General features: G+C 41.5%; 44 protein-coding genes (1 of these 44 cut by a window edge). 27 read left to right on the forward strand and 17 right to left on the reverse strand.

Translation table 11 applies throughout. The annotated features are described in order from the left end of the window. Positions 1–1,628, forward strand: partial view of a DEAD/DEAH box helicase gene (locus ACIGBM_RS03210; RefSeq protein ID WP_397476719.1) — the 3' portion only. It extends 1,021 nt beyond the left edge of the window; 1,628 of the gene's 2,649 nt are visible here — the last part of the coding sequence; its start codon lies off the left edge, out of view; the stop codon is at positions 1,626–1,628. A 396-nt stretch (positions 1,629–2,024) separates the two neighbouring features. On the opposite strand, the gene guaA is transcribed toward ACIGBM_RS03210, so the two are convergent. Continuing rightward, entirely contained in the window at positions 2,025–3,635 is a 1,611-nt protein-coding gene (gene guaA, locus ACIGBM_RS03215) for a glutamine-hydrolyzing GMP synthase (RefSeq protein ID WP_057757585.1), read from the reverse strand. 221 nt (positions 3,636–3,856) lie between these two features. After that, a complete protein-coding gene (locus ACIGBM_RS03220; RefSeq protein ID WP_397476720.1) occupies positions 3,857–5,014 on the reverse strand; it encodes a MalY/PatB family protein in 1,158 nt (385 codons plus the stop codon). A 366-nt stretch (positions 5,015–5,380) separates the two neighbouring features. On the opposite strand from ACIGBM_RS03220, the gene ACIGBM_RS03225 reads away from it, so the two are divergent. Further along, positions 5,381–5,986, forward strand: coding sequence for a hypothetical protein (locus ACIGBM_RS03225; RefSeq protein ID WP_397476721.1), 606 nt, complete (start codon positions 5,381–5,383; stop codon positions 5,984–5,986). Between the two features lie 352 nt (positions 5,987–6,338). Here the strand turns inward: ACIGBM_RS03225 and ACIGBM_RS03230 are convergent, their stop codons facing one another. The 3 genes from ACIGBM_RS03230 to ACIGBM_RS03240 are packed head-to-tail and all read right to left on the reverse strand — an operon-like array spanning position 6,339 to position 11,097. Continuing rightward, the gene (locus ACIGBM_RS03230) at positions 6,339–8,132 is read right to left on the reverse strand and encodes a UvrD-helicase domain-containing protein (RefSeq protein WP_397476722.1); all 1,794 of its coding nucleotides are present in this window, start codon (positions 8,130–8,132) and stop codon (positions 6,339–6,341) included. Further along, positions 8,117–10,261 carry an ATP-dependent nuclease gene (locus ACIGBM_RS03235; protein WP_397476723.1) on the reverse strand — a complete coding sequence of 715 codons (2,145 nt, stop codon included), beginning with the start codon at positions 10,259–10,261 and terminating at the stop codon, positions 8,117–8,119. The genes ACIGBM_RS03230 and ACIGBM_RS03235 overlap by 16 nt, the downstream gene beginning before the upstream one ends. Before the next feature lie 35 nt (positions 10,262–10,296). After that, positions 10,297–11,097, reverse strand: coding sequence for a crotonase/enoyl-CoA hydratase family protein (locus tag ACIGBM_RS03240; RefSeq protein ID WP_397476724.1), 801 nt, complete (start codon positions 11,095–11,097; stop codon positions 10,297–10,299). Positions 11,098–11,326: 229 nt separating this feature from the next. On the opposite strand from ACIGBM_RS03240, the gene ACIGBM_RS03245 reads away from it, so the two are divergent. Then, positions 11,327–12,082, forward strand: coding sequence for a LysE family translocator (locus ACIGBM_RS03245; RefSeq protein WP_397476725.1), 756 nt, complete (start codon positions 11,327–11,329; stop codon positions 12,080–12,082). A gap of 87 nt (positions 12,083–12,169) precedes the next feature. Next, entirely contained in the window at positions 12,170–13,207 is a 1,038-nt protein-coding gene (gene rlmF / locus ACIGBM_RS03250) for a 23S rRNA (adenine(1618)-N(6))-methyltransferase RlmF (RefSeq protein ID WP_397476726.1), read from the forward strand. Positions 13,208–13,313: 106 nt separating this feature from the next. Here rlmF and ACIGBM_RS03255 read toward each other — a convergent pair whose 3' ends face one another. The 5 genes from ACIGBM_RS03255 to dnaA form a co-directional block, all read right to left on the reverse strand. Then, a complete protein-coding gene (locus ACIGBM_RS03255) occupies positions 13,314–13,940 on the reverse strand; it encodes a manganese efflux pump MntP family protein (protein ID WP_397476727.1) in 627 nt (208 codons plus the stop codon). A gap of 126 nt (positions 13,941–14,066) precedes the next feature. Continuing rightward, positions 14,067–16,682, reverse strand: coding sequence for a DNA topoisomerase (ATP-hydrolyzing) subunit B (gyrB, locus tag ACIGBM_RS03260; RefSeq protein WP_397476728.1), 2,616 nt, complete (start codon positions 16,680–16,682; stop codon positions 14,067–14,069). A gap of 511 nt (positions 16,683–17,193) precedes the next feature. Then, entirely contained in the window at positions 17,194–18,405 is a 1,212-nt protein-coding gene (gene recF / locus ACIGBM_RS03265; protein ID WP_379543438.1) for a DNA replication/repair protein RecF, read from the reverse strand. Between the two features lie 138 nt (positions 18,406–18,543). Continuing rightward, positions 18,544–19,719 (reverse strand): DNA polymerase III subunit beta, encoded by a 1,176-nt coding sequence (gene dnaN / locus ACIGBM_RS03270; RefSeq protein WP_379543437.1) that lies wholly within the window; start codon positions 19,717–19,719, stop codon positions 18,544–18,546. Positions 19,720–19,879: 160 nt separating this feature from the next. Continuing rightward, the gene (dnaA, locus tag ACIGBM_RS03275) at positions 19,880–21,319 is read right to left on the reverse strand and encodes a chromosomal replication initiator protein DnaA (RefSeq protein WP_101204765.1); all 1,440 of its coding nucleotides are present in this window, start codon (positions 21,317–21,319) and stop codon (positions 19,880–19,882) included. A 590-nt stretch (positions 21,320–21,909) separates the two neighbouring features. Between dnaA and rpmH the strand changes: the two genes are divergently transcribed. The 8 genes from rpmH to ACIGBM_RS03315 all read left to right on the forward strand — a co-directional run bounded on the left by rpmH (position 21,910) and on the right by ACIGBM_RS03315 (position 29,366). Continuing rightward, positions 21,910–22,044: a 50S ribosomal protein L34 gene (gene rpmH / locus ACIGBM_RS03280; protein WP_007394757.1), complete on the forward strand. Its 135-nt coding sequence runs from the start codon at positions 21,910–21,912 to the stop codon at positions 22,042–22,044. Between the two features lie 179 nt (positions 22,045–22,223). Continuing rightward, positions 22,224–22,595 carry a ribonuclease P protein component gene (rnpA, locus tag ACIGBM_RS03285; protein ID WP_397476729.1) on the forward strand — a complete coding sequence of 124 codons (372 nt, stop codon included), beginning with the start codon at positions 22,224–22,226 and terminating at the stop codon, positions 22,593–22,595. A 1-nt stretch (position 22,596) separates the two neighbouring features. Then, entirely contained in the window at positions 22,597–22,977 is a 381-nt protein-coding gene (gene yidD, locus ACIGBM_RS03290) for a membrane protein insertion efficiency factor YidD (RefSeq protein WP_397476730.1), read from the forward strand. A 215-nt stretch (positions 22,978–23,192) separates the two neighbouring features. Next, the gene (yidC, locus tag ACIGBM_RS03295) at positions 23,193–24,875 is read left to right on the forward strand and encodes a membrane protein insertase YidC (RefSeq protein WP_102094844.1); all 1,683 of its coding nucleotides are present in this window, start codon (positions 23,193–23,195) and stop codon (positions 24,873–24,875) included. A 281-nt stretch (positions 24,876–25,156) separates the two neighbouring features. Next, positions 25,157–26,545 (forward strand): tRNA uridine-5-carboxymethylaminomethyl(34) synthesis GTPase MnmE, encoded by a 1,389-nt coding sequence (gene mnmE, locus ACIGBM_RS03300; protein ID WP_394124746.1) that lies wholly within the window; start codon positions 25,157–25,159, stop codon positions 26,543–26,545. An 87-nt stretch (positions 26,546–26,632) separates the two neighbouring features. Next, positions 26,633–27,091 (forward strand): transcriptional regulator NrdR, encoded by a 459-nt coding sequence (gene nrdR / locus ACIGBM_RS03305; RefSeq protein ID WP_057762240.1) that lies wholly within the window; start codon positions 26,633–26,635, stop codon positions 27,089–27,091. 113 nt (positions 27,092–27,204) lie between these two features. Beyond that, the gene (ribD, locus tag ACIGBM_RS03310; RefSeq protein WP_397476731.1) at positions 27,205–28,260 is read left to right on the forward strand and encodes a bifunctional diaminohydroxyphosphoribosylaminopyrimidine deaminase/5-amino-6-(5-phosphoribosylamino)uracil reductase RibD; all 1,056 of its coding nucleotides are present in this window, start codon (positions 27,205–27,207) and stop codon (positions 28,258–28,260) included. 431 nt (positions 28,261–28,691) lie between these two features. Then, positions 28,692–29,366, forward strand: coding sequence for a riboflavin synthase (locus ACIGBM_RS03315; RefSeq protein WP_397476732.1), 675 nt, complete (start codon positions 28,692–28,694; stop codon positions 29,364–29,366). 105 nt (positions 29,367–29,471) lie between these two features. Here ACIGBM_RS03315 and ACIGBM_RS03320 read toward each other — a convergent pair whose 3' ends face one another. Next, on the reverse strand, positions 29,472–32,234 hold the full coding sequence (locus ACIGBM_RS03320; RefSeq protein ID WP_397476733.1) for a response regulator: 2,763 nt from the start codon (positions 32,232–32,234) through the stop codon (positions 29,472–29,474). Between the two features lie 327 nt (positions 32,235–32,561). Here ACIGBM_RS03320 and fmt point away from each other — a divergent pair, with 327 nt between their 5' ends. The 8 genes from fmt (at position 32,562) to ACIGBM_RS03360 (ending at position 42,784) form a co-directional block, all read left to right on the forward strand. After that, the gene (gene fmt, locus ACIGBM_RS03325) at positions 32,562–33,632 is read left to right on the forward strand and encodes a methionyl-tRNA formyltransferase (protein ID WP_397476734.1); all 1,071 of its coding nucleotides are present in this window, start codon (positions 32,562–32,564) and stop codon (positions 33,630–33,632) included. A 65-nt stretch (positions 33,633–33,697) separates the two neighbouring features. Continuing rightward, a complete protein-coding gene (locus ACIGBM_RS03330) occupies positions 33,698–35,284 on the forward strand; it encodes a transcription antitermination factor NusB (protein ID WP_397476735.1) in 1,587 nt (528 codons plus the stop codon). A 46-nt stretch (positions 35,285–35,330) separates the two neighbouring features. Further along, positions 35,331–36,752: a threonine synthase gene (thrC, locus tag ACIGBM_RS03335; RefSeq protein WP_397476736.1), complete on the forward strand. Its 1,422-nt coding sequence runs from the start codon at positions 35,331–35,333 to the stop codon at positions 36,750–36,752. A 331-nt stretch (positions 36,753–37,083) separates the two neighbouring features. Then, positions 37,084–38,175: a LysM peptidoglycan-binding domain-containing protein gene (locus tag ACIGBM_RS03340; RefSeq protein WP_397476737.1), complete on the forward strand. Its 1,092-nt coding sequence runs from the start codon at positions 37,084–37,086 to the stop codon at positions 38,173–38,175. A 75-nt stretch (positions 38,176–38,250) separates the two neighbouring features. Next, on the forward strand, positions 38,251–39,516 hold the full coding sequence (gene dprA, locus ACIGBM_RS03345) for a DNA-processing protein DprA (RefSeq protein ID WP_397476784.1): 1,266 nt from the start codon (positions 38,251–38,253) through the stop codon (positions 39,514–39,516). A gap of 117 nt (positions 39,517–39,633) precedes the next feature. Beyond that, the gene (locus tag ACIGBM_RS03350) at positions 39,634–40,263 is read left to right on the forward strand and encodes an L-threonylcarbamoyladenylate synthase (protein WP_397476738.1); all 630 of its coding nucleotides are present in this window, start codon (positions 39,634–39,636) and stop codon (positions 40,261–40,263) included. A gap of 290 nt (positions 40,264–40,553) precedes the next feature. After that, complete coding sequence (locus ACIGBM_RS03355) at positions 40,554–41,564, forward strand: TIGR01777 family oxidoreductase (RefSeq protein ID WP_397476739.1); 1,011 nt, start codon at positions 40,554–40,556, stop codon at positions 41,562–41,564. A gap of 86 nt (positions 41,565–41,650) precedes the next feature. Continuing rightward, positions 41,651–42,784 (forward strand): metallophosphoesterase, encoded by a 1,134-nt coding sequence (locus ACIGBM_RS03360; RefSeq protein WP_397476740.1) that lies wholly within the window; start codon positions 41,651–41,653, stop codon positions 42,782–42,784. 48 nt (positions 42,785–42,832) lie between these two features. Here the strand turns inward: ACIGBM_RS03360 and ACIGBM_RS03365 are convergent, their stop codons facing one another. Beyond that, positions 42,833–44,242 (reverse strand): alpha/beta hydrolase, encoded by a 1,410-nt coding sequence (locus ACIGBM_RS03365; RefSeq protein ID WP_397476741.1) that lies wholly within the window; start codon positions 44,240–44,242, stop codon positions 42,833–42,835. 433 nt (positions 44,243–44,675) lie between these two features. Between ACIGBM_RS03365 and grpE the strand changes: the two genes are divergently transcribed. Both grpE and dnaK read left to right on the forward strand, forming a co-directional pair. Next, a complete protein-coding gene (gene grpE / locus ACIGBM_RS03370) occupies positions 44,676–45,275 on the forward strand; it encodes a nucleotide exchange factor GrpE (protein ID WP_057762215.1) in 600 nt (199 codons plus the stop codon). 183 nt (positions 45,276–45,458) lie between these two features. Beyond that, the gene (gene dnaK, locus ACIGBM_RS03375; RefSeq protein WP_191114432.1) at positions 45,459–47,399 is read left to right on the forward strand and encodes a molecular chaperone DnaK; all 1,941 of its coding nucleotides are present in this window, start codon (positions 45,459–45,461) and stop codon (positions 47,397–47,399) included. Between the two features lie 243 nt (positions 47,400–47,642). On the opposite strand, the gene ACIGBM_RS03380 is transcribed toward dnaK, so the two are convergent. Together ACIGBM_RS03380 and ACIGBM_RS03385 are read right to left on the reverse strand one after the other, a co-directional pair. Then, on the reverse strand, positions 47,643–48,452 hold the full coding sequence (locus tag ACIGBM_RS03380; RefSeq protein WP_397476742.1) for a methyltransferase domain-containing protein: 810 nt from the start codon (positions 48,450–48,452) through the stop codon (positions 47,643–47,645). 71 nt (positions 48,453–48,523) lie between these two features. Further along, positions 48,524–49,756 carry an 8-amino-7-oxononanoate synthase gene (locus ACIGBM_RS03385; protein ID WP_397476743.1) on the reverse strand — a complete coding sequence of 411 codons (1,233 nt, stop codon included), beginning with the start codon at positions 49,754–49,756 and terminating at the stop codon, positions 48,524–48,526. A gap of 304 nt (positions 49,757–50,060) precedes the next feature. Here ACIGBM_RS03385 and ACIGBM_RS03390 point away from each other — a divergent pair, with 304 nt between their 5' ends. The 3 genes from ACIGBM_RS03390 to ACIGBM_RS03400 all read left to right on the forward strand — a co-directional run bounded on the left by ACIGBM_RS03390 (position 50,061) and on the right by ACIGBM_RS03400 (position 52,187). Then, positions 50,061–50,600 (forward strand): porin family protein, encoded by a 540-nt coding sequence (locus ACIGBM_RS03390; RefSeq protein ID WP_201547565.1) that lies wholly within the window; start codon positions 50,061–50,063, stop codon positions 50,598–50,600. 215 nt (positions 50,601–50,815) lie between these two features. Further along, positions 50,816–51,310: an NfeD family protein gene (locus ACIGBM_RS03395; RefSeq protein WP_397476744.1), complete on the forward strand. Its 495-nt coding sequence runs from the start codon at positions 50,816–50,818 to the stop codon at positions 51,308–51,310. A 16-nt stretch (positions 51,311–51,326) separates the two neighbouring features. Further along, positions 51,327–52,187, forward strand: a complete 861-nt coding sequence (locus ACIGBM_RS03400; RefSeq protein WP_057762202.1) for an SPFH domain-containing protein — start codon at positions 51,327–51,329, stop codon at positions 52,185–52,187. A gap of 76 nt (positions 52,188–52,263) precedes the next feature. On the opposite strand, the gene hemN is transcribed toward ACIGBM_RS03400, so the two are convergent. Continuing rightward, complete coding sequence (hemN, locus tag ACIGBM_RS03405) at positions 52,264–53,754, reverse strand: oxygen-independent coproporphyrinogen III oxidase (protein WP_397476785.1); 1,491 nt, start codon at positions 53,752–53,754, stop codon at positions 52,264–52,266. A gap of 431 nt (positions 53,755–54,185) precedes the next feature. Between hemN and ACIGBM_RS03410 the strand changes: the two genes are divergently transcribed. Continuing rightward, the gene (locus ACIGBM_RS03410; RefSeq protein ID WP_397476745.1) at positions 54,186–55,766 is read left to right on the forward strand and encodes a YifB family Mg chelatase-like AAA ATPase; all 1,581 of its coding nucleotides are present in this window, start codon (positions 54,186–54,188) and stop codon (positions 55,764–55,766) included. A gap of 49 nt (positions 55,767–55,815) precedes the next feature. Here the strand turns inward: ACIGBM_RS03410 and ACIGBM_RS03415 are convergent, their stop codons facing one another. Both ACIGBM_RS03415 and ACIGBM_RS03420 read right to left on the reverse strand, forming a co-directional pair. After that, a complete protein-coding gene (locus tag ACIGBM_RS03415) occupies positions 55,816–56,499 on the reverse strand; it encodes a phosphoglycolate phosphatase (RefSeq protein ID WP_397476746.1) in 684 nt (227 codons plus the stop codon). Between the two features lie 117 nt (positions 56,500–56,616). After that, a complete protein-coding gene (locus tag ACIGBM_RS03420; protein ID WP_397476747.1) occupies positions 56,617–57,117 on the reverse strand; it encodes a DUF4385 domain-containing protein in 501 nt (166 codons plus the stop codon). 248 nt (positions 57,118–57,365) lie between these two features. Here ACIGBM_RS03420 and ACIGBM_RS03425 point away from each other — a divergent pair, with 248 nt between their 5' ends. Then, complete coding sequence (locus ACIGBM_RS03425; RefSeq protein ID WP_397476748.1) at positions 57,366–57,641, forward strand: hypothetical protein; 276 nt, start codon at positions 57,366–57,368, stop codon at positions 57,639–57,641. Positions 57,642–57,671 lie beyond the last annotated feature (30 nt).

A 57,671-nucleotide genomic window follows, 5' to 3' on the forward strand; every position in this document is an offset into this window, starting at 1 on the left:
CGATAGCTATCGCAACGGGTGCTGTTGATGAATTAACAGGTAAAAGGCTAGGCGACCCTGATTACCCACAATTTATTATTACTGTCGATAAACTGCGTGAAGGTTGGGACTGTCCGAATGCATACGTTTTATTTTCTTTTAGAAACACAACTTCTGCTACAGCTGTAGAGCAAGTACTCGGTCGTATATTACGTATGCCTCATGTTGTACGTAAAAGTGAAGAAGCTCTTAATCGCAGTTATGCTTATGTTGTTTCGAATGAGCTTGCTACTACCGTTCAGAACTTAAAAGATGGGTTAGTTCAAAGTGGTTTTGAGCGTTTAGAAGCGAAAGACTTAATAGTCGCTCGTGGAGAAGAACATAGTGGAGATTTATTTTCGCAACCTACCGATTTGATTATTCCTTTACCTGAGCATAATGGATTTTTGTCTCTTCCTGATGAAGACTTAGTTTTAGCGTTACCAAAATCATTACGTGAGAAAATCGAAATTTCGCCAGAAACATCTACATTGACCGTAAAAGAGGGAGCGACTTCCAAACAAATTCAGCAGATATCAGAAACCTTTAGACGACCCGAAGTCGCAAAATCGGTAAAGGAACAACTTAATACTGCACTTGCAATTCAGGCAGCACCACCCACGCAAGAATTAACGCCTGCAGAAAAAGGAGTCTCGGCTAAAATACCTTTACTTAGTTATACTCAATTTAGTTTTTTTGATATTTTTGATGAAACTCCATTATTAGATGCTGACTGGGAGATTTCAGATTTTGATTACAAGCTAACAGATGGTGAATTTTCTCCAGACATAGAGACTATGCGCCGCGCTTCATTAAGTATTTCTCAATTAGAAAAAGTAGAGTGTGATATTTATGATCAAATGGATAGCCAACTAGCGATTTTTGGTAAAGAGGAAGGCTGGCAAGTAACAGATCTCGTATATTGGCTAGATAGAAATCTATATTTTCCGTATTCAGAACGTGATGTAAAAGTTGCTTGGTTGAATGCTGCCGTTTCTTACCTAATGAATGAAAAGAATTTCACATTAGATGAGTTAGCTTACCGTAAGTTTCGTTTACGAGGTGCATTACAACGGAAAATGGCTGCGGGACTAGTAGAAGTGAAACAGCGTGTTTTTGACGATTTATTTGCTGATGAAGATAAATTCGAAGTTAGAAATGAGCACGCTATTACTTTTGAACAAGGTCGATATGGCTATGACAGTGTTTATAATGGTTTCATTCCTTTAAAAAAGCATTTCTTTAAACCTATCGGTAATCTAAAAGATAAAGGAGAGGAGTTTGAGTGTGCCGAGTATATTGCGCATCAAATGCAAGGAGTTGAATGGTGGGTACGAAATGTAGAAAAGAAATCTACGTCTTTTTGGTTACAGACAGCCTCTGATAAATTTTATCCTGACTTTATTGTTAAACTTAACAGTGGAATAATTTTAGCTATTGAATACAAAGGAAAAGATCGCTCTGTAGAGATTGGTAATCGAGACAGTATAGAGAAAAAGCGTATTGGTGATTTGTGGGCAAAGAGAAGTAATGGAGCTTGTGGTTTTGTATGGGTAGAAAATAAAAACTGGCAGACCTTGAGGGATGCCGCTGTAGAATACGGTTCTTAATAAGACGTTTATCATACTAGGTAAGGTATTTTTACAGGTCGCTGAGTTTTGATAATCGCTTAATCTACGACTTGTAGAGCTTTTTAGCCTTGATTGCAGCGGTTATCCTTGTTTGATCACTAGATTGCAGCGACTTAGCTCGCTGTGGTATCGCGTAGCAGAAACACAGCGGGCTTTAGTCGCGGCTCTAGTGGACAGACAAGATAGTAGCGGAAAGCGAGATTAGCTCCAGATATTTCTAGGCAAAAAAAACACCCAACCAAGTTGAGTGCTTTTTTATTTATGACAAGCTGTTCATCAATTCAAAAAATTTGAGTAGCGAGGAAAACGAGTGATAGCACTACATCAAGTAGGCTGAACGAGTTTGACGACGCTAATCAGATTTTTAGTTTGATGTTATTCCCACTCAATCGTTGCAGGTGGCTTGCTCGAAACATCGTAAGTCACGCGTGATACTTCAGCGATTTCATTCATAATGCGGTTCGATACGGTCTCGATCAAATCATATGGCAGATGCGCAAAGCGAGCCGTCATAAAGTCTACAGTTTCAACCGCACGTAGCGCGATTACCCATGCATAGCGGCGGCCATCGCCGACCACGCCGACAGATTTGATTGGTTGGAATACGGCAAATGCTTGTGCAGTCTTGTCATACCAGCCTGAACGCTCAAGCTCTTGCATAAAGATCGCATCGGCCAAACGCAAGATATCAGCGTATTCTTTTTTAACTTCACCAAGGATACGCACGCCCAAACCTGGACCTGGGAACGGATGACGATAGATCATTTTGGCTGGTAAACCCAAGGTAATACCAAGCTTACGCACTTCATCTTTGAACAAATCACGTAACGGCTCAATCAGTTTAAATGCCAAGTCATCTGGCAAACCGCCTACGTTATGGTGGCTCTTAATCACATGCGCTTTGCCTTGATGCGACTTAGCAGATTCGATCACGTCTGGGTAAATCGTACCCTGTGCCAAAAACTCAACGACTTTACCATCGCTCTGCTCGCTCACTTGACGGGCGCTATCAGCGAATACGTCGATGAACGTCTTACCGATGATTTTACGTTTCTTCTCTGGATCAGACTCACCTGCTAGCGCATCTAAGAACAAATCTTCAGCATCAACACGGATGACTTTTACGCCCATGTTTTCTGCAAAGATTTGCATGACTTGGTCACCTTCATGCAGACGCAATAGGCCGTTATCAACGAACACACAAGTCAGCTGATCGCCGATTGCTTTGTGCAATAGCGCGGCAACGACTGAACTATCAACACCGCCCGATAGACCTAGCAATACTTGCTTGTCACCGATTTGCTCTTTTAGCTGTGCGATACGCATATCAGCGATATTGTCTGGCGTCCACTCACCTGCACATTCACAGATTTGATGCACGAAACGACCAAGCAGCGCTTGACCTTGTAACGTATGCGTCACTTCTGGATGGAACTGTAGGCCGTAGTATTGCTTATCATCATTGGCCATAATCGCGATTGGACAGCTTGGTGTGCTAGCGATGATGTCAAAGCCTTCAGGTACTTCGATGACCTTGTCACCATGACTCATCCAAACGTTTAGTTTGGCAGCAGCGCCGTCAGTCTTACTGTCTTCGATACCGTCAGTCAGCTGCGAGTGACCATTTACTTCGATGGTCGCTGCACCAAACTCATGAATATCACTGGCATGAACTTGCCCGCCGAAACGATCTGCCATTGCTTGCATACCGTAGCAGATACCTAGTACTGGCACACCTAGATCAAATACCGCATCGTTGATACGTGGGCTGTTTTCTGCGTGGACGCTCTCAGGGCCACCTGACAAGATGACGCCTTTTGCGCCAAAATCGATGATGCGCTGAGTGTCGATATCATAAGGGAACATCTCACAAAACACCCCAGAATCGCGCACACGGCGGGCGATTAACTGGCTATATTGCGAGCCAAAATCGAGGATTAAGATGCGATCTTCTTTGATTGCAGGAGTGGCAGCAGCAGTGGTCATAAATCGATATCCATCAATAGATAAATTGGTGCCCTATTTTAACAAGTTTACGCCCTCTATTGGCTATTAGATGATTAATTATTCACGATTATTATTCGCGCATACCCTCAATTTGAATAATTACTCTCTAAGTAATGACAAAAATAAGCAAAGAGTAGATAGCAAACCCAATTACGAGCAAACTATCTTCTTCTCTATTCATCAGCCATTTACTAGGTTTACTACGTAATATCACCTAACGCTGAGTGCATACGATTCAACCCTTCTAATAGCAATGCTCTAGGACATGCGACATTAATACGCATTTTAAGATGCCCTTCTTCACCATATTTGAATCCCGCACTCAACTCAACCTTGGCAGCGCGAAGGGTGTCATAAAGCACTTGATCCTCTTGAGCATACGCTGAGCAATCTACCCAAATTAAATACGAGGCTTCTGGGCGCATGACCTTAATCTTCGGCAAATGCGCTTCTAAAAATTGCACGGTTAGTTCAATATTGGCTTCGATATAACTAAGCGCCTGCTCTAGCCACTCACCGCCTTGCTCATAAGCCACACGCATAGCCGTATAAGCAAATAAATTCAGCTCATACTCGTCATTTAGGTTTTGCTGCTGGCTAATTTTTTTGACTAATTCCTTATCTGTTGCAAATATCATAGAGCCTTTGATGCCTGCGATGTTAAAGGTTTTGGTCATTGATGTCAGGCTAACCACGTTATGCTCGTAGCCTTTTGCTAGTGTTAGAAATGGTATAAATGTGTGGTCCGTTAAGGTCAAATCTTGATGAATCTCGTCACTAACAATCGCCACATTGTGCTTTTTGCAAATCGCAAGTAGCGCTTCCAGCTCGTCCTTCGTCCATACACGCCCGCCAGGATTATGCGGATTACAGAGTAGATAAAGCTTAACCTCATGCTCGATGATTTTGGCTTCGATATCAGCCAAGTCTAAACGATACTTACCTTCGTCTTCTTTTAATGCAGAGAGTACAAGCTTGCGACCATTTTGCTCAACCTTAGTCGTAAAAGGCGTATAGATAGGATCGTTGACCATTACGGCCTCGCCTACCTTGGTAAAAACATTCATCATCAGCGCTAGGCTTGGCACAACACCCGGGGAAAACAAGATATTTTGCTTCTCTAACTGCAAGTTATAACGACTGCCATGCCAGTTAATAATCGAATCGTACAAAGCGTCAGTAGGTTTGGTATAGCCCAATATGCCATGCTGCACTGTTTGCTCAATTGCGTTTAAGATAGGCTGCGCAGCCTTAAAATCCATATCCGCAACCCATAACGGAATCGTGTCATCGGTATAGTGCCATTTGAGTGACCCTGTATTACGTCTATCGACTATCTCATCAAAGTTATATTGCATTGGTACTCTTCTTATTTGGAATAATAATGGTTTGAAACGTCAAAAATACAGCGCAATATGTGCACTATATTATAAATATACGCTACGCTATCTGCTGTAGTAGATTAAGGCGTGTTCGATTTTTTACACATAATTAAAGTGCTTTTAGACCTTAATTATCCATTTATCGGCTTAAATAACCTTCAAAGATATAAAGTAAACATTATTTCAATAATGGTTAAAAAATAATGCTACATTAAGGTTTCGGACTCTACCTATCATAAAGTTATTTGTGCCAGAGTGCGCTGATGTTGCCATGATTATAATCTATCAACATCTACCCAAACTATCTAATAAGCCATCAAGGCTAACAAAAAGGAATGAAGAATGAAAATGGACTTTTTACCGAAATCAGTACTAAAGATTAGTGCCTTCACCTTTGCCATTGCCGCAACCGCTTCTTGCACTGCTATGGCAACAGGAACTGACCATCAGACTGCAAACGCAACTAGCAGCACCGCTATCACTCTTGGCAACGCTGCCACAACTAGCGGCACCAATGATACCGTTGCCATCGGTAGTCAGGCCAATGCAGGTCTAAACTCAGCTACTGCTGTTGGCGGTCAAGCTAACGCTGCTGGTCTAGGCTCAACCTCTATCGGCTGGCAGTCAAAAGCCACCGCTGAACGTGCACAAGCTTTTGGTCATCTAGCCAATGCAAGCGGTATGCGCTCTACCGCTGTTGGTGAAGCGGCTATGGCACAAGGCGCAACTTCCGTCGCGGTCGGTAATAAATCTATGGCGGGCGGCATGAACAGTATCGCTATCGGTAACGAGGCGAAAGCATCCAAAGACAACCAAGTCGTCCTAGGTAACGCTGGACAAGTGCAATCGAGTACCGCAGCACAATCAGGTACGGTCAGAATCGTCACGATCGATGACAACGGCACTTTGGGTACTATGATGGTTGATTACTACCAAAAAGCTAAATAATTATAGTTGAGTGGTTAACACTGACGCTATTGTAGTCAGTCATACTAGATAAAACAAAAAACCTTGCGATTGCGAGGTTTTTTTTGGGTGGTATGTTTGGTTCGCTTGATGGTGTTTTGAAGTGCTGCTTTAGATTTCGTGGTTATTAGAGCTACTATAAAATTGGAGCTAATCCTGCCATCCGCTATTATCTGCTTACCTAGGCGTGGCGCGGCCATGGTTTGGGGTATTCCTGTTTGGTCACGAGACTGCCCCAAAACCTAGCCTTCGCAACACGCCTATTCAAGCAGGATAGCCGCTACTGTCAGGGCTAAACCGCATCTCAAGACAAAATCTATAGATATATCGAAAATTAATTAAGAGCTGTAGAATGAGTTAACGAATCATCAAGCCTGATAATATCCATTAATCCTAAGTTTTCAATTAGTTCAGTCTTTGCCGAACTCAACTCTGGTACTGTAATAAATAAATTCTGTATAGCCCTACTTACAGCAACATATTTTAGTCTATGTTCTTCTGATCCATCTAGATCAGGAGCAGTTATAAAATTAAGTTTTTTCTCATCGTCTAGGACAAGTAATACATTCTCAAACTCAGCACCTTTTGATTTGTGTATAGTTATATTATTACTGGTATCTTCAACAATATTTACACACAAAGCTAAGCTCTTATAATGAGTGTTGTCATAGAAAATCTTAGGTTTTCCACCAGATATTTTTGGTAATTTATCGATATTAGAATCTATTCGTAATATATTATAAAAATTTATTAGTGGTTCGTCACAGTATTCACTATATCTACTATTAAGCAGAAAAAGTAAGTCAAGTGCATACCGTTTACTCTGATCACTTCTAGAGAAATACTTCTTAAGCTCGTTCAAAGCTTCTTTAATTTTATTTTCGCGGCATAGTTCCACTGCTTTCACACATGCGATAACTAGTCTATAACGCTTAACATTATCAAACCCTTTTAATTCATCAAAAAGTTTATCATCTAAATCTATTCCTTCCACATCTTTCTTCAAGGCATTAGCTGTTATATTTCTCCAAGAAAGAGTTATGACCTCCTCTCCTGACTGTTCATTTTTTATTTTTTGTAAAACATCTAATCTATCTCCAATGTAAAGGACAGGCGTGCTTCCATTAAAATCGTCTTTACCCTGTTGTTTAAAGTTAGGCCTTATATGGTTTAATAAGTTAATAATCTCTTTCGTACTACGTCTATTATTATCTATTTTATAATCTCGTATGCCTTCTAGCCGAAAATCACCAAACTGTTTTGGGAGTGCGCCTTGAAACTGAAATATAGACTGCGCAATATCACCAATAATCCCTACAATAGTGTCTTGCGCCCCAATCTGACGCAATAATTCAACTTGAATAGGGTTACTATCTTGAAACTCGTCTACAAAAAAATAGGGGAACTTAGCTCTTAAAACATCTAAGACAAAAGGATGTTTTTCGATTATTTGAAAACTAAAAAATAATACATCATCATGATGCAAGAAACCTCTGCTCCAATGCAGTATTTTGAACGCCTCTAAATCTACTTCTAAAAGTTCAAGACATTTTTTTGACAAAGGTCTTCCCTCTATACGAGACTTTGTTCTATCCGCTGTTATAACTAAGTTTTCATTAACATCAAATTTATAATAGATAGAAGAAAGCCAGCTAGCTAGTCTAGTTAAATTTTCCGGAGTCTTTAACTGCTTTAAAGTGTAGGGATGCTTTAGAAAGGATTGATTAGTATGTTGGTTTAGCCAATCTCCAATCGTCCTTCGGCTTATCGGTACATTATCATGACCATCCAACCTAGAAGTATCAAACCCATAGTCATCTGCGATAAAATATATATACGGCTTTATAACATGTCTATATAGAAAACTATGGATTGTTGAAACCTCTACTTGATTAGACGATGAACCTAGCCTCTCTCTAATTATTTCTACTGCTGTATTGGTATAAGTAATACAAGCGACTTTTCTACTTTTATCTAATCGCTCAGATGTGTGTAAAACTTCTTTAATATGATTAACGAGCCAATGAGTTTTACCTGCACCGGGTCCAGCTAACACTCTAAAATGATGTTCGATATCACTAAGCTTATCACCCGAGTCAATTCCTGTAGGCTCTACTTGCATATCCATTTTAGAGCCTCCTCAATATACTTAGGGACAACAAAATCTTCGGTATTGTTAGTTAGATTTTCCTCAAGAGCATATGCTAGCTCTAGCGCATTCTCTCCTTTCCCAATTGAATTTAAATATCTTGAGGCTATAACGGCTTTTATTTTATCTTCTTCACTCCAAGTATCACCTAGTGCTTCAATCGCTTCCTTAATTCTTTGATTTTCTGTACTAAGCTCTTTATTAGGGTCACTTCTATTACCTAATAAAGCTAAACAATCACTCAAAGTACTGCTCTCGTTTAAGTCCATCATTTTCTGGATTTCAGATTTATTAGACATGCTTTCAGTCAGTAATAACTTACATTTCGGATTGTATAAAGCAAAATCATATTCAAGTGTCTTTCCTTTGCAAACTTCTTGACTAAAAAATCTTATATTTTTATGGTTTTTATATTTATCTATTGGGTCTTGCGAATGATTTTTATATTCAACATTATCACTAGGTACTCCATATTCAAACGGATAACATTTATGAAATTTGCCATTATTATTCTTTCTTTCTGGATCTCTATCGGTCAGACAGACCACTTTTTTTAGTATTGCCGAACTATTTAGATGAGTATCAAAAATTTTCAAAAAATGATCGAAATATCTACCTCCTATATTAACGACAACAATATGATTATCTTCCAAAGATAGACCTAAATACTTTGCTAGTACACTGATAAGTAGCTGTTCTGCTATCCCTTCTACCAATATAATTTTTTCAGCAAATAGCATGTTTGACTTAGTTGCATCTAAAAAACGTTGTATATATTTCTTAGATTTTTTATCTTCAACAGAATCATTGAAGATTTTACCCAAGTATCCAACCCTAGTGCTTTCATCAATATCATGATGTAAACATATTATCTCGTCTAACTCTGTCGCTGATGTTATATGGGTCGAATGTGAAGTAATAAAGATTTGTCTAACAGTATCATTGCTAATGTTAGTTTTCAGAAACTTTAGAAATTTATCTTGCATTGATGGATGTAAATGCGCTTCAGGTTCCTCAATGACTAGCATAGGGAATATTTTAGAGTTACTTCCTAAGTATCTTTCATCGGAATCTGCTTGCATTTGTGCCAATAAAATAGAGATATAAATGAGGTTGTTATATCCTAAACCATTATGAGAAGCAGGAATCTTAAACCCTGTCTTTTCCTCAATAATTAACCTCAAAAAACCTAACATTTCAATATCTGATGTTTCACCCTCAAAATTAGGGGTAGATTTTAAAGAAGCACCTGTATCATTGGCATAAGCTAAAATTTTATTTTTACCGCTATCTATTCGCGTATCTAATACTTTAATAAGCTCTGAAGCTTGATTATAAAAACTTTCTCTATTATTTTTTAAATCAATATCCTTCTGTTCGTCTGTATCCTGTGAGATTTTAATATCATAGTCTATGAAAAAACTTAGGACATTTTTCAACATGATATTACGCCCTGAGGTAAGGTCTCTTTCTACGTCCCTAATAGCATCAAGAAACTGAAAATCAAACTTTTGCAATAACTCTCCATCAGCTTGATTTTGATTAGCTACTTCACCACCCCAAATTTTATATGTGTAAAACCGAAGGAATTCATTACTAATAGTCTTAAACGCCTCATTTTTCATTCTACTTATAGGGCCTACGAGGGGTCTACTCAACAGAATATATTTCATAGTATATGGAGCGCAGAAGCCAGAACGATATGAACCTAATATGTCATTCATTCTGTCAAAATATGCATTTTCATATCTCTCAGGCAGAAAGAATTCATAGGTAAGCTTCGCCTCATAATCTTCAGTAAGTGAAGTTAACCATTCGCTGACCGTAACTAAATCATCATTGTTAGAAGTATTACCCTTAGAGATCGTTACCGTAATAGATATTTTTGGAGAGAGCTGTCTTAGCTCATCTAAAGAAGCATGCATGTTGAAATCATGAATACTTAAACGCTTTTTAGAATTTGGATTTAAAACCAACCCTAAAGCGTTGATTAGATTGGATTTACCAGCATTATTATGACCTATAATGACATTAATACCATCATTAAACTCAATTTCATTACTTCTAAAGTTCCTAAAATTTTCTATTTTTATTTTTGATATATACATTTAATGTTAGCCTTTAGATTATGTGTAAAAGAGAGTTATTTCCCCTTAAACTCAGCCTCACGTCTCTCAACCATCGCCATTACACCTTCTTTGGCATCTTCTGAATGAAACAGTGGCGGCAGATAGCTATGGATATTGGCCAATGCAGTCGCTGCACCATTACGGCTGGCATCTTGTGCTGATGACAATGCTCCTCTCACACCCAAAGGCGCGGCTTTGCAGATCTCTTGGGCAAGCGTTAATGCACGCTCATATTCAGTGCCGTTTGCTACCACTTCACTGACCAAATTCAGCCTATCAGCCGTTTGCGCATCGAATGCTTTACCTGTCAGCAGATAGGGCATGGCTTTTTGCCAGCCAGCAGCGGCTACAAAACGTACCGTCGCCCCGCCAAATGGCATGATGCCGCGCTGTACTTCCATTTGTGCAAAGTTGCAGTTATCACTAGCGATAACCACATCACTGTTGAGCATCAGCTCGATAGCCACGGTGAAGCAAGTACCTTTTACCGCGACGACCACTGGTTTGGTACGCAGTTTTCCACTGATACCCCATGGGTCGATTTGATCATCACTAAACTCAAACACGCCATCGTTTAGCTTGTCTTGTAGCTCTACCAAATCTAGCCCAGCGGTAAAGTGATCTCCATGCGCAAATATCAGCGCACAGCGTAAGTTATCGTCCGCCTCGTAGCGAGTCATGGCGTCAGACAGTTGGGCAATCATATGACTGTCAAAGGCATTGCGTTTATTGGCGCGATTTAGCCCGACAAGGCAAACATGGCCTTGCGTGTTATAAGTGATGCGGTTTTCTGTGGCGTTACTATCCGTAGTCATGGTTCTATCCTTGTTAAAGTAATCATTGGCATATAATGAGTGGTTATATAGTCAAATCTCGATAATTTATCTATAGAGATTGAGCGATAAGTCACCTTTAATATAGACACCCTCGTTCTATAACACAAGCCATAGAGGTGACTCGCATAGTGCAAAAATCGATAAAAGTTGACCTCATTTACGATAAGTGCAACTATGTTGCAGGTCTAAATATGGTTCAGAGTATTTTATGGAATTTTGGCACGGTTTTTTACTCATCACTAGCGTACATCTATTGGCTGCGGCCTCACCTGGCCCTGATTTTGTCTTAGTCTCGCAGCAGACATTAGCAAAAGGCCGACGCACAGGTTTGATTTGTAGTCTCGGTATTACCTTAGGTCTTGCCGTACACATAATCTATTCGGTGCTAGGACTGGCAACGGTCATCGCACATTCGCAGCCACTATTGACTACGATTAAATTGCTGGGCGGTGGCTATCTGATTTATCTCGGTTGGCAAGGCATCCAAGCAAAGCCTAAAAAACCAGCAGATTTAGACACAGCTCATCTTTCAGAAAAAACACATGCTTTGGAAAAAGCAGACCCGCAAGTAGGTTCAAGCGCTCACTTTTCACAAGATTCGCTTACTAGCCAGACCACATCTGCAACAAAAGAAACCACTATCGAAAAATCGCCTAGTAATGGCGAATCCACCTTTGCCACGTTGCGTCGCGGTTTCCTTTGTAATGTCTTTAATCCAAAAGCGCCTGTCTATTTTGTAGCCATTTTTACTCTTGTATTGTCGCCTGACATACCGCTTTGGCAATTGGCTATTTATGGCGTATGGATGATGGTGTTACAGATGGCGTGGTTTAGTACGGTCGTCATGCTACTTTCTATCCCTGCGGTACATCGACGCTTCCAAAGGTTTGAGCATTGGATCGACCGTGTATTGGGTACTGCGATGATCGTATTAGGGCTTAACTTGATATTGCGTCATCGATAAGCGACCGATAAAGCGCGGATAAACAATTAGCAACCTGCGAAATCTGCTACACTGGCTACTTATATCCATATATCGTAGCCTGACATTATGACAAGTAAGCCCATGACCCGTAACCCTGCAAATAGTAAACACAGAAACAGATCTCCTGCGACCGCAAAGAAACTCGGTCAGCTGCACCCACGCAACCCGCACCAAGGTCGTTATGACTTTGCGGTATTGACTCGCGCCTTACCCGAGCTTGCTGACCACACCATTACCAATCCTAAAGGTGAGTCGACGATTAACTTCTCGGATCATCAAGCTGTTCGCGTGCTGAATAAAGCACTATTGGCGAACTATTACGGGGTTAAGTTTTGGGACATTCCTGAAGGTTATCTATGTCCGCCTATTCCTGGACGTGCCGATTATATTCACTATATCGCGGACTTGTTGGCGCAAACCACTCACGTAAACGCCGATAACACACCGCCAACGGGTAAAGAGATTCATGCGCTTGATATCGGTACTGGTGCCAGTGCTATCTATCCTATCGTCGGTAGTCAGAGCTATGGCTGGCGCTTCACGGCAAGTGACATTGACCCTATTTCGGTCAACACCGCAGCGCTGATTTGTGAAGCCAATCCAAAGCTGAAAAGTGCGGTCAAGGTCAAGCTACAGCCTGAGCCTAAGTTTATCTTTAAAAACATCATTGGTCGTCAAGATTATTTTGACGTCGTGGTTTGCAACCCTCCATTTCATGCTTCATTAGAAGAAGCGATGGAAGCCAATAGCCGAAAGCAACATAACTTGCAGCGCCATCGTGGTAAGAATGAAAGCGAGCAAATCAGCCGCAATTCAACCAAATCAGGCAACGCTGCGCAAAACCTAAACTTTGGTGGTCAGCACAAAGAGCTATGGAGTGAAGGTGGCGAGATTGCGTTCTTGACTAAGATGGCAAAAGAAAGTCAGAGCTTTGCTGAGCATGTGGGTTGGTTTACTACTTTAGTATCAAAATCTGAAAACGTTAAGCCATTGCAATTATTGTTAAAGCAGCTAAACGTCGCTCAAATGCGTATTATCGAAATGAGCCAAGGTCAGAAAAGCACTCGCGTACTAGCTTGGCGTTTTGATACTGACGAAGAGTAATCACTAAGCAAAATTGTAAATTCGAGTTTCACGTGAAACAAAAAAGTACCGCTTTGATATTCAAAGCGGTGCTTTTGTATAAATACTCAGTAAAAATCTAAATAAATTAGCTAAAAAACATCACTTTTAGACCAATCGCAATAAGCACGATACCGCCCAATGCTTCAGCTTTATTCTCTAGCCATGTGCCTGAGCGACGTCCCAAATAGACCCCGAGCCAGCCAAATATAGCGGTTACTACAGCGATAATAAGGCAGGCTAACCACGCGTTCAGTGCCAATAAATTCAGCGTAAACCCTGCCGCCATTGCATCAATACTGGTTGCAACCGCTAATGTAAACATAGTGCGATGATTGATATGTCCATGCTTACTCGTGGCTGTTACTGTGTCACTACCAGTATTAATAGCATCATCATTGACGTCCAGATCATCACTGTCAGTATCTGACTCATCAGCAGTAAACACTTCGTAAAGCATTTTCCCACCTAGAGCAATCAAAATAGTACCACCAATCCAAGGTGCAGCAGCGGCCAACCAACCCAACATTGCCGCACCTAATAAGTATCCGATAAGAGGCATGACACCTTGAGCAATACCAAAGTAAAGCGCAGCATAAATAGCCAAACGCAGTACATATTGATGACTGTATTTTTGAGCCTTAGCACCCAGCCCAATCGACACTGCAAACGCATCCATCGCCAAAGCAATAGCGAGTAAAATTACTTCAACCATTTGATTCCCACAAATTATAATTATTAAATAATAGCAACGTTAAAAAATGAGTTTCACGTGAAACAAAAATACCGCCTTGAATATCAAAGCGGTATTTTTATAAATTGTCAGTAACCAATTTTAAATTTAGATATCTAAGTTCGATACTGTTAGCGCATTCTCTTCAATGAAGATACGACGCGGCTCAACGTGATCACCCATCAAGCAAGTAAACATATGGTCAGCGGCGATAGCATCTTCGATGGTGACGCGTAGCATACGACGGTTTTCAGGATCCATCGTTGTATCCCACAGCTGGTCGGCGTTCATCTCACCTAGACCTTTATAACGCTGGATAGCTAGACCACGACGCGCATCCAGCATCATTTGTTGCCATAGGTAATCGAAGTCACGCACTGGGATGTCTTTCGTTGTTCCCGCACTTGCTTCACGGCGGATAAAAGCATCGCTCTCAAGCAACGTATTCCACTCGCTTGATAAACGTAGCAACTTGCCATACTCACCCGAGTTGATGAAGCTAGCATCTAACAGATAATGGTGTGCCAGTTGATGCACGTATACCGTGACGCGTGGTAGCCACTGTGCCTTGGTAGATAAAGCCTCACTATCAGATGCTTCGCCTTCTTCAGTTCCTACTACTGGCGTCATACCCAATAAATCTGCTGCGGCTGCATCCATGTTTTTTGGCTGCGGCGCATGGATATTAACCAATTCAATCTCAGGGCTTAGATCGCTACCGAAGTGATCAAGCTTAGTCTGCATTGCTGCTTTCCATTCCTGCATGGCAGACTCATCATAAGTCATATCAGTGCTAAGTTTTGGCGTATGCGTCAATGCGTCCAAAATCACCGCTGGGAAGCGAATCTGCAGACGTGCTTTGATCAACTGCGTTTGGTTGTAGTCGTTAAGCAGTGTCTCAAGCGCTTGACCAGTAATCGCAGGCGCATCAGCACTGATATGCAGCTTAGTATTATCAATTGTTGAAGACAATAGATACGCTTTAAGCGCTTCATCATCTTTTAGATATAACTCTTGACGACCTTTTTTTACTTTGTATAGCGGTGGCTGAGCAATATATACATAACCACGCTCGATCAATTCAGGTGTTTGACGGAAGAAGAACGTCAATAGCAACGTACGAATATGCGATCCATCAACGTCGGCGTCGGTCATGATGATGATTTTGTGGTAGCGTACTTTATCAGGATTATACTCATCAGGACCAATACCACAACCTAATGCAGTAATCAGGTTACCCACTTCGGCAGATGATAGCATCTTGTCAAAACGAGCACGCTCGACGTTTAGAATCTTACCTTTTAGTGGCAAAATTGCTTGCGTTTTACGACTACGACCCTGTTTAGCTGACCCACCTGCAGAGTCACCCTCCACAATGTATAGTTCAGATAATACTGGATCTTTTTCTTGGCAATCAGCTAACTTACCAGGCAGACCCGCAATATCCAAAGTGGTCTTGCGACGTGTCATTTCACGCGCTTTACGAGCCGCATCACGTGCTCGCGCTGCATCGATAATTTTATTAGCAATGGCTTTACCAGCACTTGGATTCTCTAACAGATAGTCATTAAATTTATCATGCATGGCTGATTCAACAGCAGATTTCACTTCGCTTGATACTAGCTTATCTTTGGTCTGACTTGAGAATTTTGGATCTGGTACTTTTACAGAGACAATTGCCGTCAACCCTTCACGAGCATCATCACCCGTTGCGGCTACTTTCTCTTTTTTGAATAAGTTTTCACGATCCATATAACTGTTCAAGCAACGCGTCAATGCTGAACGGAAACCAGATAAGTGAGTACCACCATCTTTTTGCGGGATATTGTTGGTGAAGCACAGTACTTTTTCGTTATATGTATCTGTCCACTGTAGCGCGACTTCTACGCTGATACCGTCATCTTGTTGACTGGTGAAATGGAATACATCGTTGATACCGTCTTTACCAGCATTGATATAGCTAACAAACTCTAGCAAGCCACCTTTATGCTCAAACTCATGACGCTTATCAATACGCTCATCAGTCAAAACAATACGCACACCAGAGTTCAAAAATGACAGCTCACGTAAGCGTTTTGCCAAGATATCGTACTCAAAGATCGTACCGGTAAACACATCACTGCTAGGATAAAAACGGATTTGTGTGCCCGTCTGATCAGTTGCTTCCATCTGTTGGATATCGCTATCAGGTACACCATCAGTATAAGTCTGATGGTAGTGATAGCCTTCACGCCAGATATTCATCTCAAGCTTTTGAGACAGAGCGTTAACTACTGATACCCCCACACCGTGCAAGCCACCTGACACTTTATAGCTATTGTCATCGAACTTACCGCCTGCATGCAATACCGTCATAATGACCTGAGCTGCTGATACACCTTCTTCTGGATGAATATCAACAGGCACACCGCGACCATTATCCATCACACTGACAGACTCATCTTCGTGAATAACGATATCAATCTGATCACAGTGACCAGCAAGCGCCTCATCGATAGAGTTATCCACTACCTCAAAGACCATATGATGCAAGCCTGTGCCATCATCGGTATCACCAATATACATACCAGGACGCACACGTACGGCCTCTAACCCACGCAATACGCGAATATCTTTAGAACTATAATCAGAAGGTAACACTTCTGAAACTACAGTAGGCACGGCGGCTTCAGTAGCACTGTCGTCTATCAATTGCTCGTGGTCAATAGGTAATGAATCACTCATGTACATTCCTTAATCTAGCCATAATCAGCCATTTACGATTAGCGCACTTATAAAAAGTCCGCTACATAATGGCATCTTAGAATTAACGTCTATTATTCATAATCTAGAGTGCATATGAGCAGCTAAACCACTAACCACCGTTAGCCTCAAAAAAGGCCGCACAGAGATAAAATTAGTAAATTACTTATTAGTAATAGTCTTTGTTTTTCTAACCATTGTTAAAACTATTGAAATAAATAAAATACATAATTATCAAATACTTATAGATAATTTAAAAATAGAAATTTTTTCTATGATGCTATCAAATAAATTGCTGAGCACAGGACAAAAATAAAGGGTTATTTTAACATTTTTTTGCTTCTAAGTCACTGTTTACTGAGAGTTTTACGGTCTGAGGAAGGTTGTTTTAACATAGTAATTGTTAGGACAAATAGTAGTGGCTAGTGTACTGAGTAATGAGAGGTGAAAGTAGATAGGTTATGGTCAAAAGTATAAGCAGAAGAATGAAATATTAGTTAGTAAGCAGAATCTCACCTTGTTTCACGTGAAACACATTTGGTTGTGGCCAAAGTTCATTAACTAAAGGTAAAATATCATCTGTCAGACTGGTCATGAATACTTGGCAAGGGAGTTTAGCAAGGGTCGATAGTAGTATTTCTATAGCTCTATCATCTAGTTCTGCAGTGATATCATCTAAGAGCACAATAGGTGTCGCTCTCGATGATAAATCATCATTGAGTGAGCTACTGCGCTCTTCATCGTTTAGCAACAGTGGCAGTTGCGATAGGCGCAGTGCCGTAATGAGCAGTTTCTTTTCACCGCGAGACAATACATTTGCTGCCTGCTCTTTCAAAGTCGGTAATTTGGTTTGAATACTATGTGCTGAAGCTGCTGTTCTGTGATCTGTCGTTTGGTCGCTTATAGACTCATCAGAACGCCAATGTACATGAATATCAGCACGATGATTGCCTATACGGGTATATCCCAATTGCAAATCCTGCTCTAACCGCTCATTAAGCTGCACATCTAGTGCGACACTGGTGTCGTAACCAGCGTTATAGCTTAGGCTCAGTTGCTCAGCATAAGATGGCAATAGCTGTATGATGCTCTTGGCAAAATAAGGCTGCCATTCAGTAAATACTTGCTCGCGATAATGATGAATCAAAGCAGCATGATTGCTCAGTCCTTTATCCCATGATTTCAGCTCAGCAAGCTGTACTTGGGTTAAATGACGAGTAATTTTTAGTAAACTATTGCGCTGTTTTAGGAGACGTTGATAAGCCATCCATTGTGGATGGAACCCTTGTTTCATGTGAAACACTAACCAATCTAGCAGCTGTCGACGGCTCGCACTTCCCTGCTCCAACATATCCATTGTCGATGGATCTATCAGTAACGTGGGTAACTGCTCTGTTAAGATACTTTGGTTGTAAACAGTGGTTTGATTGAGACGTAGGATAGTCGTAGCATCGGCTTGCTTTTGAATCGCTAAAGTACGACTATCATTGAGCTTAGCATGAACAGTCGTGTTATTTTGATGATGCTGGATATAACGTTTAGGCTGGTGATGGCGAAAGCTCTTACCTCTTGATAATAAGAATATAGCTTCTAGCAACGAGGTTTTACCGCTGCCATTTGCACCGATAATAACGTTGCAAGCAGCAGGCTCTAAGCTAATTTGAGTAAGGTTTCTAAGATGGGATATTTGTAGACGTTCAATCATAGTATCGATAGCCGCCCATTAAAGCCTGCTATTTAATCAGGCAAAAGTTTATTAAAAATAAATATTCAGTATTGGAAACCAAACTCTTTGAAACGTACTATTTCTATTCGATTTTATTTATTTCCAAAGAAAAACTCACTATATACGCATTGGCATAATGACATACTGATGGAACTCATCATTTAGTTGATTGACCAATACAGAGGCATTCGATTGGCTCATATGCATTTGTAAATCGCCTTGGATGACACCTAATACATCTTGCAGATAAGCAGCGTTAAACGACAGCTCCATCGGCTCACCTTGATACTTAGCTTGTATCATCTCTACTGCTTCATCCTGCTCAGCATTGTTGGCACGTACTTCGACCATACCATCGCTAGCAAAATTAAAGACCACACCACGAGATTTTTCATTACTCAAGATGGCAACACGACGTAGTACGTCTGTCATTTTTTCTTGACTGAATAAAGCCAGCTTGTCAGTATTGCTCGGCATCACACGGCGATAATCAGGGAACTTACCATCAATCAAACGCGCGGTAAATGTCACCATTAGATCTTGGCTAACTTGCCCTGCACTATCGACATCACCAAATGGTAAGCTTACTTGTAGAAACTCTCGACCGAAGCTCAGAGTAACTACGTTATCCTGATCACCCAACATTTTACCAAGCTCAGAAGCTAAACGCTCAAGCTCAATCACTGCCTTACGTGGCAAGATAGCTTGCATATTGAGATCTGCACTTACATTGATAACACTACGGGCTAATGCCAATCTATGGCCATCTGTTGCTACCGTTGTCAGTTGCTGCTGTGAAACGTCAAACAACATACCTGTTAAGTAATAGCGTACATCTTGAATTGCCATCGCAAACTGCGTTTTGTGAATCAAATCTGTCAGACGATTACGGCTAATAGTCAGAGGGGTGATATTTTCAGGGTTACCCAAGCTCGGATAGTCTTCGCTTGGCAATGTTCCTAATGTAAAACGGCTTTTACCACTAGTTAACAAGCAACGCTCATTTGCTTGAGTTGCTAGATTAACTTGCGCCTGTGCAGGTAGCGATTTACAAATATCTTTTAGCTTGGTTGCAGGAAGCGTCGTTGTACCTGCTTCTACACAAGCACCCGCAGGCAATTTCAATATCGATGTCAGCTCTACCTCTAAATCTGACGCTGTTAAGATAAGCTCAGAATCTGATAGCTGTAGCTTGATATTACCCAATATAACCATATTGTGGCGTTTATCAGCGGCTTTGGCGATCAAGTTGATAGCTTTTAGTAACGATTCTCGATTGATCGATAATTGCATGCTTAGTTACTCTTATTTGAATGATTCTTTTATAAAAATTTGTCGTAATGACTCAATAATACCTTGTCTGCTGACGATAATCTACAGAGCATCTGTGCACTTGTATTTTCGATATTATAAACCATCTGTATCTACTAAAACACAATGATATCTGGCGCTTTTATCCTGCCTGTAACATTAGAGCTAGGGTTTTATAATCCTTATCAAATGCAGGATCGGCTGCTCTTAACTCATTTACTTTATCGCAAGCGTGCATCACCGTCGTATGGTCACGTCCACCGAACGACTGACCAATTTCAGGGAAGCTATCGCCTGTTAATTCACGCGATAAAGCCATCGCTATTTGACGTGGTCTTGCAATACTACGCGTACGTTTACGTCCCATGATATCTTTGACCGTGACATCATAGTATTCAGCAACTATCTTACGAATGTTATCCATATTTACTGCCTGCACACGCATCGCAACGATGTCTTTTAGTGCGTATTGCACCATCTCAAGAGTAATCTGTGCCCCTGTTAAGTTAGCATTGGCAAACACTTGATTTAAGGCACCTTCTAAACGTCTGACATTAGACACCACATTTTGTGCAATGAATAGTGCACATTCCTTTGGCAATACCATACCGTAGGAGGCTGCTTTTTTCTGCAGAATTTGCACTCGAGTATCAATTTCAGGAGGATCAACGGCGACTGTCAAACCCCAAGAAAACCGCGATCTAAATCGTTCATCAAATTCTGTCATTTGAGAGGGATGTCGATCAGAGGCTAAAATAAGTTGTTTATCTCCACTAGTAAAATCTGCAAATAATGTTAGAAACTCATTACTACTTTTAGTCTTTCCTGCCAATACATGAATATCATCTACAATCAATAAATCTACTTTTTTTATTTTCTTTTTGAAATCTTCTATTTTATTATTTCTTAATGAATAAACTAATTGATTTATAAATTTCTCAGAAGTGAAATAATAAAAACTTTGATTATTTTTTAAATAACGATGAGCTACAGAATGCATTAAATGCGTTTTTCCCAATCCAGAAGGGCCGTATATAAATAAAGGATTGTGACGATTTTTTGATTGGCGCTTACCAAGCTCATAACAAGCCTTGTAAGCCAGATTATTGGATTTACCTGTCACAAAGGTTTCAAAAGTAAATTCGGGGTTCAGATAGCTTAATGACTTTGTATCAGCAGACTCAACTGGTTCATTATGACGCATGTTCGCGTCGATATCTGCTTTTGCATTGTTATGATGAATAGATTCAAATTTATGTTCGGATGGGGTAGGGGAGACGTCGTCTTCTACAAACAAAGAACCTGATTGACTGTTATCTTCTGCATTGCGGCCAGCATTATCAACACGTACAACGACCTCTTCAATACTACCTTGACTGTGTTTGGTCACCAACTGCTGAATATCTTGAAGATGATTCTTCTTGATATACGTCACAAAATAATCATTGGGAGCAAGAATAATCAAAGTTTGTGCTTCTTGATGAGCTGACAGAGGTCTCAGCCACATAGTAAACACGTTGTCTTTGACGTTATAACGCAAATCGTTTAGACATTTATCCCAAATATTTGCTGTGTCTATCATGAAAAGTACTGACCTTGTAATCTGAAATAATAGTTATTTTTTAGCAATATAAATTGCTACCTAAGCCTCGATATTACACGTAACAACTAACCAAAGAGTTCGTACTGATATCCTATACGAAGGTGTATATCAAGTAGCGCCTAATTTAACACAGATACCCTGTGGATAAAACCTTGTTTTTTGTGGATAAGACTGTGGACAGTTCTGTGCATAACTTTTACAAGCTAGTTATCCATATTTAACCCACAGTTTATCCACAGGCTTACCCATAGCCTAGTAAATTGATAATAAAAAGGAAAATAGACTTAACCACAGATAATCATAGTCCCAATAATAACAATACTATATTTATATTAATTAATTATTATTATAGTGTTTGAGCCAACCTGTGGATAACTTTGTAAATTATAGAATATATAACCATAAAATTTGGTTAACTAGAAATAGGTTTTAAGGAAATATCTTTACTAGATTTGTATGAGGTATTTCCTATTTAGGGACAAAGCAAATTAGTTTATTGACCAAAACTATACTGAATGGTATAATCCTCCGTTATTACGAATTTAGTCCATTATTTTGATAGGTGAGTTATGAAACGTACATTCCAACCAAGCGTGATCAAGCGTAAACGTACTCACGGTTTCCGTGCTCGTATGGCAACTAAAAAAGGCCGTCAGGTCTTAGCTCGTCGCCGCGCTAAAGGACGTCATCGCCTTACTGTATAATCAGTAGATTGCGATAAGCATGGCTAACAGTGCTTGTTGTGTTCTTATTGTTTATAGATTGCGATAGTCAATCATCACAACTGACACTTAGCCATATATTAAAAGCGCCCACATAGGCGCTTTTTTTGTCTCTATAATTTGTTATTATTTCTTCTATCGTTATTCTACTAGGTTGTACTATGTCCAATACTCTATCAGATACACCTGCAGCTAGTTTCACTAAACAGCACCGCCTGCTTACCCCTGCAGCCTTTCGTGAGGTATTTGACGCACCTGAGCGCAAGATTCATCAGAGTCATTTAATGGCTTTTGTACGCGCCAACGAGCATGCACAGCCGCGAGTCGGTATGGCTATTACTAAGCGTAAAGTACCTACTGCTGTCGCTCGTAATCTAATCAAAAGATATCTGCGTGAAGAGTTCCGTACCAAAGCTTTTAAAATGGAAAATAAAGATATTGTTTTTATTGTCAAAAAATCTATTAAAGATATAGATAATAAAGAACTAAAAAATCAAATAATTAATATTTTAAAAAAAATAGAAAAAAAATAAAATGAATATTTTTTTTAAAAGAATATTTATAAATAAATTTTTTTATAAAATATTTTTTAATTTAATTATTTTATATCAAAAAATAGTTAGTCCTATAATACCTGCTCGTTGTCGCTATTATCCAACATGCTCAAATTATGGCAAACAAGCTTTAACATGGCATGGTGCCCGTAAGGGTGGTTGGTTGTTGTTAAAACGTCTTAGTAGGTGTCACCCTTTAGGTGGGCATGGTATAGACTTTGTACCCTTACCCTTAGCTTCTTATATATATCAATACATATCTTTGACTGATATACCAAATACTGACAATCAGGGTTTGGGTGTCTATCGAGACATTACTAGCTATGCTTCACAGCTTAATTATTTGATGAAATCAACATAAAGTCGACATCTTTAGTCTCAGATAGATACTCTATTGAGTTACCCACAAGTTATCCACACTCTTGGTATCATTTGAGACAGATTTTTAGTAAAATGATGCACATTTTATGTAAATGACTACTGATGCAGTTGCAATGTGACAGGACAGCTGTGTAGTACAGTCATGACACATGCCCTAATTTTTCATTCCCTAATTTTTTAATCTAGGAAAGGTTTATGCAAAAGATATTTCGGGTGATGATCATCATTGCGATGCTAATTACCGCTTATCTGCTGATTTTGGCATGGCGAGATGATTATGCCGATGCTCCAGCTGTAGATGCGGTGCCAGAAACTACGAGTTCGGTAGGTGCTGACATTCCTTCTACTACTGGTGCAGCAGGTGATATCCCGGTACAGACATTACCTGTGGATAACAGTGCCGTGACAGCGACTCCTGCGAAAAACGCTGGTCTAATCACGGTAACAACTGATCGCTATGATATAAAAATCAATCCAGAAGGTGGTGATATTGTTTATGCTGCGCTCAAGCAGTATGACGCAACGCTCGATAGCGATAAGCCTTTCGTATTGTTAGAAAACAATAGTAACCGTGTGTATGTGGCTCAATCTGGACTTATTGGTCAGAACGGTATTGATACAGCAGAAGGTAGAGCGACTTATAGCCATACTGCTAACAATTATGTGATGGAAGATGGACAGCAAACGTTGTCAGTGCCGCTTACTTACAAAAAAGACGGCGTGACGATCACCAAGACTTTCACTTTCACTGAAAATAAATATCCAATCGATATTAGCTATCAGATCCAAAACGCGTCTACCAATGCTTGGCAAGGTCAGATGTTTGCGCAATTAAAGCGTGATGATAGTAAAGATCCTGGTATGTCTGATAAAGGCGCGCTGAGCATGGCGACTTATCTAGGCGGTGCTTGGGGTACACCAGATGATCCTTATAATAAGCTGAAATTTGGTGACTTTAGTGATGGTGAATTGACGACAACTAGCGATAAAGGCTGGGTTGGTATCGTACAGCATTACTTTGTATCTGCTTGGACGCCTGAAAACTTCACTGGCAAATTCTTCACACGTGAAACAGGTAGTGATTACTTTATCGGCTTCAATAGCCAACCAGTGAACGTAGCACCAAACAAGCAAGTTACTTTAAATGCAACACTGTATGCAGGTCCAAAAGTTCAGTCTGAGCTAAAAGACGTTGCGGTAGGCCTTAACAAAACAGTTGATTATGGTCTGCTGTGGCCAATATCAAAGGTCTTGTTTGCTATCTTGGAAGGTGTGCATAAGGTTGTTGGTAACTGGGGTTGGTCAATTATTTTACTGACTATCTTAGTAAAAATTGCCTTAATGTGGTTCTCTAATAAGAGCTATTACTCGATGGCTAAAATGCGTGCCATTGCGCCGAGACTCAAAGTGCTCAAAGAAGAGCATGGCGATGATCGTATGAAAATGTCGCAAGAAATGATGGCGATATACAAAGAAGAAAAAGTCAATCCGATGGCAGGTTGTCTACCTATCTTGATGCAGATGCCTATTTTCTTGGCTTTATATTGGGTATTGGTAGAGAGTGTTGAGCTGCGTCACGCACCATGGATTTTGTGGATTCAAGATCTGTCAGCGATGGATCCATGGTTTATCTTGCCGTTGTTAATGGGTGCATCAATGTTTGTACAGCAGCAGTTGAACCCGCAGCCAGCAGATCCGATGCAAGCAAAAGTCATGAAGTTCTTGCCGATTATCTTTACTGCATTCATGCTATTCTTCCCAGCAGGTTTGGTTTTATATTGGACAGTTAACAACTTGTTTAGTATGACTCAGCAATATATCGTCAATAAAAAAGTTGATGAAGAGCAGAAGCGTCGTACGGTAAAAGTGGTCGATTAACTAGCTTTTAGTTAGAAATACAAAAAAACCATCGCGCAAGCGGTGGTTTTTTTATAGGTGGTGGACAAGTGATAAATGTTATCCACAGCTTATCAACATCATCCACAGCTTATAAACATTGAAACGAAAATATGTCTGATGCGGCTACCTTTCAAAGTTTGCTTTGTCAGTATGAGTTCAGACGTCTATAATGGAGCTTTTAAACATTGAGAGTCATTGTGGATTCCTTAGAGACAGCATTAGCCGTACCTAATTCTTCTGAAAAATCTAATACATCTGGATTGGCCACAATTGCTGCGATTGCAACGCCGCTTGGGCGAGGAGGTGTGGGTGTCATACGTCTATCAGGTAGTCGTGCTTACGACATGGCATGCGCTCTAACAGGTAAGTCTGCTTTTACCCCGCGGATGGCCAGCTTTTGTCGTTTTTATCAGGCTGATGGCACTGTCATTGATGAGGGATTGGTCTTATTTTTCAAAGGTCCGCATTCATTCACAGGTGAGGACGTTATTGAGCTGCAAGGGCATGGTGGTGTTATTTTACAAAACCAATTGCTCGCGCGCGTATTTGAGCTAGGTGCCAAGCAAGCAAGTGCAGGAGAGTTCTCTTACCGTGCTTTTGATAACGATAAGTTGGACTTGGTGCAGGCAGAAGCAATTGCCGATGCGATTGATGCGACCAGTGCTGCCGCGGCCAGTAGTGCAATTCGCTCACTAAGCGGTGAGTTTTCACAGAAGATTAACCAGTTATTAGAACAACTCATTCATCTTCGTTTACATGTTGAAGCAGCGATTGATTTTCCTGATGAAGAGGATGTGGACTTTTTGTCTGATGGCGTCATACAAAGCAAGCTTGAGCAAACGCAAAATAAGATACAACAAGTTTTAGCAACGGCAAAGCAAGGTCAGCTTTTGCGCGATGGTATCCATGTCGTGCTAGCAGGTAGGCCAAACGCAGGTAAATCTAGCTTGCTCAACCGTCTTGCAGGACAAGAACGTGCTATCGTGACTGATGTCGCTGGTACTACACGTGATACGCTGCAAGAGACAGTTGTGTTAAATGGTTTGACGCTACATCTGACTGACACAGCAGGCCTACGTGAGACAGAAGATACTGTAGAGCGTATCGGAATTGAGCGTGCCCGTACTGCCATCACGCAGGCTGATATGCTATTGATGGTCTATGATGTGACTCGCGATGTTGAAGAAGAGAGCACACCGTTACAGCTTGCTGAACAGTTATTTGGTGAACTGCCAGAAGCTAAACGTTTACTAATTATCGCTAATAAGAGTGATTTATTGAGCGATAATAATAGAGAAGAAAGTGCTGCTAAGACTCAAGCTGAAATCAAGAATAGAGGTTATCAGCAAGTTAATGTTTCATGTGAAACAGGGGTTGGTATTGATAATTTGGTTGAAGCACTATGTGAGAAAGTAGGCTTTCATCCACCAGAAAATAGCTTAATCGCTCGTACCAGACATTTAGACGCGCTTAGACGGACAGCTAATTTCTTGGCAGAAGCCCATGAACAATTAACCGTATTCGAAGCAGGTGAGTTGGTTGCTGATAGCTTACGTCAGGGACAGCAGAGCTTGGGTGAAATTACAGGTGAGTTTAGTGCTGATGACTTATTGGGTAAGATATTCGGCAGCTTTTGTATTGGTAAATAACTGGTAAGTGGTTTCTGTTATTATCCAATAACCTGAACCATTGTAAAAACACTGCTCTTATTCTCAATCGTAAAATAAGGAAATGCTATGCACTGTCCGTACTGTAATGCGTCAGAGACCAAGGTTATTGACTCACGTCTTGCTGCGGAAGGGGCACAAGTGCGTCGACGCCGTTCGTGTAACAGCTGCCAAGAACGTTTCACGACTTTTGAGATGGTAGAAGTTGTCATGCCAAGGATTATCAAATCAAGCAACAAGATTGAACCTTACGATAATGAAAAGCTGCGCCGTTCTATTTTACTACCCTTACAAAAGCGTCCTATCACTATCGATGAACAAGAGGCGATGATTAGTCGTATTGAAAAGCGTGTTAGGCAGATGGGTGAGCGAGAAATCAGTAGTAAAGTCTTGGGTGAAATCATCATGAGTGAACTCAAAACTTTGGATGATGTCGCCTATGTACGCTTTGCTAGCGTGTATCGCGACTTTCAAGATATCGATGCATTTCATCAAGAAATTGCCAATATTCGTCCAAATGAAAAGTAAGCGAAGTAAGCTTTTAAGTAAGCCCTAATTGATAAGTGATTCCTAGTTATCAATCAGTTTTCAAAGCTTATTTTCTTATATAGAACCTTCAATCATTTATTAAGCCTAGCCTTATGTCTATTCAAAGCCATGCTCAAGATGCACAAGACCGCTACTTTATGATGCTTGCTATTGAACAAGCGAAGCGCGGTTTGTATACTACTAGACCGAATCCTGCAGTAGGCTGCGTTATTGTTCAGGCAGAGCAGATTGTTGGTCAAGGGTTTCACCCTAAAGCTGGTGAGCCACATGCAGAAGTGTTTGCGCTGAAAGAGGCTGTTACACAGGCAGCAGGGGCAACTGCTTACGTTACATTAGAGCCATGTAGTCATACGGGACGTACACCGCCATGTGCATTGGCGTTGGTTGCCGCGAAGGTGAAGCGCGTTGTGATTGCAGGTCTAGATCCTAATCCGCAGGTCGCAGGTCGCGGTGTGAAACTATTAGAGCAAGCTGGCATTGAGGTAACAGTCGGTGTCCTGACAGAGCAGGCAGAGGCACTAAACCGTGGGTTTCTAAAAGCCATGCGCACTGAAATGCCATATGTACGATTGAAAATAGCAACCAGTTTAGATGGCCGTACAGCGATGGCATCTGGTGAATCAAAGTGGATTACCTCGACAGCTGCCCGCGAAGATGTACAAAAACTACGAGCACAAAGTGGTGCGATTATCACAGGTAGTGAAACCGTAATAACTGATAACCCGCAGCTCAATGTACGCTCAGAACAATTGGACGTGCCAACTGAGAAAATACCTAACCCTAAAATAGTCATACTTGATAGGCGTCAGCGTTTAAAGCACAGCCTACAGTCTGAGTATCAGCTGTGTCAGCATCCAGATACTATTTATTGGAATGAAGATGATTTGCCAGCGTTGTTGGCTAAGTTAGTCAGTGAGCACCAGTGCTATGATGTGTTGGTGGAAGCGGGTGCTAGCGTTGCAGGTAGCTTTTTGAGTCAACAGTTAGTAGATGAGTTAATCGTTTATCAAGCACCTTGCTTGCTTGGTGATGACGCTCGTCCAATGGTTGATTTCAATCCTATGTCCCTTGCTCAGCAGTTACGGTTTGATATAGAAAGTCATCAGCAGCTTGGTCCAGATCTCAAATTAACCTTATTACCTTTATAAATATTTTTCAAATAAGTATGTTGTCCATGAGTTCTGATAATAAGCCCAAAATGTGGATGAATTAGTTATTGGTTTACGTGTTTCACATGGAACTGTGTATAACTTTGTTTCACATGAAACAGATAAGATATGTTTATCTTAAGTATTCTAATAAATATTATTTTAAATCAACAACTTAGATTTTATTTTCTAGATGAATGCGTACCATGAAAAATTTACATTTATTGTGGATAACTATGTATTTATAGCGGCTTCTAGCTATACCTCTATTGATTTATCCATACTTATCCACAATATATCCTATTAAAGGTCAAGTCCAACGATGTTTCACTGTCAGTTATTTGAACAAGTTGTGATAAAGAATTGATAGATGATTTGATAAACTAAAATATTCGCCTATGAAGGCAATACAGTAATGAGACGAGGGTAATATGTTTACTGGAATTATAGAAAGCATTGGAAAAGTTAAATCTATGCAGGCGACAGGCGGTGACATACGTTTAACAGTAGAGTCTGATGACTTAGATTTCAGTGATGTGAAGCTAGGCGATTCTATTGCATCAAATGGTATTTGTTTAACTGTGGTGGAGCTCGGAAGTAACTACTATTCTGTTGATGTCTCACGTGAAACTATTGCTAGAACAGCATTAGAAGGTTTAAAAGCAGGTCATACGGTCAATCTAGAAAAGGCCATGCTACCAACGACTCGTTTTGGTGGTCATATCGTCGCCGGTCATGTAGATGGAGTAGGGGTCGTTAGCAAATTACAACAAGATGCTCGTTCTATCTATATTGAGATTGAGATACCGCAAGAGCTAGCGCACTATACAGCGACCAAAGGCTCTATTACCGTAGATGGTATTAGTCTGACGACCAATTTAGTGCGTGACAATATTGTCTCTCTAAATATCATTCCGCATACTGCTCAAGTGACGAATATCGCTAAGCATTGGTTAGTAGGCAACAAAGTGAATATTGAAGTAGATATCGTTGCCCGTTATCTAGAGCGTCTACTAAATAAATCTCAATCTGGCGGTATGAACGCGTCAAGCCCGCAAAGCCAAATCACAGAAGCATTTTTGGCCGATAATGGGTTTATGAAATAACAACTAAGCTTACCGAAATATTATCCTCGCACCAAGTTTTTGACCCTATCGATATTATTTTGATTAAGTGATATCGATAGGGTATTTTTTATTTGCACTAGAGATTTACTGTATAAAACTCTGCAAAACAGATTCTAAGTCTTTCTTACTAATGGGTTTGGATAAAAACTCGTCCATACCAATTTGCATACAAGCCTCGCGATCTTCTTCTGTATTATTTGCAGTTAGCGCCACAATCGGTATTTTATCACCTCGTGAACGAATCACTTGTGTGGCTTGCAAGCCATCCATAACGGGCATTCGGCAGTCCATCAAAATCAAAGAAATCTCTTCACGTTGGCTTTCGAGTTTCTCGAGAGCTTGCTGTCCATCTTCTGCGACAATACTACGATAACCAAGTTTACTTAACATCTTACAGGCTATCTTTTGGTTAGTAGGACTGTCTTCTACGACCAAAATCAGTGGAGACAAGATTTCTTTCTTAGGTATATCTTCTACAAAAGATAGACTGCTTTCATATTGATGTTTGACCAGTATGTTTAGCGTTTTCCTTGCAAACAAGGTCAAACGTAGCAGTTCAGAAAGTAATAAACTTGCGTCCAAGGGTTTGGTCAAAAATCCATCATATTGGCCTAGTAAAGTAGAAGGTATATGCCTTTCAAGTTTCATGCTAAGTAATATCTTCGGTAGTGAAGGCGTAGCGACTAGGTCGTTTAACACCTCTTGTTGCTCACTATACTTGTTGCTCGCATGAGCTGATAAGGTGATGGATTCGCTGTATTCATAATCTAATAACAAGACAGGAATGACGGTTTGCTCATCTTGTTTTAATTTATTTTTTAGCTGCTGTACAGTCGCTCTATCTAAAGTGCTGTAGATAGTCACGGATATCGTTAAGTACTCGCACAAACGTTGTAAATGTTCAGCAACTAGAGGCTGATTGATGATAGCGATAAGGTGAATATGGGGCAGCTGCGAACAACGATGATATACCGATTGATAAGTGGCATGAGGATAAGGAAGGTAGAGGCTAAATATCGTTTCTTTATCCACCGCATTACTTAGTTCGATGAAACCGCCGAGTAACTGAGCAAAGCTATTGGCATTACTCAATCCAATATTACTGTCTTCAACTAAGTTATGATTGGTTTGCTCACTGTTTTGATTCAAGATATTGACTAATTGATTTTGTCTCTCAGGAGTAATAGTTACTCCAGTGTCTTTTACGCTAAACCGAATCCAATAAGATGTCTGCGCAGGCATTGTCGTGTCATTGTTAGGAGTTAAATGCTGATTACTTATTCGCGTTACTTTATCTTCAGATACACGATCAACAGTGAGCGCGACATAGCCTGATGTTGTAAAACTAATAGCGTTTTTCAATAAGTTTAATAGGATATGGTGCAGTCGAATGTAATCGGTTTCGATGTAACGAGGACAGTCCGGCGCAAAGAAATAGATCAATTCTAACCCTTGTTGTCTTATTTCTTGTGTGACTAAATTGCTAACCTCTTTGCTTACCTTATAAATATCAACCGTTTCGATACTTAGACGTGTTTTTCGGACTTCAACTTCCTCTGTTGTTAGCGTCTCATTGAGCACAGTCAACATGCTTTGACTGGTTGCAATCAATGTATTTAGAGTTTTTTTGCCTTGAGCCGTCAATGTTGAAGGGTCGATGGGTTCCAACGAATCAATTATCTTCTCTAGTGGTAACCTTAACTTACGACCTATAAATGCTTGGGCTTCGTTTGATTCATCAATTTGTAATTGCAGTTGTTGGTTGTGCAGCTGTAATTGTTCAGATTGATGGAAAATCTCATCGACATTATTAAAAATCACAGTAAAACCGTGAACTTGCCCATGTTCACCGAACCATGGTGTTACGTGTAGTTGGTAGGCTTGTTTATTCTCCAAGCCATAAACCATGAGTGTGCGAGCAACGCGTAAACTTGAGATTGTTTTTAAGAGTATTTGAGTGGCCTCGTCTTTCCCTTCAACGAAATCAGTCAGCTCATAGCTCTGTTCACTCTGTGTGGGAGGGGTAAATACTTGCTCAAAACGCTGATTATAGAAACTAATTTGACCATGTCGTATACTCATCAACATCGGTAAGGGTGCCTGATCAACCAGACGTTCTAACCGATGAGTCAATGTTTTTATACGCCGATAGTCATTATGTAGTTGGTAGCTGACGCGACTTAGCGCATGACCTAACAGCATGAACTCGGTAGTAGATTTCTTTTGTAGAAACGGCGGCGGCGTATAAGACTCTTTTGCGCGGCTACTCAAATTATCCGTATAAACCAGTAATTGCTCCCAGTTGGTTCGACGATTGAGCATATAGAGCAATGCCATGAAAAATAGTACGATGGCGACCATCAAAGGAAGCCAGTAACGGTAAGATATCCAATCGATAACAAAAGGTTCGTGGCGTAATACGATATAAATCTGATGTCCGCTTTTTAGATTAATGATTCCTGTTAGTTCATTACTATTGACGGTATAAGAGCTATGGTCGCTGCTAGAAGCTGATGTACCGATGGTAGGGAAAGCAACGGTAGAAAAAGCAGATTCATTAGGACGAGTATTATGATGAATATAGGTCTGCCCAGAAGGCATCATTAAAATCAGCTGATAACTCAGTTGATCAAAAGTAGGCTGTTCTAAGATTTTTTTTATTTCACTATCTACAGGCGCTGCATGCTCAATAATACTGTGCTGTAGGGCATAAAAAGTGTCTATGCTATGTTGCTCACTATGTTTTTTCATCCCATCAAACAGTGTGACATAGTACAGCAGTAACATAACCGTGAGAGACAAGGTATAGAAAATCAATAAGCGCTGTAAGGACTGAAACTGTTGCATGAAAGCGTGGCCCTATCTCGACACGAAAAAATATAGTGAAATAAAAACGAAGTTTCTACATATAGTAGGTGAATTATACGACAGTTGAATTGTCTAACATTTCTAGTGTTACCTTCTATTTATAGCAGAATAACGGCTTACTGTTTATAAAGAGTGGCTATTAACACCAAATTGTTTTGTAAAAACTATAAGCAGAACGTTCGATGTTCTTGATATTATAAAGGCAAATAATGTCATTGGTTATCATGAAGTGAGGTCATTACAATCATGGCACTGCGCCGTAAACTCACCTATAATGAACAAATAAACCTTATATAATGCATGATTATGACTACAACTGCTCCTACCTTTGATACATCCAACTCGCTTACTGACCATGATAACCCAACTACTAACCGATTAAGGGTAGTATTTGCGGGTACGCCTGAATTTGCTGCTATTAGCCTTGAGTCATTAATTAAGCAGCAAGAAGCGCTGAATATAGAGATAGTCGCTGTTTACACGCAGCCTGATCGTAAAGCAGGTCGTGGTCAAAAACTGTCAGCCTCCGCGGCAAAAGAAGTTGCATTGGCACATGATATCGCTGTAGAGCAGCCAGTCACTTTTAAAAAGTCTAGTGCAGAAGGGCTGGCTGCTAGGCAAACTCTGCGCACCTACCAACCAGATGTGATGATTGTCGCCGCTTACGGGTTGATCCTACCTATCGGTGTATTAGAGACGCCTACTCATGGTTGCTTGAATATTCACGCTTCACTGTTACCACGCTGGCGCGGTGCTGCACCTATCCATCGAGCACTCTTGGCCGGAGACGATGAGACAGGAATTACCATTATGCAGATGGACAAAGGTCTTGATACAGGTGACATGCTTTATAAAGTTAGCGAAAGTATTGCCTCTGATGATACCGCTGCTAGCCTACATGATAAGATGGCTGCACTTGGTGCGACAGCCATTAGTACGGTGCTAAAAGATTTAGCTGCTTATCAAGCTCAAGCTATTGCTCAAAATGATAGTCAAGCCAACTACGCTGAAAAACTGGTCAAAACCGAAGGCGAAGTTGATTGGTCGCAGCCTGCTGCCACTATTGAACGCCAAATTCGTGGGCTGACACCATGGCCAGGTGCTTATACTTTCCTAGCAGGGCAGCGCGTCAAAGTGTTGGCTAGCTTACCTGTAAATACATCGCAGCAAACCAATGAACCTGCTGGAACGGTTATCAGTGTCGGACGAAAAGCGATCTTAGTCGCTTGTGGCAAAGAGAGTGACGCTGAATCATCAGCCACCACTTTAGCTATTACTCACTTGCAGTTTGCAGGTGGTAAGCCAATGACAGCTGAACAAATTTGCCATGGCAACCAATTAAATGACGGCGATCAATTTACGTCAGAAACAAAATAACGTTACTTATATTTAACCTACTTGCACAAGACGCTATCGATCATACGTCAAGGAAATGAAATTTAATGAGACAAAACAGTACTGCGCCTAGAAACAATAAGCTCAAACCATCAAGCAATCTTATTATGAATGGCAGCGTACGCGTGCGTGTGATTCGCACCTTACTGGCTATTCAAAATGGTCAGTCGCTCTCAAGCGTCCTTGATCCATTATTGAATAGTTTGCACGATGGCGATAAAGGTTTCGCCCATGCCTTACTGCTCACGACATTGCGCCAGTGGTACGCACTGGCACGTTTGCTCGACAGCTTAGCAGACAACCCTATCGACGAAGTTGAAGTGCGTACCACTATTCAAGTCGGCTTAGTACAGTTGCTATATTTAGAAGTGGCTGACCATGCTGCGATTCATGAAACCGTTGAAGCAGCCAAAGAGATTGAATTCGCTCACTCGACTGGTTTAGTAAATGCTATTTTGCGTAAAGTCGCTAAGAATCCAAGCAAATTCCGTAAGAAATGCGATAAAAAACATAGTCTACCAAATTGGCTTGCTTACCAGCTTAAGCAAGATTGGAGCGAGCAGTATGATGAGCTGACACAAGGCTTACGCCAACCAGCACCGATGTTTTTACGAGTGAATTCGGCGGTTACTTCGGTAGAGGATTATCAGCATGCATTGGATGGCGCAGAAATTGATGCAGATATCGTCGAGCTAACGACTGGTTTTAATGTAGCAAACTCATCAGAGTCTGCCACTTCTACCACGCTATCAACCAAAGGTCTTAGACTACATCAAAGCACTGCCGTTAACGCTTTGCCTGATTTCGCCTTAGGAACGGCTAGCGTACAAGACATGCATGCTCAGCTCGCTGCACCAATTATTAATCAAGCATTGATGGCTAAACTTAGCGCTGAAAAATCTGATACGGAAAATACGAATAATGAGATACATATTCTAGATGCTTGTGCAGCACCTGGTGGTAAATTGGCTCACTGGTTAGAGCTTATAAGCGCTAATGATGAATCATCGTTGTTTCACGTGAAACAAGACAATAATGAGATATCATCTGAAACGTCACCTGCGATTACTGATATCAAGGTAACGGCTATCGATAACGAAGCACCACGTATCGAGCGTATTCGTGAGAATTTACAGCGCCTAAATCTGAGTCAGCATGATTTGCAGCAAGCAGATAACAGCATTGGATTGAACATTGTCTGTGCAGATGCGACCAGATGGCAGCATGGCAAAAATAAAAAAGCGGCGACAAATGAGCCGGTATTTGATGCGATATTATTAGATTCTCCTTGTACTGCGACTGGCGTGATACGTCGTCATCCAGATATCAGTATCTTACGTACTGAAGAAGACATCGAGCAAACGGCACTGTTGCAAGCAGATATCTTGCATAACTTATGGCCACAACTCAAAGCTGGTGGTTATTTGCTGTACGTGACATGTTCCATCTTAAAGCAAGAAAACGTCGAGCAAATGCAGGACTTTATCACTCATCATAATGATGCAGTAGTGATCGAGTTTACTGAAGATTGCAACTGGGGTATCGAACAAGCAATCGGTCGTCAGTGCTTACCGATTGATAGCGCGAGTGGCGATGGTTTTTATTATGCATTGCTACAAAAAACCGCTGAATAAACCATTTTTAACTATTGAACAACATTATTGTAGACAGGACAATCTAATGAAATATATCAGTACCCGTGGTCAGACAGCGCCGATGGATTTTAGTGATGTGCTTTTGATGGGTCTTGCCCCAGATGGTGGTTTGATGTTGCCTGAGCATTATCCGAATATCGATAGTACAACCCTTGATGAGTGGCGTACGCTCAGCTATCCGCAGCTTGCGATGGCGATTATACAGCGTTTTGCCACTGATATTCCTATGGCTGATTTGCAAGATATTATTGAGCGTACTTATACCGCCGAGGTGTTTGGCTCTGAAGAGATTGTTCCTGTCCGCAAACTTGAAGATAACTTATATATTCTAGGATTATCAAACGGTCCGACATTGGCATTTAAAGATGTTGCCATGCAGTTTTTGGGCAATGCCTTTGAATATGTGCTTAAGAAAAAAGACGCGCGTATTACGATCATTGGTGCGACCAGTGGTGACACGGGTAGTGCAGCAGAGTATGCATTGCGTGGCAAAGAAAATATCGAAGTCTTTATGCTGTCACCGCATGGCAAAATGAGTGAATTCCAGCGTGCGCAGATGTATAGCTTGACGGATACTAATATTCATAACATTGCGATCGATGGTATGTTTGATGATTGCCAAGACATCGTTAAAGCGCTACAGCAAGATGCTGAGTTTAAGGCCGCTTATAACCTAGGCACGGTAAACTCTATTAACTGGGGTCGTATCCTAGCGCAGATTGTTTATTACTTTAAAGCTTACTTTGCGGTCACGACGAGCAACGATGAAAAAGTCAGCTTTAGCGTACCATCAGGTAACTTCGGTAATATTTGTGCCGGTCACATCGCTCGCGAAATGGGACTGCCAATTGACCGTCTGATTGTTGCAACTAATGAAAATGACGTGTTGAATGATTTCTTTAACCAAGGTGCTTATCAACCACGTCCGACTGAAAAAACCTACGTAACCTCTAGTCCGTCGATGGATATTTCAAAAGCATCTAACTTTGAGCGTTTTGTTTATTTGCTATTAGAAAAAGACAGCGTACGCGTTCATGAGTTATTTGAAGGGGTGAAATCTGGTCAAGGTTTCGATTTATCTGAGCTAATGGAAGCAGTTAATAATCGCTATGGCTTTGCTGCTGGTAAATCTACTCATAGCGACCGCTTGCAGACTATCAAAGCGCTTTATGAGCAGCATGGTGAATTGGTTGACCCACATACCGCAGACGGAATTAAAGTCGCCAAAGAGCTACAGCTAGATGGCGAAATCATCGTTTGTGCAGAGACAGCATTACCCGTTAAGTTTGCGGACACTATTGTTGAGGCTATTGGTCAGATAGATATCGCTCGCCCAGCACATACTGAAGGGTTAGAAGATTTATCACAGCACGTAGTGGTACTGGAAAACAAGGCTGAACTGGTTGCTGAACAAATTCGCCAACATGTCGCACCGAATTCTGCTTAAGTAACTACGGTCTTTAGGCTTCTTATCAACAAGGAAAAGTATCCGTGTAAAAGTTACACCATTGTAATAAAGTGTTTATGATTGTGTTATGGTAGATATAATTGTAATATTAGAAACGGCGTCAGCAAGTCATCATCGTGCTAGGCGCTTTTTTAGGAATTATTCTAGCCAATTACACTGAACAGTTACCCTGTAATTTTCATAAGAATTTTATTAATAAGTTACTGATATAGTTAAATTTTTATTAATTTAAAGTGTTTTTACAGTGATAAGTTAAGTACGGTTCTTTATGATAAGCACAGTGGTACATATTGTGGATATAACGATGAAGATGAGCTTAAAAAAGATAGCAAAAGCACTGTTAATTACGACGTTTAGTAGTGCCATGTTGATGACCACAGCCCACGCAAACAATCCACCACCTACTATCAAGGCAGATGCCCCCAATCGTTATATCGTGAAAAAAGGCGATACATTATGGGATATCTCAGGTCGTTATCTAGATAGCCCTTGGCGTTGGAAAGAAATTTGGGCCACTAATAAACAAATTAAAAATCCAAACCTTATTTACCCTAATGATGTTCTCATCCTTTGTGTGATTCAAGGTAAAACGCTAATTGGTGTTGATACAGGTGAAGGTTGTGCTGGCGTTGAAAAGCAGCTTACTGGGAATGTAAGTACAAGTACTGTGGCTCTTACCTCGACGGCTAACAGTGTTCCTCCTATTCCATTATCTGCTATTCAGCATTGGCTTGATAAAACACTTATCGTTAATCCTCAAGACTTTAATACCACGCCTTATATTTTGGCTTCTAAAAACCGTAACTTGATTACTGCGAGCGGTGATAAAGTCTATGCTAAAGGCGTACCGCTTATCGTGGGTCAGCGTTACGGAGTCTACCGTGAGGGTGAGCTATATGTAGACCCCAAAACGCAAGAAGTGATGGGTTTAGAAGTTACTCAGGTAGCGACTGGTCTTGTTACTTCTACAGAAAGTAATGGTGTGACTAGCTTACAGCTTATTGATAGTTATGGCAAAGAAGTACGTGAAGGGGATCGCGTATTCGTAGAGTTAGATAACGCTATTCCTCCTGTCTTTTATCCAACGCCTGCAAGTGTTAGTCGCGGCGGTATGATCGTACGTGTGATGGACTCTATCAGCTCGGCTGCGAAGGGGAGTGTGGTCGCCATCAATTTGGGTAGCTTACAAGGTGCTAAGCCTGGTGATGTGCTGACGGTTTATCAAAAAGGGCCTTTGGTACGTGATACTAAAGATAATGACACACCAGTCCGTCTACCAAACGAGCCTAGCGGTATGGTAATGGTTTTTAATACCTTTGACCACATCAGTTATGCTTATGTACTAGACTCTGAGCTACCACTTAATATTGGCGATCAGTTATTACCACCTCCTTATTTATAAATAGCTATAAGGCTGTATTAAGCAATATATTGAAATAAATACTAATCTAAGCTTGCCTATACGAGACAGATGACAATGACGGCAGTCACCTCTTCTTTATCCGACGATCAGCGCGCTATCTTAGCGCTGTGGTACGAGGTGAATGCGTCGTTATCTGCTTATCACAAACTGATCACTTCTTTCGGTTATCCGCAGCTTGCTTGGCAAGCCAAAGTAGAGGCATGGAAGCAGCTCGGTATTCACCATACCCATCTCAAACGTCATGAACAGCCAGAGCAAACACTCGCCAATATCGATAAGATTCAGCTAGCATTGATAGATGGGCGCTATGGCTTGCTATTCGCTGATGACGCCGATTATCCTGCCCAACTTTCACAAATCTACGACCCACCGCCTTTATTGTTTTATCGTGGGAATAGCGCGCGCCTACATCAAGCACAAATCGCTATAGTAGGTAGCCGAAAACCCACCGCGCATGCGCAAAAAATCACGTTTGATATGGCGCAGTATTTAGCGCAAGCAGGGTATATCGTTACTAGCGGTCTAGCTATGGGTGTAGATAAACGCGCACATTTAGGTGCATTAGCACAGGCAGACCCTGACTATCATGGACGGACGGTTGGTGTAATGGGTACGGGGATCGATGTGAACTATCCCAATCATCGAGATCAGTTATTTATTCAAATTGTTGAGCAAGGTGGCTGCATTATTAGTGAGCTACTACCACACACTCAGCCGCATAAACATACTTTTCCGCGTCGCAATCGTTTGGTAGCTGGGCTGAGTCTCGCGACCATCGTAACGGAAGCGACAATCAAAAGCGGCTCGCTTATCACAGCACGTCTCACGTCTGAACAAGGTAAACAGGTCTTTGCCATTCCCAGTCATATTGACAATAGCAATGCAGAAGGTTGCCATCATTTAATACGTGAAGGTGCGACCTTGGTTTATCATCCTCAGCAAGTACTAGAAGACGTCAACGGTCAGCTTGACTATGATAAAGGCGCTTATAGAACAGCGAACGCTACTACTTTCAATAGTAATCACTCTAATAGCAATCACTCTAATATCACTCAGACTTCCGATGCGTTTGAGATAGAGAAAAAATCAATCAAATCTACTAGCCAGCAACCATCCTCTGAGATAAAGCCTGCGCGCAGCACAGTCGTTGTGCCTGAGAATTTAGCTGCAATTTATGAGCAGCTTGACTGGCATGGGCAAGATTTAGATGCGCTTATTAGTGCAACCAAGCTTGCACCGCCGCAGTTGATTGGTCAGCTAATGGAGCTTGAGTTAATGGGTCTCATCAGCGAACAAGGTGGACGATATTTACGCGTTTAAAGTATCGTAAATATTCCTTATTAGACACTGCCATAGATAGCCCTTAGTTATAGTCTCTCCTAGACAATATCCCTCTTGTGGTATTATTAGAATTTACTTCTACGAACCATTTAAGTCATGAGCCAACCTACACCTCTTATTACTGATTCCGCTATCCAAGCTGCTAAGTGGCTAAAAGAAGGGCAACTGCTCGCGTATCCTACAGAAAGCGTTTGGGGTATTGGTTGCGACCCTTATGACCAAGCAGCTGTTCAGCGTATTTTGGATATCAAACAACGTCCACAAGCCAAAGGCATGATAGTTGTTACTGATAGTGTGTCTCGCTTAGCACCTTTGCTAGCCTCTTTAGATGATGTTCAGCGTCAAAAGGTTATTGATAGTTGGCAGACAGACGATAGTATAGATGAACAGCAAAATCGCCAAGCACATACTTGGTTATTACCGATTCCTCAGTCGCTTGCGAGTACTGTGCCCACTTGGATTACCGGCCAGCATCAGACTATTGCTGTTCGAGTTATCTCGCATCCTACAGTTCGCCAGCTTTGCCAACAGATGGTCAGTGAAGAGAACCCATTTGGTCTATTGGTTTCTACAAGCTGCAACCCGTCAGGTCAAATACCTGCTAGCACTTTTGAGGCCGCCTATGCTTATTTTGATGAGCAAATTGGTTACTTGCAGGGCGATACATTGGGTTATACCTTACCTAGCCAAATTCGTGACGCAACGACAGGTTTCGTCGTTCGATAGCGTTGTCTATTAAAACTCTTGAACTTCCCAGATGCGATTGCTTGCAATGCAAAGTGATAGGTGTCGCTGTGCTTTATTTACGTGAGCGTTTATAGATTAATTATTTGCTAGCTTGCCTATTTTTCTACCCTCCTTTACCAAAAGCATGTAAAAGTCGTTTTGATAAAAACCACAAAAAAGCAGACGATGGTTATAACAGTCTAGTTTTTATTGAACGATAAGTACTTCAACAATAAGTAACTCAACGATAAGTCATAGTGGTGATATTTGAGGCATATAGGGAGTAGGGTATGAAGGTTTTGATCAGCGGTGGTTCAGGGTTTTTGGGAAGTGCGTTTAGTCGAGAGCTACTAGCACGGTCTTGCGCGCAAAATAAAGACGTGGCGATTACTTGGCTAACTCGTAATAGCAGTCAATCACATCCCGATGATATCAATATGATGACTTATGATGAGCTTGCAACGTCTGATATGAGCTTTGATGTCATACTGAATTTAGCAGGCGCTGGGATTGCTGATTCTCGTTGGAGCGATGAGCGAAAAGAAGAGTTGATGGCGAGCCGTATCAAACCTACTCAGTCGATATTGGATTTTATCGCACGTGCTAGCACAAAACCCAAGTTACTGGTAAGCGGATCAGCAATCGGTTGGTATGGTACGCAAGGCGACAAGCCATTGACTGAAAATAGCGATTATGAGACAGACTTTGCCAATACATTATGTGATGAATGGGAGCAATTAGCGCTTAAAGCAACCAATCATGATGTTCCTGTAGCTATTGTCAGAACAGGTGTAGTCATTCATCCTGAGGGCGGAATGGTGGCAAAATTGTTGCTACCATTCAAATTTGGTGTCGGTGGTCAGTTGGGTGATGGACAACAAATCATGAGCTGGATCAGCCGCGAAGATTGGGTCAATGCGGTCATCTTTATTATTGAGCAGCAGCTTAAACTTACTAAGGAATCAGACGTTAATCACATCGAAAGCTTAGCCCAAGATAATACACCTATTAGTGACAGCACTATCAAGTCTGCAAACAGTATCGCAAATGATACACATACAGTCGTGTATAACCTTACTGCTCCGAATCCTGTGACCAATCATACTTTTACCAAAGCACTTGGTTCGTGGCTACATCGCCCAACATTTTTCACTTTACCAGAGTTTTTGCTTAAGCTGATGTTTGGCGAAATGTCCACGTTACTTATTGATGGTCAAAAGGTGCTGCCACAAGCGCTATTGGATGCAGGTTATTCATTTAAACACTCGACACTGCAGCAAGCATTAGAAAACCAAAAATAGTTATATGGGTGTTGTTTCATGTGAAACATTACAAACCATCTTCTGATAATCAATTATTGAACCGTATTTATGTCTAAGGGCAGTCCATGCGTTACGCATTTTTCCTCACCATCTTTTTGCTATTACAGCTATTTAGTCTGGGTACAGTATTAAGTATACAGTGGTGGCTCCAGCCTTGGATAACGCCAACATTACAGACAATGATATGGGCGAGTGTATTTATTATTACTAATGGCCTATTAGCATTGAGCGTAAAAAGGGCATTCGCTAACAGTTATCGTTGGATTAGTGGGTGGATGCTAGTCATGCATTTTATGATATTGACGGCGTTGGCAGTGAGTCTACTCTACGGAGGGTATCTGCTAGTAATTTCTTTATCAGGCAGTACGTTGCACCAATCGAATGAAATGGCTATAGGGCTAAGAGTACTAGCGCTATTCCTATTTATCGGACTATTTATTTATTCATTATATAGTGCCTATGCGCCTGTCATACGCGAGCTGTCTATTCATATAGATAAGCCTTTAGCCAAGCCACTGCGTATTGCAGTCGCTAGTGACTTGCATATAGGGCGACTATTTGGTGTAAAAGCCATAGATAGATTGCAACAACTTATGATTCGCTCTGATGCAGATGTGCTGCTGATGCCAGGGGATATTATGGATGATAATACAGATGCCTTTAATGAATATCATATGGAGCAAAACTTAGCAGAATTATGCAGTAGTCTGCCACGTGGTGTCTATGCGACATTGGGTAATCATGATTTATATGGTCATGAGCGACCTATTAGCGAAGCATTGCAAAATGCAGGTATACAACTGTTGAACGATGATGTGCTCTGTATCGAGCATGAGGGTCAACCAGTATGGTTAGTTGGACGTTTTGATAATCATAAACGTCAACGTGTAGCAACTACCGATCTGCTGACGCAAGTAGATACATCGCAGCCAGTGATATTGTTAGACCATAGACCGAGTGATATAGATAATCACAGTCAATTACCTATAGATTTACAAGTCTCGGGACATACTCACAACGGTCAAGTATTCCCCGCTAATTTCATCGTAAATGCTATTAATCGAGTAGGTTATGGCTATGAGCAGATTGGTAAAGGACACTTCGTCGTGTCCTCTGGCTATGGTTTTTGGGGCATTCCGTTTCGATTGGGATCGCGCTCAGAGATTTGGTTGATTACGCTATCTGGCAATACAAATTAATTAGTTATAGAAATCAATAATTGGCTGGCTAACTAAATAACTAACGGTCTATGCAGCTAACTGGGATTGTGTACTGATGATCTCACGTACAAAGCTGCTAAAACCATGAATGATATTGTTTGTCTCTTGTCCAAGACCTTGGTGAACACTCATAAAATGAATAAAGCCATGCGGTGCACCAAGCACAGTATAGCTCTCTACAGCAACGCCGTAACCTTTTAGCTGCTTTGCATAAGCAAATGCCTCGTCACGCAATACATCGAGCTCAGAAGCTACAATATAAGTCGGGCAAACTTTACTATTATCACCTAGCATAGGTGAGTTCAGTATGTGTAAACGAGGCAGCGGACTATTCTCTAGGCAAGCAGCATCAAATACTGCTACATCAGCATGATCTAATAGTAGACCCTCACCATATAGCTCCCAACTAGGATAATCTGTCTCAATATCAGTGACTGGATACAAAGGCATCTGCGCTAGAGGTTCGGGTAGTTTTTCTAATAGATTAAACATTTTCTGTCCATCTAACCCTAGGTCTGCCCATGCGCTTTTGCTTGGTGCGGTCAGCTGCTGCGCAATCAAAGTTGATAAACCACCACCTGCGCTATCACCAGCTAAGACAATACGAGAGGGTAATGCACCCAATGTGTGACAGTGCTCAACCAACCAAGCATACGCAGTGATACAGTCTTTTAATGCTGCGGGAGCAGGACATTCAGGTGCTAAGCGATAATCGACACTAACCACAGACCAGCCAGTCTGCTCACAGACCGCATGACAGAACTCATGATGTGTATCGACATCACCAATACAGAACCCGCCACCATGAAAAAACAGCATGACTGTTTCATCAGGATTATGAATACGTTTTCTTCTAAAACCAGATTTTTTGCCGCCTGCTTTATAGCAACGGACAGTCATGTCGCCATCATCCGCATTGGAAATCGTTTCATCTTTCCAACTAACAGGTGAATCACTTTTTTTAGTGAAGGGCTTTATATTGCTTAGCATAGTCGTATTGGCTTGTTGCCATACTCTAGGTGATTGCATGGCTACCGCATCAGCAGTAAATCTCTCACGCAACTCCGGCATTGGAGTTAGTTCTAACGGTGTTTTGAGGTAGCTATTTACTGCAAAGATGAGACGCAGGTGAGCGTTTGCATGCAAATATTGTTTTGAGTTAGGGCCTTTAAGATAACCAATCGCCCCTTCTAAAATAGGGTCTGGTAAGTAGCCGAGACTTTTCATTGCATAGTGCAAAGTATGCGGCTGGTAGTTTGCCACAGGATTATAAGCGAGTATTTTCTCTTTAACGCTTTGACGTTTTCCTAATAAGTCAGATTCTACATCTTGGTTCGATGACTCTTTTGACGTTGGATGTTCTTTGGACGCTAAGTGCAATGTCATCAATGCTTTATTGAGCAAAGTATTGATAGATAAATTTTTTGAATTAGACATAACAGCTCTCATAAATGATTTTTAGCGTGCATTTGAGTGTGGGCGATAATATTTATAGCAATGATAAAATAGCTAGCAGAGTAATAGGGTATCGTTTGGTAATAGCTTGATTAATAAGCGTAAAGCAATGGGAATAAATAGCGGCTTTTTGTTCTTTTTGTGAGTAAATATTGAGATTTATTAACATGGAACAAAAACGTTAGATGCATCTCTCTAATCAGACTTCACTAATATTTGTCATAAATGGTAAAAATTCCTTTGCTCTAGGCTTGAAATTTGTCCTCATCACCTTTATCAAGCAGCTATTGAAGCGTATTAAAAAAACAATGAGTCAGAAACATCGAGCATTTAATAATGGCATAGTAAGACCAGTAATTATTCGGTCTACTGTGCCGTCTCTTAATCTTCATTATTGAAATTCCAAGGAGCTATCATGAGCGAGCAAAACCCGAACCACGAAAATCTTGACCAAAATGTGGCACATGAGAATATTGATCACAATGACAGTATCTTAGAAGAAACCATGAAAGAGTTTGATCCACAGAATAATTCAGGTGAAGAAACGACTATCGAAAACGAAATCAACCTTGATACTTTCAAAGCGCGTATTGCTGAGCTAGAAGGCGAAGTAAAACAAGCCAAAGAAGGTACTGCACGTGCTAATGCTGAAGCGTACAATGCGCAAAAACGCATGGAGCAAGAAGCGGATAAAAGCAAAAAGTTTGCACTACAGAAATTTGCTAAAGAATTGTTAGACATCGTTGACAACTTAGAGCGCGCTATCGAAAATGCCGATGCCAATGATCCAGTCGCTGAGGGTGTGCAATTAACGCACAAAGCATTGGTTGCGGTATTGACCAAAAACGGCGTAGAAGTGGTCGATCCACAAGGCGAAAAATTCAACGCTGACTTCCATGAAGCAGTGGGTATTGACCCAGAAGCAGCGGCAGATACAGTGGGTACGGTCTTACAAAAAGGCTATAGCCTAAACGGTCGTCTATTGCGTCCAGCTATGGTTCGTGTTGGTCAGTAATATTTTTAGGGCTAAACCCTACTAATATGAAGGTTTTTCACAAAAAATGACATGAAACACAGTTTTTGCGTGATTATCACCTTGAAAAATACGACGGGTAAACCGATATATAGCAACAAGTGACCGACTACGGTCTGGATAAATAAGTATTTATAGTTAAAAACAAATTAGGAGCAATTGATTATGGGTAAAGTAATTGGTATTGATCTAGGTACTACTAACTCGTGTGTAGCAGTAATGGAAGGTGACAAAGTTAAAGTCATCGAAAATGCTGAAGGTACTCGTACCACACCATCGATCGTCGCTTATAAAGATGACGAAACGCTTGTTGGTCAGTCAGCTAAGCGTCAAGCAGTAACTAATCCAAGTAACACTTTGTTTGCGATTAAGCGTTTGATCGGTCGTCGTTTTGATGACAAAGTCGTGCAAAAAGATATCGGCATGGTTCCTTACAAAATCGCTAAAGCAGACAACGGCGATGCATGGGTAGAAATCAACGGTAAAAAGCTTGCGCCACCACAGGTTTCTGCTGAAATCTTGAAAAAAATGAAAAAAACAGCAGAAGATTATCTTGGTGAGAGCGTGACTGAAGCAGTTGTAACTGTACCTGCTTACTTCAATGACTCACAGCGTCAAGCAACTAAAGATGCGGGTAAAATCGCTGGTCTAGATGTAAAACGTATCATTAATGAGCCAACTGCTGCGGCACTTGCTTATGGTATGGACAAGAAGCAAGGCGATAGCACTGTTGCTGTATATGACTTGGGCGGTGGTACTTTCGATATCTCAATCATCGAAATTGCAGACGTAGACGGCGAGCAACAGTTCGAAGTACTAGCGACCAACGGCGATACTTTTCTAGGTGGTGAAGACTTTGACTCAGCATTGATTGATTTCTTAGTTGCTGAATTCAAAAAAGAGCAAGACGTTAACCTAAAAGGTGACTCTCTTGCGATGCAGCGTCTAAAAGAAGCGGCAGAAAAAGCGAAGATTGAGCTATCAAGTGCACAAAGTACTGAAGTGAACTTGCCATATATCACTGCTGATAGTAGTGGTCCTAAGCATTTGGTTGTTACTATCAGCCGCTCTAAACTAGAGAGCCTAACTGAAGAATTAGTACAACGTACAATGGGTCCTTGTAAGACTGCACTTGAAGATGCTGGCCTAAAAATTGGCGACATCAACGATGTAATCTTGGTCGGTGGTCAGACTCGTATGCCACTAGTACAGCAAAAAGTACAAGATTTCTTCGGTCAAGAGCCACGTAAAGACGTGAACCCTGATGAAGCAGTTGCAGCTGGTGCAGCGATTCAAGGTGCCGTATTGTCTGGTGACAAAACTGATGTATTGCTACTTGATGTGACGCCATTGACTCTAGGTATCGAAACGATGGGCGGTGTTATGACACCAGTTATCGAGAAAAACACCATGATTCCTACTAAGAAATCACAGGTATTCTCAACGGCTGAAGACAACCAGCCAGCTGTAACGATTCAGGTATATCAAGGTGAGCGTAAAATCGCTAACCAAAACAAAATGCTTGGTCGTTTTGACTTGACGGATATTCCACCAGCACCACGTGGCCTACCGCAAATCGAAGTGTCTTTTGACATCAATGCTGACGGCATCATGAACATCTCTGCAACCGATAAAGGTACTGGTAAAGCACAAAGTATCCAAATCAAAGCGGATTCTGGTTTGTCGGACGAAGAAGTCGAACAAATGGTTCGCGATGCAGAAGCCAATGCTGCTGAAGATGAGAAGTTCGCTAACCTAGCGCAAGTTCGTAACGAAGCAGATGGTCGTATTCATGCTGTACAAAAAGCGCTAAAAGAAGCAGAAGATAAAGTCACTGATGAAGAAAAATCAACAGTAGAATCTGCTATCACTGAGCTTGAAGCAGCAGCGAAAGAAGATGACCATGACGAAATCAAAGCTAAGCTTGAAGCATTAGACAATGCATTCTTGCCAATCAGCCAAAAAATCTACGCTGATAGCGGCGCTGGCGCAGAAGGTATGGATCCAAGCCAGTTCCAACAAGGTGCTGACGATGCTAGTAGCAACAAAGCTGATGACGACGTCGTTGATGCTGAGTTCACTGAAGTAGACGAAGACAAAAAATAATACCAAATCCAAAAACGCGATTAGCTGCGTCAAACTCGCTTAGTCTACTCAATGTAGTACTTACGCTCGTTTTCCTTGCTACTCAAGTTTTTGAAAATGGTATAGTCGATACAAATCGATAACTAGTTAAATTAAAAAACGCATCCTTTGGGGTGCGTTTTTTTATGGCTGCTATTTCTAACTGTTGTTATGCCTATTAGTTACCGTTCCTACTAGCCACTATTTTTACTATCAGTTAATAAATTAAGGTTTAAACGCGCTCACTATGAGCACTTCATAGGTTAAATTAACCATGAGCTGTCCTGTTTCGTCCACTTCTGAAAAATGTTGCCAATAGTCTGACTCAAATTGCTGTAAACGCGACTTTGTCCATACAAAGGTTTGAGTATCTTCTGATTTAACTTGCGTTTGATTGGTCGATACGCCGGTGAGTTTCATATGTTTTAAGATAGCGTAGGGGGTTGGAAATGGTAAATCAAAGCGCTGAGTTGAGAGTTTGATATTCTTAAAGCCAGCACTATCTAATGCCAATTGCCATTCATCAATATCTGGGTAGTGAAGTCCTTGACTCGTGAGAGTCTTAATTTGCAAAAAGTTATTTGGTGTAAAAGTACTAAAGAGCAGCTGACCTCCTGATTTTAACCGCTGCGCTGATTGCGTGACGAAACTCAACGGGTTATCAAACCATTGCACGGCATTGGCACTAACTATCAAACTATGATTCTCTGCTAAATCTATGGTTTCAGCATCACCAATCATTATGTCAGCAGCAGGCAGTGTTGATTGCAATGTAGCCGTCTGCTCATTACATAACTCATTAATAACCCAGTGTTCGCTCTGTACTTGCTCAGCAAGTAGGCGCGTCATTTGACCTGTGCCTGCACCCACTTCTAGCACACTACTTTGCTTGGTATGATCAATACTGTCTAATAAATACTGACAAACGATCTGCTGAATACTGGCATGCTGGTCATAGTCGCTTGCATTGGCAAAGTGGCGAGCGATGGTTTGTTTTCTAACACTGAGATCATCAGCTGTGTCGAATGTTGTCATAGGCTTTATTATGTCCAAGTGCGCCAGTTGTCTATCAATATTAGGAGTAAACTCTGTGTCAAACGATAAAGTTACAACTGCTTTATCAATCGCTCGCAGTCTTCGTTAGTCAGTTTGGCATTCATAACTAAACGAATGCGAGCAGTATTTGCAGGCACAGTAGGCGGCCTGATAGGCAGCGCGTAAAATCCAGCGGCTTGCAACTGTTGCGCTTTGGCAAGGGTACTCGCATTATCGCCTAATATATAAGGAACAATAGGAGACTGATAATCTATATCTTTTACAGTTGGCGATACACGGTGCTGTGGGTCAATGGCTTGACTAAGCGTAGTAGATAACTGTGCTAGATGCACACGTTGGTCAGTTAAGGTCGGCATTTTTGCTAAAATAAATCGTGTCCATGCATGGTTTATCGGAGGGAGTGCGGTACTAAAAATCAGCGGACGCATGGCATTAATTAGCCATTGTTTGACGACTTCATCACACATTATATAAGCACCCATTGAAGCAAATGCTTTACCAAAGGTACCCACCAAGTAGTCAATATCCGCCAAGGTATGCGTTTCTTCCGCCAATCCTAGACCTGTATCGCCAAGCACTCCAACAGCATGTGCTTCATCGACATACAGCTCAATACGAGCATCTTTGGATTTTAATTGTACTAGTTCAGGCAAGTCAGCACGGTCACCATCCATACTAAATATACTCTCGGTGACAATAATGATGCGTTCAACCGTCTCGTCTGCTTGTTCAATAAACTTAGCCAAATGCTCGTAATCGTTGTGACGGTAACGACGATAGGTGACAAGTTTGCTTTGGCTCAAGCGCATCCCATCGATAATGCTGGCATGTACTAGCTTATCAGCCAAAATGAGTGTCTTGACTGGTAAAGCTGTCAATGCTGGCAAGATACCTAGGTTGGCGTGATAGCCACTGTTCAACACCAGCACCGACTTTGAATCGGTTAAACTCTGTTTCTTTATGGCACTGTGATACCAGTTTTGCAGTTCTTCTTCTAGAGCTTCTAACTGTATATCGTTGCCTGTCAGTAGGCGTGAGGAAGTGGCACTCATTTTAGGAGTGTGCGTAGTAGATAGCTGTCCCACCTGAGCAAGAAACTCAGCTTGCATCTCGGTATCGCCGCCTAAGCCAAGATAGTCGTTACTCGCAATATTGAGTAAAGCCTTACCTTTGCTAATAACGTATCGGCCATCGTGCTGCAGGTTTGGTAATTGACGGTACTGCTGCTTTGCTTTTAAGTCTGCAAGTGAGCTTTGCAAACGTTCAGTGATTGGATTTTGCATTTTCTCTCTCTAATTATTGTTATATCAGTCATAGTTAGCTGATTTGTATAGCAAGAAAACTGTGAAATGAGTACGGATTATTGCATAAACTGGGTGGATGTAACAAAAGGTTTCATATCTAGGCCTTTGTAACCCACACACTGATAAACGCTTTCAATTCTTAACTCTCATACCATTAAACACTGACAGAGTGTCTGAAATAGTTTGTTACTATGTATTCATCGTTAGCAGACAAGGCGATAGGGCCACAAGGCCAATATAAATAAATAACTTGTTTGTCCAAATTTCTTTCAAGGAGCTAATAATGAAAACTCTACAAAAAACAATACTTGCACTAGCAACTGGTTCTTTACTTTCTGTAGGTGCACAAGCTGCTGTTAACTATGGCAACGGCTACACAGGTCAGCCATATGTTGCTGCTAAAGTTGGTCAGTTCGATCTAGATGTTGATGGCGCTGATGACCCAACTGCATACGGTGTAACTGCTGGTTATAACTTTGATCCTAACTTCGGTATCGAAGCAGAATACGTAGGTTCAGATGATGCTGACTATAGAGGCGGCGACATTGATGCTAAGACATACGGCGCTTATGGTACTTATCGTTATGCATTCCCAAATAGTGGCTTATACGCAAAAGGTAAGCTAGGTGTTGCAAAAACTGAAGTAGAAGCTAACAACACTAACTTTGCTGGCGCTTCTGATTTCTCAGACGACGATACTAACATCGCTGGTGGTGTAGGTCTTGGTTACGCAGTAAACTCTGACTTCAGTGTCGAAGCTGAATATGACATGCTAGGTAGCGACGCTGATCTTATGACTGTTGGCGCACAGCTAAAATTCTAATTACTTAGAAAATAAGCTTTTAGCTAAACAGCTATAATAAAGAAACGATCACTTTAAGTGGTCGTTTTTTTTTGCTTAAAATTTATGATGAGGCTTTTAGGGTAATAATTTATAAGTAGCTCACCGATAATATATCATTACTGTTAAAGCGTTGTTATCCTTAAAAATGTGCTACATTAAAAACTGGAATGATAAAGATAGGAATGGTGGCAAGGATGGAGTTACTTTGGATGATTGAACCTTGGCATTGGTTAGTATTAGGCTTCTTATTATTAATCGTTGAGATGTTTGTACCGACGTTTGCCAGTCTGTGGTTTGGTGCCGCTGCCATCATCGTTGCAGCGCTATCATGGCTGCTACCTATTTCTGTCTCTGTTCAGATTATCGTCTGGTTAGTGCTCTCTGCTGTGTTTTTGCTGGCTTGGTTCAAGTTTATTAAACCGTTGTCAGTAGATCGTACCAAAGCTGGGCTGGGCGGTAGTGTCATAGTTGGTGAAGTGGGGATGATTATCGTGTCACCGCAGCTAGATAAAGCTGGCACAGTTAGGTTTAGTGTTCCTATCGTTGGTGCGGCTGAATGGATGTGCCGTACGAGAGGGGAGCAAGTGGCAATCGGCGATAGAGTGGTAGTGACGGATATCGTTGGCAACGAGCTGATTGTGAGCAGTACAAAAGCGCAGGCAGCGATGCATAAAAGTATGCAGGTATAATAATAAGGGATGAGTTATGGAAAGCTTTAGTATTGTCATGGTGGTATTGATTGCACTGGTGGTATTCACCGTGTTTAAAGGCGTACGTATTGTACCGCAAGGTTATAAATGGGTGGTGCAGAGACTGGGTAAGTATAGCCAAACGCTAGAGCCTGGACTCAACCTCATCATCCCTTATGTAGATGATGTGGCTTATAAAGTAACGACCAAGGACATCGTACTCGATATCCCGTCACAAGAAGTCATTACTCGTGACAACGTCGTTATTATTGCAAACGCTGTTGCTTATATTAATATCGTGCGTCCTGATAAGGCCGTCTACGGTATTGAAGACTATGAGTACGGTATCCGTAATCTGGTGCAAACATCGCTACGCTCGATTATTGGTGAGATGGATCTTGACAGCGCATTGTCTAGTCGCGACGAGATTAAAACCAAGCTAAAACATGCAATTTCAGAAGACATCGCAGATTGGGGTATTACCCTTAAGACAGTAGAGATTCAAGATATCAACCCTTCGCAGACCATGCAAGCATCTATGGAAGAGCAAGCAGCGGCAGAGCGTTTACGCCGTGCGACCGTGACCCGTGCTGACGGTCAAAAGCAAGCTGCTATCTTAGAAGCGGATGGTCGCTTGGAAGCTTCACGCCGTGATGCTGAAGCGCAAGTGGTACTAGCCAGAGGTTCTGAAGAGTCGATTCGTTTGATTACTAGTGCGATGGGTGAGGAAGAGATGCCGATCGTATACTTGCTGGGTGAGCAGTATATCAAAGCGATACGAGAGTTGGCTGAATCTGACAACTCTAAAATGGTGGTACTACCAGCAGATATCTTAAGTACCGTAAAAGGTATGGTCGGTGATAAGTTAAAAGTGTAAAAGCTATAGCACTATTAAAAAAGGACCTCGTTTGAGGTCTTTTTTATGTTTAATAATTGACGAATGACTCGCTAACTTAGATAACTTTCGAAAAGCGGTTTTGATGTTTCTTTTCTAAGTATTCATCAAATACCATGGCGACATTACGGCCAAGCAAGCGACCTCTGGGTAATACGCGAATACCTGCTGCATCCATATCAATCAATCTATCGTCTTGCATAGCGCCCAACTGCTGTATCTCGTTAATAAAATAGGTAATGGCATCGATACCAAACTTTTGATTCACATCTTTAAAATCGAGGTAATCATGACACAGTAGGTTCATGATGACGTATTCACGCAAGCGGTCTTTGATAGAGGTTTTTATGTACTTTACCGCAGGCATGACAGTTGGATTGATTTTCGCCATATCAATCTTGGCTTGATAGCTCTGTAGATTAGTATCGTTTTGCAAAATATAGCGCGTATTGGCATTAGAAATCTGACTGATTGATGAGACACCAAAACCTAATAAGTCACAATCACCCATGATGGTGTAACCCTGAAAATTACGATGTAATTTACCTTCACGCTGGGCGATAGCCAATACGTCATCAGGTTTGGCAAAATGATCGATACCGATATATTGATAGCCAGCTTCGGTCAATGTATTGACAGTACTACCGAGCATCGTTAGTTTGGCAGCTGGGCTAGGCAAGTCTTCATCTTTTATCTGACGTTGGGCTTTAAATCGCTCAGGCAAATGCGCATAGTTAAAGACTGACAGGCGATCTGGCGACATCTCGATGATACGATCTACGGTTTTGTCCAAAGTATCAGGCGTTTGATGCGGCAAACCATAAATCAAATCAATATTGATAGAGCGAAAACCAAGCTCACGTGCTTCTGTTAGCACGCTTTCAATAAGCTCTGCTGAATGCACACGATTAACGGCGATTTGTACCGTTTCATCTAAATCTTGCACACCTAAGCTGATACGATTGAAACCGAGATTACGTAATATCTTTAGAGTGTTTTCACTCAGCTCACGAGGATCAATTTCGATAGAGTAGTCACCTTCACCTTCACCTTCAGCTTCTGGCAAAAACTCAAACTGAGTTTGTAAAAACTCCCACAACTGCACCATCTCTTCGTCACGCAAAAACGTTGGTGTACCACCGCCCAAATGTAGCTGTTTGACTAAGGGTTTGTCGCTGCCTTCTGGCGCAGATAACAAACGGCGCTTATGAGTAATTTCAGCGATTAAATACTGCAAGTAATCACCAGAATCACTATTTTTTTTGGTAATAATCTTATTACAAGCACAGTAGTAGCAAAGGTGGCGACAAAACGGAATATGAAAATATAGCGATAAGGGAGCACGCTCTTCACGTTTCTGCAGGATTTTCGTCTCAAGACCGATATTCTCGAAGCTATCCGGTATTGGAGTAAATTCTAAAGCTGTCGGATAAGAGGTATAACGTGGCCCTGAGCGATTGTACTTATTGATAATTGCCTCATCAAATGCTGGTAGCTGCTTGCTAGTAATGCTGCCGCGTGTACTGGCATAAGGATTGTCAGGTTGCATAACAGGGCGCACAGTCGTGGGCGGCTCGTCCGCACGGTTGTAGGGCTGTTGAGTGTTCTGTTCTGAATAGTCTGTCATGCGTTATTCCTCGTTTTTACTCTAGATACTGCTGGTTTCTGGATTAAAAATGATTTCGGATGTGGTATTTATTTTTCAATTTTATGACTGATTGATAATAAATTTTGAATACGTCATCGGCAGCAGTATGTATCGCTAAATGTATAGTAGATAGTATAACAAATCCTTGTTAGCAGTGAGGTGGTTGGTGAGTATTCTTAAATATTAAAATAGAGCTATCATTTACACATAAAAAACCCCAGAACGACGCTGAGGTAGTGGTGATTCTCTCTACACCAGCAATAAAACACGACATTTGCGCGTTGATAAATAATACTTTATTATCAATGACACTCTGTATTAGGAAGATGCTGATGTCGTTTGCCCAAGTCTATACCCGTTCGGTGGTTGGTCTGCATGCTCCCAAGGTCATCATTGAGGTGCATCTATCGCAAGGACTACCTGCATTGACCATTGTTGGCCTACCTGAGGCCGCCGTGCGTGAGAGTAAAGACAGGGTACGCTCCGCCATTCTCAATTCAGGTTTCCAGTTTCCTAATCGCCGCCTCACGATTAATTTAGCCCCTGCTGATCTACCTAAAGATGGCGCGCGTTTAGACTTACCAATTGCTATCGGTATACTGGCAGCAAGCGGACAGCTTGAGCCAGAGGTGCTATCAGGATTTGAGTTTATTGGCGAATTAGCGCTCAATGGCCAGTTGCGACAAGTAACTGGTAGTTTGGCAGTCGCACGAGCAATCAAAGCTGAAAAATTGGCAATAGCATTGTCGCAGTTAGCAGCGAGTGACCAAGAGCAAAATAACTCGGATACCTCGCCGCCGATAACACCGCAACTGATCGTACCGATTGATAATGGTCGTGAGGCCAGCCGCGTTGATGGCGTAACGATACTAGCTGCTCAGAGTCTAAAAGCGGTTTGCGATCATTTGCAGTCACTCGCTAACCCAGGTGCAAGTTATGCAAGTTTGTCAGTGGTACAGCCTAGTCCTGCACAGCAGCATGTTGGCTATCAAGTGGATTTAGCTGATGTCAAGGGACAGCACCATGCTCGGCGCGCGTTAGAGATTGCCGCTGCGGGTGGTCATTCATTGTTATTTACAGGCCCACCGGGTTCTGGCAAGACGCTCATGGCATCACGACTGCCAACGATATTGCCAGACTTGAGTGATGAGGACGCACTAGAGGTTGCCAGTACCTATTCGGTGGCAGACAGCGACTACGACTATGGGACGCGGCCGTTCAGACAAGTACATCATACGATATCAGCAGTAGCATTAGTCGGTGGCGGTTCACGGCCAAAACCGGGCGAGATTACGCTAGCTAATAAAGGCGTTTTATTCCTAGATGAGTTACCAGAGTTTGATCGGAGTGTGCTAGAGGTATTACGTCAGCCGCTAGAAGCCAAACAAATCACTATTAGTCGCGCTAACTCTCAAATGACTTTTCCGGCGAATTTTCAACTGGTCGCTGCGATGAATCCTTGCCCATGTGGCTATGATGGCGATACATCAGGACGTTGTCGCTGTCGACCTGAGCAGATCAAACGCTATCAAGACAAACTATCTGGACCTCTCTTAGATCGTATTGATTTGCATATCACTGTACCTGCATTACCGATTGCTGATCTGCAAAATAGTCAGGTAGGTGAAACCTCTAAGCAAGTACGAGCTCGCGTAGTGGTCGCGCATCAGCATCAAATGCAGCGCCAGCAAAAGGTGAATAATGAGCTTAGCCCTAGCGAAATCGATGAATACATCCAGCTAGGCGACAATGAAAAGCAGTTACTGCAACTTGCTCAGCAGCGTCTAAATTTATCAGCGCGTGGCTACCACCGAGTATTACGAGTCGCACGTACAATCGCTGATTTGGCTAACAGTACCGATATTAACAGCGCCCACGTATCTGAGGCGCTGAGCTATCGCAGCAAAGCATAACCTCTGTTTGAGCAAGTTACATCATGATAATTGATAGATTCAATATACACTAGGCTTTATCTTTCATAATCCAAGCAACTAAGTCAGCAAAGTAATCAAATGCCTCAGTCGGATTTAATTCGCGAATATCTTGCCCATAGTTGTAGCCATAAGACAGGCCGAGCGTGTCCATATTGGCGTTCTGTCCAGCCAACATGTCGTTTCTAGAGTCCCCAATCATTACTGCCTGCTCGACACTAAATTTGAGAGTCTCACAGACGTGTAGTAGGGGCGTTGGGTCTGGCTTTTTGACAGGTAAACTGTCACCGCCCATCACTTCACTAAATAAGTCTTGCCAGCCAAACGACTGTAATATCTTCGGTACAAATCGAATGGGCTTGTTGGTAACTAAAGCAAGCGTATAGCCAGCTGCGTGCAACTTTTTGAGTCCGTCATCGACATCTGGGTAGGCAACGGTTTTGCTACCACTAAGATTCTTATAAGCCTCAAAAAATATTTGCTCTGCGTGATCGGCTTCCTCGACCGTTAGCTCACCTTCTGCTACTTCTACCTTGCCAACCAAAGCGCGTTCTACGAGCAATCGTGAACCATTTCCTATCCAGTTACGTATCGTCTCGATAGGGTAGGTGACTTTACCCAATGTGGTTAGCATGGCGTTGGTTGCATCGGCCAAATCGGGCACGCTATCAATAAGTGTTCCATCAAAATCAAAAATTAAAAGCTGCTTATTCATTATTCCTCACTATTAAAAATCGTTATATTTATTATATTGGCCATACCTTAGTATAGTAGTGTTTTGAGACCAGTCAATTTAGTTACCTGTTGTGCTTAATGTCTTGAGTATTAGCATCTATTCAACATCTTTATAGCGTTCACGATGCTCTTTCTTCATTCTTAAATAGTCTTCGTTCTCACGGCACTCGTCCCACTTAACTTTAAAGATTCGTGCAGATTCTGCTTTAACTGGGTCTTCCTCTTGTCGTGGCAATTCTTCGCGGCCATGAGCACCGCTTTGACCTTTTTTATCATCAGGTACTGCGCCTTTATATTTTTTGCCACCTTTATGATTGGCATAGCGACGAGCACGGGTATAGCCCATTTGGATAAACTTGCGCGCCATATCTGCGCCGACGAAGTCGTTGTCAGCCAAGTAATCTAAAAACATCTGATAGATAGCTTCACTGCTCTCGCGGGCGATGTCGGGAGTCGCAAAACGCCAATGGGGTAAAATCTCAGACTTATAAGGCTCTACCAGTAATACGCCTTGCTCACCGCGACCGACACGGTACAACTCAGGCTGAGCGCGCAAATCCAAACTCTTATAATCCAAGTCGTAATCAAACTCTCTCATAGCTATGACCTATTATTTTTATCTACTCGTATATGGTTATTGAGTATACTTAGCCAAGCTGTTTAGAAAAAAGCACAAAAATGTTATGCAACCGTGACAGTAGGTATTTAGCATCAAGAGCGTTAAGTAGAAATGGTTATGATAAATACAATGCTGCGAGAGTTGTTATGTTGAGAAATAAGATATGTGTAAATGAGCTGAGCCGTTTGCGATTGTCCAAAAATATATCAGTGGCATGGCTATTGCTAATGACAAGCGTACTAGCTAATACGACTGCCCACAGCGCGTGGTTTGAACGTTTGATTCCGCAAGGGGAGACGTATACGGTACGCGAGATAGATCGCGATTTGGCATTTGTGATAGATGGCTTTATCTATGATGCGCGTACGTCTTGTTTTTTGGCAGTGGGTGATCGAGTGATATTTTTTGAAGGGCGTCACGGTATTGATTACCGCGCAACTATATACGACTTGGATTCGCGTGAGCGCTGTAATTTACTCTTACGTGGTCGGTTGTACGAATAGTGGTCGGCTCTACGAATAAAAGCAACGCAT

This window comes from Psychrobacter sp. NPDC077938, assembly GCF_044542635.1.
In the GTDB taxonomy this organism is placed as follows: Bacteria; Pseudomonadota; Gammaproteobacteria; order Pseudomonadales; family Moraxellaceae; genus Psychrobacter.

Coding starts and splice junctions, on each gene's coding strand:
- guaA (WP_057757585.1), bottom strand. CDS start 3,635: ATGACCACTGCTGCTGCCACTCCTGCAATCAAAGAAGATCGCATCTTA.
- ACIGBM_RS03220 (WP_397476720.1), bottom strand. CDS start 5,014: ATGCAATATAACTTTGATGAGATAGTCGATAGACGTAATACAGGGTCA.
- ACIGBM_RS03225 (WP_397476721.1), top strand. CDS start 5,381: ATGAAAATGGACTTTTTACCGAAATCAGTACTAAAGATTAGTGCCTTC.
- ACIGBM_RS03230 (WP_397476722.1), bottom strand. CDS start 8,132: ATGGATATGCAAGTAGAGCCTACAGGAATTGACTCGGGTGATAAGCTT.
- ACIGBM_RS03235 (WP_397476723.1), bottom strand. CDS start 10,261: ATGTATATATCAAAAATAAAAATAGAAAATTTTAGGAACTTTAGAAGT.
- ACIGBM_RS03240 (WP_397476724.1), bottom strand. CDS start 11,097: ATGACTACGGATAGTAACGCCACAGAAAACCGCATCACTTATAACACG.
- ACIGBM_RS03245 (WP_397476725.1), top strand. CDS start 11,327: ATGGAATTTTGGCACGGTTTTTTACTCATCACTAGCGTACATCTATTG.
- rlmF (WP_397476726.1), top strand. CDS start 12,170: ATGACAAGTAAGCCCATGACCCGTAACCCTGCAAATAGTAAACACAGA.
- ACIGBM_RS03255 (WP_397476727.1), bottom strand. CDS start 13,940: ATGGTTGAAGTAATTTTACTCGCTATTGCTTTGGCGATGGATGCGTTT.
- gyrB (WP_397476728.1), bottom strand. CDS start 16,682: ATGAGTGATTCATTACCTATTGACCACGAGCAATTGATAGACGACAGT.
- recF (WP_379543438.1), bottom strand. CDS start 18,405: ATGATTGAACGTCTACAAATATCCCATCTTAGAAACCTTACTCAAATT.
- dnaN (WP_379543437.1), bottom strand. CDS start 19,719: ATGCAATTATCGATCAATCGAGAATCGTTACTAAAAGCTATCAACTTG.
- dnaA (WP_101204765.1), bottom strand. CDS start 21,319: ATGATAGACACAGCAAATATTTGGGATAAATGTCTAAACGATTTGCGT.
- rpmH (WP_007394757.1), top strand. CDS start 21,910: ATGAAACGTACATTCCAACCAAGCGTGATCAAGCGTAAACGTACTCAC.
- rnpA (WP_397476729.1), top strand. CDS start 22,224: ATGTCCAATACTCTATCAGATACACCTGCAGCTAGTTTCACTAAACAG.
- yidD (WP_397476730.1), top strand. CDS start 22,597: ATGAATATTTTTTTTAAAAGAATATTTATAAATAAATTTTTTTATAAA.
- yidC (WP_102094844.1), top strand. CDS start 23,193: ATGCAAAAGATATTTCGGGTGATGATCATCATTGCGATGCTAATTACC.
- nrdR (WP_057762240.1), top strand. CDS start 26,633: ATGCACTGTCCGTACTGTAATGCGTCAGAGACCAAGGTTATTGACTCA.
- ribD (WP_397476731.1), top strand. CDS start 27,205: ATGTCTATTCAAAGCCATGCTCAAGATGCACAAGACCGCTACTTTATG.
- ACIGBM_RS03315 (WP_397476732.1), top strand. CDS start 28,692: ATGTTTACTGGAATTATAGAAAGCATTGGAAAAGTTAAATCTATGCAG.
- ACIGBM_RS03320 (WP_397476733.1), bottom strand. CDS start 32,234: ATGCAACAGTTTCAGTCCTTACAGCGCTTATTGATTTTCTATACCTTG.
- fmt (WP_397476734.1), top strand. CDS start 32,562: ATGACTACAACTGCTCCTACCTTTGATACATCCAACTCGCTTACTGAC.
- ACIGBM_RS03330 (WP_397476735.1), top strand. CDS start 33,698: ATGAGACAAAACAGTACTGCGCCTAGAAACAATAAGCTCAAACCATCA.
- thrC (WP_397476736.1), top strand. CDS start 35,331: ATGAAATATATCAGTACCCGTGGTCAGACAGCGCCGATGGATTTTAGT.
- ACIGBM_RS03340 (WP_397476737.1), top strand. CDS start 37,084: ATGAGCTTAAAAAAGATAGCAAAAGCACTGTTAATTACGACGTTTAGT.
- dprA (WP_397476784.1), top strand. CDS start 38,251: ATGACGGCAGTCACCTCTTCTTTATCCGACGATCAGCGCGCTATCTTA.
- ACIGBM_RS03350 (WP_397476738.1), top strand. CDS start 39,634: ATGAGCCAACCTACACCTCTTATTACTGATTCCGCTATCCAAGCTGCT.
- ACIGBM_RS03355 (WP_397476739.1), top strand. CDS start 40,554: ATGAAGGTTTTGATCAGCGGTGGTTCAGGGTTTTTGGGAAGTGCGTTT.
- ACIGBM_RS03360 (WP_397476740.1), top strand. CDS start 41,651: ATGCGTTACGCATTTTTCCTCACCATCTTTTTGCTATTACAGCTATTT.
- ACIGBM_RS03365 (WP_397476741.1), bottom strand. CDS start 44,242: ATGTCTAATTCAAAAAATTTATCTATCAATACTTTGCTCAATAAAGCA.
- grpE (WP_057762215.1), top strand. CDS start 44,676: ATGAGCGAGCAAAACCCGAACCACGAAAATCTTGACCAAAATGTGGCA.
- dnaK (WP_191114432.1), top strand. CDS start 45,459: ATGGGTAAAGTAATTGGTATTGATCTAGGTACTACTAACTCGTGTGTA.
- ACIGBM_RS03380 (WP_397476742.1), bottom strand. CDS start 48,452: ATGACAACATTCGACACAGCTGATGATCTCAGTGTTAGAAAACAAACC.
- ACIGBM_RS03385 (WP_397476743.1), bottom strand. CDS start 49,756: ATGCAAAATCCAATCACTGAACGTTTGCAAAGCTCACTTGCAGACTTA.
- ACIGBM_RS03390 (WP_201547565.1), top strand. CDS start 50,061: ATGAAAACTCTACAAAAAACAATACTTGCACTAGCAACTGGTTCTTTA.
- ACIGBM_RS03395 (WP_397476744.1), top strand. CDS start 50,816: ATGGAGTTACTTTGGATGATTGAACCTTGGCATTGGTTAGTATTAGGC.
- ACIGBM_RS03400 (WP_057762202.1), top strand. CDS start 51,327: ATGGAAAGCTTTAGTATTGTCATGGTGGTATTGATTGCACTGGTGGTA.
- hemN (WP_397476785.1), bottom strand. CDS start 53,754: ATGCAACCTGACAATCCTTATGCCAGTACACGCGGCAGCATTACTAGC.
- ACIGBM_RS03410 (WP_397476745.1), top strand. CDS start 54,186: ATGTCGTTTGCCCAAGTCTATACCCGTTCGGTGGTTGGTCTGCATGCT.
- ACIGBM_RS03415 (WP_397476746.1), bottom strand. CDS start 56,499: ATGAATAAGCAGCTTTTAATTTTTGATTTTGATGGAACACTTATTGAT.
- ACIGBM_RS03420 (WP_397476747.1), bottom strand. CDS start 57,117: ATGAGAGAGTTTGATTACGACTTGGATTATAAGAGTTTGGATTTGCGC.
- ACIGBM_RS03425 (WP_397476748.1), top strand. CDS start 57,366: ATGACAAGCGTACTAGCTAATACGACTGCCCACAGCGCGTGGTTTGAA.